Genomic DNA, 57,671 nt, shown 5'->3' on the forward strand with positions numbered 1-57,671 from the left:
AGCGGCGAATAGATGCGCGACACCGGCGTGCGACTAGACCTCGCAACACCACCGGACAAGGTGCGCCGCATTACGGGCTCACTCATAAACCTTCCCCCTTTTATTTTTATAGTTCCTGCGATTTAAGGAACCTCGGCAAACCTAGGTTTCTTAGCAGTTTGCCTATGCTACTTAGCTTTAGAAGGCCCTGACAATGAGCACGACGTTATGTTTTGTTAAAGCAAACCTGCGTGATTGACGCTCTATAGGTTTCACTAATACACAAAAGCCGCTACGACTGTAGCGGCTTTTGGGCAAGACTACACGTGAATCAACGTGTACCACGACGGCGCAAGGCCGCTGGTTTGAAATAGCCATCGTCCGGCGTTGGCTGGCTGAAGTCGATAGTGCTCGATTCTTCGTTGTCCAGGTTCTGCACGTAGTAACGACGCGCTTGCAGGTCGTGGAACACATCCAGCGCAGACCAGGTTGTCGGCAGCTCGTAATAGTTCTTCAGGTAGGCAATCGATACGCGCCACAACTCGCCACGGCCGTCGTATTGATCAACCACCGCTGCCTGCCAGCTATCTTCATCAAGGTACAGGGTACGCTTGGAGTAGATGTGCCGTGCGCTGCTCTTGAGCGTGCCCTCAACCACCCATACACGGTGCAATTCGTTGCGTGTGTAAACCGGGTTGAGATGCCCTTCTTTGAGCAGGTCATCGTATTTCACGTCTGGGCTGGTGACTTTATAGTTGTTGTAAGGAATGTAGATTTCCTTTTTACCCAGCAACTTCCAGTCGTAGCGATCAGGCGCACCGTTGAACATATCGGTGTCATCAGCGGTTCGCAGGCCGTCAGCCGCGGCAATTGGCGTGTCGTAAGCCAGGTTTGGTGCACGGCGCACGCGGCGCTGGCCGGCGTTGTAGCCCCAGGCCTGACGCTGCTCCTTGACTTGGTCGAGGGTCTCGTGGACCAACACCGCACCACCGGCCAGGCGCGCCGGGCTTTTGGTGAAGGACAGGTAATAGAACATGATGTTGTTCAGGTCAGCGAACGAGCCTTTCGGGTCGTAATACTTGAACAAGGCTTCCTGCTGCGAGGTGACCAGCGAGTAGCTACCGTTACGCTGCACCGCTACTTCCGAAGCGCGACGCACGATATAGGTGCCGCGATAGCGGGCGATGTGGTTCCACAACGCCTCGACACCGTTCTGCGGGATCGGAAACGGAATACCGCCATAAGCATCGGCGAAACCATTGCCGCCATCGAGCAGCTTGGCCGTAGTCGCGTTCTTGCGCGTGTTGTCATACACCCACTGCGGCGCAGACCCCGAACGACGCGTCTGGTAAACCGGCATCTGATAGCTGTCTGGATAGGTGTCGAACAAGGCAATTTGGCCTGGCGTCAGGTTAGCCTTGTACTGGTCCAGGTTGGCCTTGGTAATAGTGAACAGCGGCTTGTCGGACGCGAATGGGTCAGGATGATGCTGGCCCGGCGCCTTGTAGTCAGCCGGCACCTTGGTGATGCCGCCGGTCCAGGCTGGAATGGTTCCGGCGGCGTTGCCGGCTTTTTCAGCGCCAAAAGGGGTCAGGCTGGTGCCCAGCTTTGCTGCGTCCTCGGCTGAAACGGCCGCCAGCGTGTTACCGGTGAATAACACCAGTGCAATCGCGGTACCGATCAATCTGTGCTTGTTCAGCATCCTATTTCTCCTCCGAGCGCCCGCTGGCGCCCAGTTCAGTTGTCTTTGGAGCCACAGTTGCCATGCTGCTACGCACGGCAACTGGCTCGGCTATCAGAATGAGTACTTGACGTTGAGGCCAATGTTGTCGCGGTCGCGCGAGGAGTTGTTGCCTCCGGCACCGTAGAACTCGGTGTAGGCAAGCTCCGCTTCCAGGCTGTTCAGGTAGTTGGCCTTGACGCCCAAGGTGTAAGCCTTGCGACCTTCGATAAAGTTGCCGGTCTGGTAGGAGTTACCTTCGAAGTCCTCGCGGTAAACCGCATAAGGCGACAGGTTCACACCCGCATAGACATCGTTCCAGGTGCCTGAAAGGACCATGGTGTAGCCGTAGGCATTCTTATTGACCTGGTCGTTACGATCATTGTCATCGATGTAGGCGCTGTTTCCGCGGCCGGAGTAGTAGCGGGTCGAGCCGTCACGGGCGGTGTATTGCAGGTCACTGCCGCGCAGGTGCTCGGAGGCCAGTTCGGCCACACCAAACAGCGAGTCAAAACCCAGTGATGGGCCGAAGTTATAGATGGTCCCAAGCGAGGCATTGAAGGCTTCAACGCGCTCATAGTTGTGGATCTCGTCTTCCAGACCAACCTGTTGCCCGGCGATGTTAATCTTGTCGCCGCCGGCCAAAGGCGCCGCTTGCGTCAGCAGGTCACCGAGCAGGTCGTTGGTGGTCGAAATACCGATCGGCAAGTTTGGACGGTAAGACAGTTCACCAAACACTGAAGCCAGGCCGACCGTGGTATTGAAGCTCATGCCGTACATGCGGATGTCTTCAACGTATTCACGGCGTGCGTTAACCTGGTTGGCCACATCGACCGCTGCAGCACCGTTAACCAAACCCAGAATTTGCCCGGCCCCGGCGTTACCGCTGGCGGCCGCTGCCTGCAGATCGTCGTAGCTGGCAAAACCGCCCAGGCCAGCCAACTGGTCGATATTGAGGCCAGCGTAGGTGCTGTTCAGGTCAGCATTGATCAGCGGCTCTTTCGAGTGATAGTTGACGAAATAGAAACCGAACTCGGTGCTATTGAAATCTTCGGCGATATAGCGCAGCGCTGCACCAAACTGACCATCGTTTCTGGCATTGATGTCAGAGCCAATGTTGGCCACCTTGATCACGCCGTTTTGATCGAAGTAGTCATTACCCTGCAAACCGGCAAAGTTACCCGCGCTCAACTGCTGATAAAGGCCGCGTACCGGCGCCAGGGCAGACTGCGTGCTGTAAGCGGTGTTACCACCGTCAGCGAACAGGTCGGTTTCGGAGTAAAAGGTGCCGGCCGGGTCAATCGCGGTTTCTTTCCAGTTGAACTGGTAGAACGACTCAAGCGACAGGTTGTCGGTCAGGCCGACGCTGAAGTTAAGCGCCTCAACCGGCACCAGCACTTCTTTGAGCTCGGCGCCTGGCAAGCGGAACTTGGCTGCGTCGACCGGGTTGGTGGTGTTGATGCCGCCACGATAGAACAGCGCTTCACCCCAGTTGAATACCTGCTTGCCCAGGCGCGCGGTCACCGGCATGTCGGCAACATCCCAATCGCCATAAACGTAGGCATCGAGGATCTGCGCATCACGACCGGCCTTGTGCCGCGTCTCGTAGGTGAAGCTATTGTCACGGGGAAAGCTCTGGCTGGGCTGCGCAGGACCGCTGGCGTCGTAGAAATCGTTGCGCTTATCCATGATCTGGGTGTCGTAGAACGCGCTACCACGGACAAACATGCCGTAGTTCTTGTAGGTGGCACCAAGATCCGAGGTGACTTTATAAACTTCCGAAACCAGACCGGTATCGAAGTTACGGTTACCGTCGTTGCCGTTGATATCGTCGTTGCTCTTATCCTGGCCCTGGACACGCCACAACTGGCCGTAGGACACGGTGGTGTCGATGGAGCCATTGATTTCGTTATCGGCAAAACTGAATTCGACAGCCTGGGCTTGGGCGGCCACAAGCAGCGGTAGAATTCCGGCAAACGCAAAACCAGCCTTCACTGGTGCAAAGCACACCCGTGGATGGCGAGACTTGATACCCATCGAAAATTACTCCTGGCAGATCATTCTTTTTATTGCGCCCTGTTCAGGTCGCGGTTTAGTCGTACTGATGACGACCTTTTTTGCAAAACCGGAAAACCACAATCCCCCCTGTGGTTTCACGCCCACGCTTCAAGAAAAGTTCCATCGCGAGGCTCAATCTTCAGGAGCAGTGCAACCATGATGCCAATTCAAACAGTCGTATTATTTAAAAGCACTTTCTGTGGCTGTTTCGATTCGTGACTCTATGACCAAGCTTAAAAACGTCAGATTTAAGGCGTTGTTTTTAAGCCACGTCCTACAATCTGGCCCGAATAGTCACTAAAGCACCGATCTAGACACACCCAATTAAAAAGACGCGTCCTCTGGAAAAATCCAAGCAAAGGCGTTTTATTAGCCTTCGGATCTAAAGGGTGGGATTTTCATTCCTTTGAGTAACAAAAAAGTGTTACTAGCTTGCGCCGGTAACACTTCAGGGTTGACTCATGTAATGCCCTGCAAGCAGGGCATTGGCCCGATCAGAATTGCTCTAAACCGGGCCTGTTAAGCGCCACGCGCTTAGGCGGATATGTCGCTTTTATGCAAGGCTCTTGCTAACTACCTCAAACACATCGCTCGACAGATCGCCGGAGGCAACAATGCGCTCCAACTCAGCCTTCATCTGCGCCTGACGTTCAGGTGCATATTTGCGCCAGCGGGTCAGCGGAGCCAGCAAGCGTGACGCAATCTGCGGATTTAGCGCATTAAGGGTAATGACCTGATCAGCCAGGAAGCGATAACCGCTGCCATCGGCCTTGTGGAAGTTGATCAGGTTCTGGCCAGCAAACGCACCGATCAGGGCACGAACCTTGTTCGGGTTTTTCAAGGTAAATGCAGGGTGTTCCATCAGCGCCTTGACCCGCTCCAAGCCACCTGGCAAACCACTGGCCGCCTGGACACTGAACCATTGATCCATAACCAGCGCATTGTCCTTGAAGTGCTCGGCAAAGCTTGCCAACACCTTGGCCCGCTCATCAGCAAATGACGAGTTGACCAACACCGCCAGCGCGGTCAATTGCTCGGTCATATTGTCGCTGTTCTCGAACTGACCCAGACAGGCCGCCAGCACCTCTGGCGTCGCATTGAGCATCAAGTAAGACAGGCTGATATTCTGCAAGCTACGGCGGGCAAAATGCTCGGCCTCGGCAATATATTCACAGCTGCGCGAAACCTCGCGATTGGCCTGATAGCGCGCCCAAAGTGCATCATGCAGCGCTTCAGCCAGCTGCTGGCGAGCAAATTCACGGGCATGGTGAATGGCCTCTACGTCTGCCACTTCACTGATTTCAGTCAGATAGGCCTCGCCAGGCAGCGAGAGCATTTCCGCAACCATGGCTTGGTCCAGTTCTGTATCTTCGAGCACGGTGCGCAACGCACTGATCAAACGCTGATCCATAACCAGCGATTCACCCGCCTGCTGCTGGGCAATCAGCTCTTGGAGCACCTGCACCGACAATTGCTGACCTGCTTCCCAACGGTTGAAGCCATCGCTGTCGTGCTGCATCAGGAACATCAGTTGGTCGCGACTATAAGGGAAGCTCAGCTTCACCGGCGCCGAGAAACCGCGCAGCAGTGAAGGTAATGGCTGCTCGGCAACATTGATAAAGGTCAGCGTCTGCTCGGCCTGGTCAATCGCAAACACACGGCTTTGCGCATCAGCACCGCCCTGCTCCCCTTCAAGCTGCAAGGCCAAAGGCCGGCCTTGGGCATCCAACAAACCCAGTTCGACAGGAATGACGAAGGGCAGCTTCTCACTCTGGCCTGGCGTTGCCGGGCAGCTTTGCTTAAAGCTCAGACTGTAACGCTTATTGGCTGCATCGTAGCTTTCGCTGACCGCCAGACGCGGCGTACCGGCTTGGCTGTACCAGCGTTTGAACTGAGTCAGATCAACGCCACTGGCATCTTCCATGGCCTTGATAAAGTCATCACAGGTCACAGCCTGGCCATCGTGGCGGTCAAAGTACAGGTCGCTGCCTTTACGGAAGTTTTCAGCACCGAGTAGCGTGCGGATCATGCGCACCACTTCTGACCCCTTTTCGTAAACGGTCAGGGTGTAGAAGTTGGAGATTTCAATAAAGGCGTCTGGACGCACTGAATGCGCCAGCGGACCTGCATCTTCGGCAAATTGATGGGTGCGCAGGTAGGCAACATCTTCAATGCGCTTGACCGTGGCCGAGTTCATATCGGCACTGAACTGCGAATCACGGAAAACCGTGAAGCCTTCCTTTAATGACAGCTGGAACCAGTCGCGGCAAGTGACGCGGTTGCCCGACCAGTTGTGGAAGTATTCGTGGGCGACAATCGCTTCAACCCGCTGGTGCGCAGCGTCGGTTGCTGTTTCAGCTCGTGCCAGCACGGCACTGGAGTTGAAGATATTGAGCCCTTTGTTTTCCATGGCGCCCATGTTGAAGTCGTTGACCGCAACAATCATAAAAATGTCGAGGTCGTACTCACGGCCATAGGTTTGTTCATCCCAGCGCATCGACTTCTTCAAGCTGTCCATCGCGTGCTGGCACTTGTCGACATTTTCTGGCTCGACATAAATGCGCAGCGCCACTTCACGCTGGCTCATGGTGGTGAAGGTATCTTCGATGCACCACAGGTCACCGGCGACCAGGGCGAACAGATACGCAGGCTTCATAAACGGATCTTCCCAGGTTGCCCAGTGACGACCGTCTTCCTCGCTGCCGCTGGCAATCGGGTTGCCGTTGGACAGCAGCACCGGATAATCATGCTGCTGCGCGCTCAGGGTGGTGGTGAACTTGCTCATCACATCCGGGCGGTCGAGGTAATAGGTGATCTTGCGGAAACCTTCAGCCTCGCACTGGGTGCAGAACATGCCGCTGGACTTGTACAAGCCCTCCAGCGCGGTGTTGCTTTCCGGGTGAATCTTGACCGTGGTATCGATCACAAAACTGGCGCTGTCGGGCTGCAAGGTCAGCGACACATCCGTCAGCTGATAGTCCGCAGCCGTGAACTGGCGGTCATTGAGTGCAATCGAGATCAACTCAAGCTCTTGACCATCCAGCTCAAGGGCAGGCAGATCTGGACTCAATGCCGGATTACGGCGCATCACCAGTTGAGCATGGACCAGGCTGTGGTCTTCAAACAGCTCGAAGGTCAGGTGCGTTTCATCGATCAGATAATCCGGCGCCTGGTAGTCTTTGAGGTAGATCATCTTCGGTTGTTCGGTGCGCATGGTCGCCTCTCTTGATTGAGCTGCTTAGGAATCGCTGAAAAACTACTGCGCTAACTCTTTCAGACGATTCCTTGCAAAAAATTGATTGTGCCAAAGCCTCGGTTGATACAGCCAGCCCTGCACAGCTTGAATCGATTGCAGCCTCAGCTGCTGCTCACCGCCAATTGATAAGCGGTGTACTTGCGAATATTGATAACGCCGGTATCAAACAACAGATACTGGCCCTTGATACCGGTCAAGGTGCCTTCGGCGATTGGGTTTTTATCCAGATTAAAGCTGGTGATCTTTGGCGGATAAGCTTCAATCGGATAACCAATTTGCAGCGTTTGCACGTCATTGACTGGCTGAATCGCCTGTATACCAAAGCGTTGTTGCAACTGCTGCATGCCTTCGGCGCAGGCGCTGAGAATCTCATTGCGCACGGCCTCCAGGTCAACTGGTACTGCATCGCCTTTGAGCAGCGCACGCCAGTTAGTCTTGTCAGCAACCTGGCTGCGCAGCAGGTCTTCAACAAACCCAGACTGCTGACGCGTTGCCACCCGCATGATCGGCAGCGCTTGCGTTGCGCCTTGGTCAATCCAGCGTGTCGGCACTTGTGTGGCGCGGGTAATCCCCACTTTGACCCCGGACGAATTGGCCAGATAGACCACATGGTCAGTCATGCAGAACTGCTCACCCCAACTCGGCTCACGACAGGTGCCCGCGTCATAGTGGCAGCGCTCCGGGCTCATGATGCAGACATCGCACTGGGCAAGCTTCTGCATGCATGGATAACAATAACCTTGGCTAAAACTGGTTTTGGTCTTGCGTCCGCAGTGGCTGCAGTGAATCGCACCCAAAAACTCCAAACGCAGGGTCTTGCCGATCAGCGGATTGACTGCAATCAACTGATCATCCAGACGAAACGAATACTGCACCGGGCTTTCCAACCGCGCCGACATTTTGCTCAGCGCACCGCGCCCCAACTCATTCATTCACAACCGCCATTCTCAGATTCAGTGCAGGGTATCGGAAGACTTAAACAGCACGTTAGCCACCGGCTCCGATTTAGAGCTGCACTCTTGCGGGCCCATGTAGCCAATGCGCTGGTCTTCCGGCAGATTCTTGATTTCCCAGGCAATCAGCGCCTGCAGGCTCAACTCTTTTTGCTCTTGAGTCAGCTTGCGGCCATCTGGCCATTTGCCAATTTCTACCGCCAATTTCAGGCTCTGATAGATTTCGGGGGTGATGTTTTCAATAGTTTGCAAAAACGACGACATAACCCGCCTCCACATAAAACCAATATTTTAACAGGCTGTTAGTGACGGGCGCGCTGCCACAACCCACCACACAACCCAGTCAGGCAACCTGCCACCAACCCGCCAACATGCGCGGCATTGGCGATGGAGCCAAATTGCAGTAACTCAAAGACACCTGTCATGCATATCAGCAGCCAGGCCAGCATCATGACCAGCACGCCAGGTGGTAGACGGTATGCAGAATTAGGCGCAAGTCGCTGGTAAATCCAGCAGTGCCCCAACAACCCGTAAAGCACGCCGGACAAACCACCAAAGAGCGACGGCCCGGAGAAGCTGTATTGCGCCACATTCGATGCCAGGCTGAACACCAGGGTCAACCCCAGCAACGCCAGCGCACCTTGGTAGGACTCAATGCGCCGTCCCAATTCCCAATACCACAGGCTGTTCATGGCCAGGTGCAGAAAGCCAAAATGAATCAGCATGGGCGTGATCAAGCGCCACCACTGGCCGCCCTGCAGGGTGTGTTCGGCCGAGGCGAAATAGATGTACTCGCCCTGGATCTTGAAGTCGACGAAGCTCAACCAGCGAATCGCCGAGAAATTATCACCCAGCAGAGTAATGGCCGCGACGATAAAGGTCAGAAGCAACACCGCGCAGGTCAGGGGATTGCTTTTAGCTTGCTGAATAAACCCGGGACGAGCCGCAGCGGGCACAGGCGAGACCTCAAGCTGCGCTTCATCATTACCCTCTGGATACCGGCTGTAGAGTTCGCGCACCTGCTCGGCCAATGACTCGCCGGGCACCCACAGCACTTGTTCACCGGCTTCCTCACTCACTCGATGCGGCACCTTCAGGCGCTGTAACAAGGCAATGAAGCCGCTCAGGTTGGTTTGTGTTGGCAAGCGTAAAACCGCCACGGGACTCATTTCGGCGCCTCCGGTTTTTCAACCTCGACCCAGACAAACTTATTCGAATCCAAACGATGCTCCTGATCCAGGCGATAGGCGACCAAGCGGCCGTACATCACGGCGCTGTAGTCCAGGCACGCCAGGTTAGCGCGAATAGGTGAAGGCTTGCCGCTGCGCCAGTAGTGGCCGACAAACAATATCGGTTGGTCGGCGCCATACCTGAGCAGCTCGTTCTTTTGCATTTCCGACAAAGGCGTTTGCGCCGCCAACTCGGGTAGTGCATCGGGCTGGAACACGATGTCGCCGTAGGTTTGCGGGTTTTCTTCCCAAAACTTGGTGCGGAAGAACGAGCGGGTGAAGCCGTCATCGCTGGTCAGCGTCATACCGTGTGGCAAGCGCATATCGGTACCGCGCAGCAAGCGGTTGAAAGCCGTATTGGCAAAGCTGCCATGCTCGGCTGCCGCCTTGACGAAGGCCTGGTTGATTCGCCCATCCGGGAACTGCGCGCGCAACGGGTTAATCAACTCGTCATCCCAACAGGCATGCACGGCGCGAAAACGCTGGCCATCCACAAACAGCGGCAATTGATAAAACCACTCAAGGGTTTCACGCCATTCGGTTGGGTAGGCGGCATATTGATCCAGGGTTTCCTCGATCATGCGCGCATGGCGGGCATTGTGTTCGCGGACAAACTGGCGACCACTGCCCGGCTTTGCCGGTGTCGTCCACGCCAGCGCATTAAACTCATGGTTGCCCATGATGCACACCGCAGCGCCAGCATCGACCATGGCGCGTACCAGATTCACGGCTTCGCGAATTCGCGGGCCACGGTCAACCAGGTCGCCCAGAAAGATGGCCATGCGCGTCGGGTGACGCCAGACGCCTGCTTGTTGCCGATACCCCAATTTATCCAACAAGCGCGCAAGGGTGCGCGCACAGCCATGGATATCGCCGATCAGGTCGTAACTTCGCTCAGGGTCCAGGCGCATTTACTCGCCTCCACCACCAAGACGGCTGCCCCAACCTAGCTTGGTGCGGCAAACCTCGTAATAGTTATGGTCAAGCGGATGAATCAGGCACAGCTTTTGCGGTTTCTTGCGAATGGTCACGGTATCGCCCGGCGCGCAGGTGAAGTGGTTCTGCCCGTCACAAGAAATCTGCGGATAGATCTGCATGTCTTTGGACACCACGATTTTCAGCTCGCTGTTGCCATCGACCACTATCGGGCGACTCGACAAGGTGTGCGGGTACATGGGAACAATCACTATTGCATCGAGCTTGGGATGCATGATCGGACCACCCGCAGACAACGCATAGGCTGTCGAGCCGGTCGGGGTCGAGACGATCAAGCCGTCGGCTTTCTGGCTGCAAACAAACTGGCCGTCGATAAACAACTCGAACTCAATCATCCGTGTCGACTTGCCCGGATGCAGGACCACGTCGTTGAGCGCATCGCCCTGACCAATGGCCTCTGCATTACGTCGCACTTCGGTTTCGAGCAAAAAGCGGTTTTCGGTCAGGTAATTGCCGTCCAGCACCTCGGCGACTTTGACTTCAAGCTCGTCAGGGCGGATATCAGTCAGAAAGCCCAGGCTGCCACGGTTGACCCCAAGTACCGGGATTTTGTGGCGCGCCAATGCCCGCGCAGCGCCCAGCAAGCTGCCATCGCCACCGACCACAATCACCAAATCGCAGATTTCCCCGAGATTCTTGCGTGAAGAGGTCTGCAAGCCATGGCCCGGCAAGACTTCAGCAATCGAATCTTCCAGAATCACATGGGTGTGGCGGTCGAGCAGAAACTTCTTGAGGCGACGAATAGTGTCAAGCACCTGCGTGCTACCGAGGCGACCAATGATGCCGATATTCCGAAATTGCTCCATGGTGCTCCCGCAGGCTGAATCGCTAAAGAGTTAGATTATGGTCGAAAGCCTGCAAGCGCAGCAAACTTGCACTGACAGCCATGGCTGAAAGGTCAGGCATTACAACGACCACCTGCTGGTTAAATGGGGGCATTTGCCTCGTTCACAACCGCTGGCAAGGATACAGCGCTTGCTTGCAAGCGGGTAAATAACGCTATGCTCGTGGCATGAATCTGTTTCGATCCTTGACTGACCTGCCTCAGCGCCTGCGCCAACCTGCAGTGCGCGACTTGGCATGGGTCATACTTGCCCCACCACTGCTGGGCCGTGCCCCGACACGCCAGCGGCACCCTCTGGCGGCCAGCCGCTGGAGCCACGAGCCGCAACAACTGGCGGACTGGCTACTCACGCTTGACGATGACTGCTCAAGCCTGACCCATTGGCTTGCCGAGCGTTCGGTACGCCGGCTTGGACTCTATTACGAGCGACTCTGGCAATTTGCCCTGAATGCGGCGCCTGATGTCGAGATTCTTGCCGCCAACCTGCCTATTCGTCGCGAAGGGCACACCCTGGGTGAGCTGGATTTGATTCTGCGTGACGACGAAGGCCTGCATCATCTCGAACTGGCGATAAAGCTGTATCTGGGCGAGCAAAACGCCAGCGGCACCGCCAACCACCACTGGCTCGGCCCGGGTAGCCGAGACCGACTGGATTTGAAACTCAGCCATATCGCCGAACACCAGCTGCCCCTGTCGAAAACCGAGCAGGCGCTGAGCACCTTGGCCCAGGAAGGAATCAACAGTCAGGCAGTACAAGCCGCGATGTGGGTTGCCGGTTATTTGTTTTACCCATGGCCAGCCGGATGTCTGCCGCCCACAGATGCTCACCCCGAGCATTTGCGTGGCAACTGGGTGCATCAGCGCGACTGGCCAGCACTGCTTGCCCAATATCCAGGCGCCAGCTGGCAAATACTGCCGCGTCATGACTGGCTGGCGCCCGCGCGAATCAGCCCCGCCGACCATTGGCCCAACGAGCAACTGCAAATCTGGTTCGCGACGCTCGAGGCCCATACCAATGCGCAATTGCTGGTACGCCTTGAACAGAGCCCGGATGGCTATTGGCTGGAGCAACAGCGCGTGTTTCTGGTCAGCGACAGCTGGCCAGAAACACTCAGGCCCTACCGCTGACAGGCGTAAGGTGCGACAACGCGAAGCTTGCCCACCACGCCCTGTTCAAAATGAGCCGACAGCCCCGGTTAGGCGAATAAGTATGACCTACCCGCCTAACCGGCTGCTTGTGCTTGCATCGCGCCTTATTGCGCCTGCATCGCCTTGAGGATTTTCTTACCCGCGCGACCATCATAGGGCTGCAAACCCAGACGTTTTTGCTCCTCGACAATAGCTTTGCGGGTATTGGTACCAATCAAGCCATCCGCCTCGCCAATGTCGTAGCCACGGGCAAGCAATAACTCCTGCAACTGTTTGCGCTCAACACGGCTGAGGCCCGGGTCATCCGTTGGCCATGGCGTAACGATCTCGTCACCTCCACGCAGGCGATCGGACAAATGAGCGATGGCCAGCGCATAGCTTTCAGCCGCGTTGTAGGAATAGATCGCATCGAAATTGCGCATCACAATAAATGCCGGCCCCTTTGCCCCGGCAGGTAGCAAAATGCCAGCCGGGGTATCGCTTGGCGTGATCGCCGAGCCATCGACCTTGACCACGCCACGAGCGACCCAGTCTTTTAGCGGGCGCTTGCTTTTACGGCCAGTCGACGAGGTATTAAAACCAGCAGGCAGCCTGACTTCATAACCCCAAGGTTGGCCGGTGCGCCAGCCTGAACGTTTCAGGTAGTTAGCAGTTGAGGCCAGTGCATCGGGGATACTTGCTACCAAGTCGCGACGACCATCCCCGTCGCCATCCACGGCAATACGTTGATAGGTTGAAGGCATGAACTGGGTATGACCAAAGGCGCCCGCCCATGAACCCTTCAGCTCTTGCGCCTGGATATCACCGGATTGCAGCAGCTTCAGGGTGGCAAAGAACTCACCCTGGAAGAACGCCTGGCGCCTGCCATAACAAGACAATGTACCGAGCGAAGTGAGCAACGGCCGCTTGCCGAAGGTTTTTCCGTAATCGCTCTCAACCCCCCAAACCGCGACCACCGTAGCCGGATCGACGCCATAGGTGCGCGACACCTTGGCCAAGGTGTCGGCGTGCAGCTTGAGCATCTGCCGCCCTTCATCGACACGCTGCTGATCGACCAGCGCAGCCAGGTAATCCCAGATAGGGGTGCTGAATTCAGGTTGTGAGTCGAGCAGCTCAAGCACGCTCATATCAGGCTCAAGCGTTTGCGTATAACGGTCAAAGGTCGCACCAGAGACGCCCTTGGCTGCAGCTTTGCCGCGCAAACCTGTGAGGCACTGCTGGAACGAGGCCGCCTCTGCCTGCAGGGCCAACGCGCCTACACCGAGTAGAACCGCACCTAAACGGGTGATCATTTTATTCATCGCATATTCCCTGATACTGAAACAGTCCACACAGCCTGAAATACGGACAGTGTAATGATCAGAGACAGCTTAGTCGCGACAGTTCCGTTACAAGCCTTTAGCCAAGGCGGCTGCGCGCCCCTGCAGACCGCCAGTATGGACAAATATCAGCCGTGTTCCTCGGGGGAATGCGCCCTGCTCGACTTGATCACGCAAGGCCAGTAGTGCCTTGGCGGTGTACAGCGGCTCGAACAGCATCTCCGACTCAGCTTCACAAGCCTGCATAAAATCCAGCAACAGCGTATCGACTTTGGCGAAGCCACCGCGCGCGGCATCGAGCAAGCGATACCCTTGATCGGCCTGCTGTGCCTGGGTCAATACGTTGGAAATCTGCAATTGAGCGCCATGCCTTGCCGGAACAGCCAAAGCACCGTAGACCGGGTGTGCTCCGGCTTCGGCCAGAACCAACCCAGCCAAGGTGGTACCAGTCCCCACCGCCAGCCACCAAGCGTGATAATCAGGCCAATCAAGCTGCGGCAGCTGGCTGCGCACCATTTCGACCAGCGATTGGCAGCCCTGGGCGCCAAGCAAGCCACCACCGCCTTCCGGAACGGGCAGCAGCTGCGGGTAACGTGAACGCCATGGCTGCCAAAACCCTGGCAGATTACGCCCACGGTAACCGCCATAGCCGAGCCAGTGTAAGCCCATGCCTAACTGTTCGAGTTCAGCGGTGGTCGGCGTTTGCTGGGGATTTCCACGCATCAAACCAACGGTTTGAAAGCCAAAGCGGTTACCTGCTGCAGCCAGGGCATGCAAGTGATTGGAATGGGCGCCGCCCAGACTGATGAGGCCCTGGGCGCCTTGCTCGACTGCAGCCTCGATATAGGGCGCCAGCTTGAACCATTTATTGCCGCTGACCTGCGGGTCAATCAGGTCAAGGCGCAGCACCGCCACTTCGACCCCAGCGTTTGCCAACCAATACAAGTTTAGTCGCTGTACGGGGGCTGTCGGCCTCCACTCAGGCCGTTTCAATGCAGATCACCCCACGGTGCTAATGCGCTCGGCATCCTTGTGGCGGGCGCAACAGTTGGAGTCTCCGGGCTTGAAGCGGCTTGGCGCATCGATTCGATCAATACGGATAGCGCAACGCTGTCCATTGGCCAACAGCGCTTCGCAGCTTGGCTGTTGATAATGCGCCAACCACTGCCTGTACTGTTCTTCTGAGACGAAACATTTGGATGCGGCATAGGCAAGCGGGTTTTCCTGGTAGCGAGCAATATCTTGCAGGGCAACGGTCAAGTGCCCAGCCCCAGGATGATAAACCACAAATACCATGCCCAGGTTCGACAGGCGTTCGAGAATCTGGTCGCCACTTTGACCCGTCAGCTGTTCCCGCTCGCTGTTAAGGCGATCGATCTCCTGCTGGAGCTTACCGTCGAGCTCCTGACGATAAGCCAGCTCGACATCACGAATGGCAATTTGCTCTTTGTACTCAACCACGGCCGAGGCAATTTTGGCCTGCATCTCACTGTCGAACTGGGCGCGCATCAAGTCGATTTCACTGCGTCCATTGGTTTGCAGCGTACGCAGTTGCTCGGTCATCTTCTCCCGTGATGACTGAAAACTGGCTGCTTGTTCCGCCAACTGCCTTTTCAGATCAGCATTGAGTTCCTTCTGCTGCGCCAGGGCTTTTTGCACCAGGGCCATTTTGGCCTCAATGACTTCTCGGTGTTTCTCGCTGGCCAACTTGAGCTTGGCCAGCTCTTCTTCGTGCTGAAGACTCAGGCTACCGATACGCAAGCGCTGCTGCTTGATCAGCTGTGCAGCTTTCAGGCGCTGCTCCTGATTCAACTTTTCAGCGACCTTTTGCGCCTCTTCCAGAGCAGGATCAGCCGAGTACCACTTGTCATCCGAGACCATCTGCAAGCGTTCGGCAACAACCGACTGGGCGCTGTCATCCTCGATCAGCAGGCCCAGCTGATTGGCCTTGACCACGTCGCGCAAAATCACCAGATCATTCTGGCCAGGAGCCAGATTCGGGTCCCAAAGGTGCATCTGGTGCCATGACACCGGGCACTGGCTACGACATGCCAAGCGGATCGGGCCAGCGCCCATGTCGGGACCACGCCCGGACTTTTCAGCCAAATGCTGCAGCGGGATATTCCAACCGTTGTCTGGAACACCCTTTTCATCGAAGTCGAGGTAGAAGAACACCACCGAACGAATCAGCAGCCGCGGATTGATCATCAAGTAAGCCGCCCGCACCTGCTGGTCAGCGAACTCCGGCATATTGACCATGCCATCGAGCAGGGCTTCAAACTCGGTGAAGAACATTTGCTTGCAGACACCACCGTGTTCACTGAAGAACATCACGGCATCAACCATCTGCGGCTTGTTCTGCATGCTCATCCGATTCCCTCAAAGCTAGATTGACAACACTCATCTGACGTTGCGCGCGGCTCAGTATCCAGCCCAGAGGAGCAGAACATCCTCGGGCGATAATAACGCCTAAAATCACAGGCCAGTAACTGGCGCGCACCAGCAGTCAGGCACATGACAGCCGTTTGAGCGAGTCTAGGGGAAAAGAGTAGATCAGCAATGTGACTGGGTTGGCAGTCGTCTTGCCACAGGAACAATCCGACTCAACTGCACAGCAAAACTGTGATGGGATTGGTACAAACTGTCAGCATGAGACATTTTATGTCAGTTTCGAGCCCGACTTGGACGGCACGCACGATGCCACCCAAGTACCGACTCAGCTCAGCCGACTAGAGCGCGCCGCGCAGGCGCTTGCCCATTTCGTCGCCCAATGCCTGCAAGCCACTCATGGGCCGGACCATAACCTCGAACTCGACAATTTGGCCCTGTTCATTAAAGCGCACCATATCGATGCCCTTCAGCTCACGATCAGCCACTTTGGCGCTGAACTCCAGCACCACATTCAAGCCATCTGCCGACACCAACTCACGGTGGTAGGTGAAGTCTTCAAATACCTTGATTACGGTATTGAGGATCATCGCCACCTTGTCCGCACCAGCATATGGCTTGAACGCCATGGGAGAGCGAAAGACAGCATCCGGATGCAGTAATGCTGGCAGACCACTAAGATCTTTGCTGGCAATCATCCCATGCCATTGCTGCATGACTGGGGCAATATTTGGCTTAACCGCTAATGCTGTCATCTCTACTCCTCAGTTGGGCTTATCGATTAAATTTCAGCGGCCAGTCGCGAGCCCTGATTGATTGCACGCTTGGCATCCAGCTCGGCAGCCACATCCGCGCCACCAATCAGATGCACACTTTGGCCAGCAGCCAACAACCCCTCTTGCAGCTCACGCAGCGGGTCCTGGCCAGCGCAGACAATAACGGTATCGACCGGCAATACCTGCGGCTCGGCATCGGCAATGCTGATATGCAGGCCAGCATCATCCACCTTGAGGTACTGCACGTTATTGAGCATCTGTACCTGCTTGTTCTTCAGACCCGCACGGTGAATCCAACCGGTGGTTTTACCCAGACCATCGCCCACCTTGGTCTTCTTGCGCTGCAACAGGAAAACCTGGCGCGCAGGCGTATGCGGCTCGGCATTGATACCCGCGACACCGCCACGCGCCTCTAACAGACCATCAATGCCCCACTCTTTCCAGAAGGCATCACGATCCAGGCTGGTAGCCGTGCCGGCATGGGTGATGAACTCCGATACGTCGAAACCAATACCGCCCGCACCGATGACCGCAACCTTCTGGCCCACTGCTTTGCGCTGCAAGATGGCGTCGAGGTAGTTGATGACCTTGGGATGATCAATACCAGGGATTTCTGGCGTACGCGGGGCAATACCGGTTGCCAGTATCACTTCATCAAAACCACCGGCAAGCAACCCATCAACATCGACCCGGGTGTTCAGGCGCAGGTCGACCCCGGTGGTTTCCAGCTTGCGCTTGAAGTAACGCAGGGTTTCAAAGAACTCCTCTTTGCCCGGCACTCGCTTGGCAACGTTGAACTGGCCACCGATCTCAGCAGCGCTGTCAAACAGCGTGACCTGATGACCGCGCTCGGCGGCAACCGTAGCAGCGGCGAGACCAGCAGGACCTGCACCGACCACGGCAATGTGCTTAACCGCGCTGGTGGCAATGTAATTCAACTCGGTTTCGTGACATGCACGCGGGTTGACCAAACAACTGGTCAGCTTGCCGCCAAAGGTGTGATCCAGGCAGGCCTGGTTGCAGCCGATGCAGGTGTTGATTTCATCAGCACGGCCTTCTGCCGCCTTGTTCACAAAGTCGGGGTCAGCCAGGAATGGACGAGCCATTGAAACCATATCGGCATCGCCTTCAGCCAAGACTTGTTCGGCAATTTCCGGTGTATTGATACGGTTGGTGGTGATCAGCGGAATCGATACCGAACCACGCAGTTTGGCCGTGACCTTGGTGAAGGCCGCACGCGGAACCTTGGTCGCAATGGTGGGGATACGCGCTTCGTGCCAGCCAATGCCGGTATTGATCAAAGTGGCGCCGGCTTGCTCGATGGCCTTGGCCAACTGCACAATTTCTTCCCAAGTGCTGCCGCCTTCGACCAGATCGAGCATCGACAAACGATAGATAATGATGAAGTTAGGACCAACGGCCTGACGCACCCGGCTGACGATTTCTACCGGCAAACGCATGCGGTTTTCGTAGCTGCCACCCCAGCGGTCAGTACGCTGATTGGTGTGCGCGGCCAGGAACTGGTTAATGAAATAACCTTCGGAACCCATGATTTCAACACCGTCATACTCAGCCTGCTGTGCCAGCTTTGAGCAGGTGACGAAATCCTGGATTTGCTTTTCGATGCCCTCTTCATCCAGCTCGGTGGGTTTGAAAGGGTTGATCGGCGCTTGAATGGCGCTGGGTGCCACGGACTTGGGGCTATAAGCGTAGCGGCCCGCGTGAAGAATCTGCATGCAGATCTTGCCATCCGCCTCGTGCACGGCACGGGTCACGATCTTGTGCTGCTCGGCCTCTTCAACCGTGGTCAGCTTGGCGGCGCCAGAATAAACCCCGCCCTCGACGTTAGGGCCGATGCCGCCAGTCACCATCAAGCCAACACCGCCACGGGCACGTTCAGCAAAATAAGCAGCCATGCGCTCAAACCCACCCGGCTTCTCTTCCAGCCCCGTGTGCATCGAGCCCATCAGGGTACGGTTTTTCAGGGTGGTAAAACCAAGATCCAGCGGGGCCAGCAGGTTCGGGTACAGAGCGTTCATGGAAGTCTCCACATCAAGCATTCACGGTATGCCGCGATTTCTATTGATGCAGGTGGCGCCCAGCACAGGGCAAGTTGCCTGCGCGATGCTTCTGCCGCCTGCGGATGAATCGCGATCGGTATGCAGAGCACGATAAATAGCCCCAGCGCACAGCTCAATGACTCTAACTAACAACTTATTGATTCAAATGCGCAGCGCCCTCTTGGCAACAGCCATGCGCTCACCTACCCTGAGAACCGAACCCTCAACGCTGAACGACCATGCGCCTATTTATTACTATCAGCATTCTTATCCTCTTGCTCGGCAGCGCCGGTGGCTATGTCTACTGGGCACAGCAGCGTCCCGACGTTGGCATCATCCTTACCGACCTGAGTAGCGAAATCAGCGTCAACCAGGGCCAGCCTGCTGACCGCGGCAACCTGCTTGGCATACAGCCTTTGCTGTTTGCCAGTGACTATCAGAGCCGTGAAAGCCTGCACCTCAAACTTGCGGCCTATCTTGAGAAGGCGCGCGAAGAGGGCCTGCTCAACGCCAAAACCATTGCCATCCTGCCCGAACACATAGGCACCTGGCTGGTTGCCGCAGGGGAAAAACCCGAGTTCTACAAAAGTGACAGCCTGCAAGAGGCCATCAAGTGGCTAGCCGCCAGCCACCCGCTCGGCGTACCGCAAGCCCTGCTCGGAACCCCAAGCAATAAAGATTTCAGCGACGCGCTGTTTCGCCTCAAGGCCGAGCAAATGGCCGCTGATTACCAGAGCCTGTTCAGTGGCCTGGCCAAGGACTTTGGCATCACCCTGGTTGCTGGCTCTATTGTCTTGCCAGAGCCACGCAATGAAGACGGTGCCCTGCGGATCGGCACAGGCCCGCTGTACAACATCAGCGTGGTCTATGGCGCTGACGGCAAAGCCATTGGCCAGCCGCAGCGCAAGGTCTACCCATCAAGCCGCGAACGCAGCATCATCGCGGCAGCCCCCATTGAGCAATTGCACACATTCGACACCCCCGCCGGGCGTCTAGCGGTATTGATCGGCACCGACAGCTGGTATCCCGCCAGCTACGCAGCGCTCGCCAAGCTAGACACCGAGCTGTTGGCGGTGCCTGGGTTCGTCAAAGGCAAGGCACAGTGGAACAAGCCCTGGAAAGGCTACAAGCACGCCGTCAAACCGCAGGTACCCACACTGGCCGACAACAGCGTCAGTGAGGGCCAAGCCTGGCAACAATTGGCGATCCCCAACCACCTGCAAGACAGTGGCGCACGCGCCGGTGCCATGGTGTTTATGCGCGGCCAATTGTGGCGCATGGGCATTGATGGACGCAGCGTTGTAAGTGATGGCAAGCAGCATGCAATTGCCGGTGACAAGCGCGGCGCCCACCTCGTAAACCTATGGCTGTAACAAACCCGCGCATCCGCCTTGGCGACCTCTCGGTGGGTTTTGTCGACAGCCTGGCCGAGGCTATGCGCAGTTGCGGGCAAGACCCGCTCGCACTTCTCGACAGTTACGGCCTCGACCCTGCACGCCTGGCAACACCCCGGGCACGCCTGTCGATTCCGCGCTATATGCGCCTGGGTCACGCTGCCATAGAACAAACCGGCCAGCCGGACCTGGGCCTGATCATGGGCAAACTCAGTCGTCTAGGCCAACTGGGCCTCGCTGGCGTAACCGCTGCCCAGGCACCGACCGTGCGCCAGGCAGCGCGCAGCCTGGTTCGCTTTGAGCCGTTGTATGCCTCGAACTATCGCGGCCACGCCAGCTTCGCTGAAGACAACCAAGGCGCCTGGTTGCGCTTTTACTCAATCAGCCCGTACAACGCCTACAACCGCTTTGTAATTGATTCGGTGCTTGCCGGCTGGACCCAACAACTGGAACAGGTTGCCCAGCAGCCCATCGCCCCGGAGCGGGCACATATCGAATTCCCTGCCCCGCATTACAGCGACGCCTATCAAGCCGCACTGGCCTGTCCTGTTGAGTTTGCGGCTGAGCATAACCAGCTGCGCCTGAGCCAGGCCACGCTCAACCTGCGCAACCCGCAACACTGCCCAAGCACCTGGCTGCATCTACAAGAGTTGTGTGAACGCGAACTGGAACAATTGACCCGCACCCGCAGCCTGCGTGAGCGCATCATTCAATTATTAGGGCCGCTGCTGCACGGTCGCGAGCCTGACTTGCAGGAAGTGGCCGCACGCCTGCAAATGCCAACCTGGACCTTGCGCCGCAAGCTGGCAGAGGAAGGCACCCAGTTTCGCGCCATCCTCAATGAGACGCGCCATGACTTAGCGGTGGCCTATATTCGCGATACAGAACTGGCCTTTGGCGAGATTGCCTACTTGCTTGGCTTTGCCTCGGCAGAGGCCTTTCAGCGCGCATTCAAACGCTGGAACCAGCAAACCCCAGGCGAGTTTCGCCGAGCACAACGCCTAGGTAACTGAAACGACACGCCGGGATTACAACTCGGTCGCATCCTCAGCCAACTCAGGCACATCCAGCTCAACGGCTTGCGCTTCCAGCAATTCGTCTTGATAGTCTTCCATAGCATGACTCCCCTACACTGATCGACGCGAGCCAACCCCGCGTGGATGCAGTTTAAAAAGTCGAGATGACGCTTGCATGACAGCAAATTGCGGGCAATAAAAAACCCTCAGATATTGCTATCTGAGGGTTTCGTATTTGGCGCAGCGGACGGGACTCGAACCCGCGACCCCCGGCGTGACAGGCCGGTATTCTAACCAACTGAACTACCGCTGCATGTTCTTTGGGCTTGCACCCTGAAACAGGTCACTTCATCTGGTAGTACAACCGCGTTGGCTTGTGCTTACCTCATGCCGAGTAAACTCGTCATGGAAAATATGGCGCAGCGGACGGGACTCGAACCCGCGACCCCCGGCGTGACAGGCCGGTATTCTAACCAACTGAACTACCGCTGCGCATTTCCCGGACTTTCATCCAGATTCACAAAGTGGTGGGTGATGACGGGATCGAACCGCCGACCCTCTGCTTGTAAGGCAGATGCTCTCCCAGCTGAGCTAATCACCCTTGGCTTTGCGAGGACGCGAAATTTACGCGTGGGTCGCACCTAAGTCAATAGCCTGCTTAAAGTTTTTCTCAAAACAGGGCAAATAAATTGAAATCTGAAAGCGCTGAATCGGTGACTGATCATTTGCTGATCAAGCCAGTACAAATTAGTCCTGCGCAGTCGTATAAAAACCGATGAGACAGCCAAGCCGCTACAGATGCCGACATCGACGTTTATTGATAAATCATCTTCTTCGTCATGCCACCGTCAACCACAAACTCCTGGCCGGTGACAAACCCGGCGCGACTCGACAGCAACCACGCCACCAGCGCCGCGACATCCTGCACATTACCCACCCGCCCAACCGGATGCTGTGCATGATCAGAGGCCGATAACGGCTCGGCGCGTTGCTCGCTGAGGTCACGGGTGTCAATCCAGCCCGGACTGACCGCATTAACCCGCACATCTGGCCCAAGACTGATCGCCAGCGAATGAGTCAAGGCCAATAAGCCGCCCTTGCTCGCCGCATAAGCCTCAGTACTGGCTTCTGATTGATGCGCACGGGTTGAGGTCAGGTTAACGATTGCGCCACGGTGAGCACGCAAATACGGCACGCAATGCTTGGCCAGCAACATGGGGCCAGTCAGGTTAATTGCCAGGGTTTTGTTCCAGCGCGCCAGGTTGAGGTTTTCGAGATCCAGACTGTGCGGCTCGGAAATCGCGGCATTGCAGACCAACGCATCAAGCCGACCAAACTGGCCAAGCACTTCGGCAACGCCTAAAGCAACTTGCTCTTCGTCAGCGACATCCATGGCTACGAACCAGGCGTTTTCGCCCAGCGCCCTGGCCACAACCGAGCCTCGAGCACGGTCCAGATCAGCCAATACCACTTGCCAACCTTCGGCAACCAACCAGGCACTGATGCCCAAGCCGATGCCACGCGCAGCCCCGGTCACCAGCGCAACCTTGCCAGTGGTCGGGGCGCCAACTTCAAGGTTCAAGTCGGCTTGCGGGTTATCACTCAAAGCGCTGCCAAGCCGCGCGCCAGATCTACTTGCAGATCCTGCACATCTTCAAGGCCGACAGCTACGCGGATCAGGTTATCGCCGATACCTGCATTGGCACGTTCTTGTGGCGACAGGCGACCATGGGAAGTGGTTGCCGGGTGCGCGATAGTGGTTTTGGTATCACCCAGGTTAGTGGTGATCGAAATGACCCGCGTGGCATCAATAAAACGCCATGCAGCCTCTTTACCACCCGCGACTTCAAAACTGACCACCGCGCCGAAGGCACTTTGCTGACGCTTGGCTAGCTCATGTTGCGGATGGCTCGGCAAACCCGCGTAATAAACACGCTCAATGCCCGGCTGCTGCTCAAGCCATTGCGCCAGTTGCTGTGCACGGGCGCAGTGTGCCTGCATGCGCACACTGAGGGTTTCCAGGCCCTTGAGGAAGATCCACGCATTGAATGGGCTAAGCGTTGGCCCAGCCGTGCGCAGGAATCCGACCACTTCTTTCATCAGCTCGCCACGACCAGCAACCACGCCGCCCATGCTCCGACCTTGGCCATCGATATACTTGGTCGCGGAATGCATCACTATATCGGCCCCGAGCTTCAGCGGTTGCTGCAGCGCCGGAGTACAGAAACAGTTGTCAACGGCCAGTAACGCGCCTTTGCCGTGGGCGATTTCAGCCAGCGCGGCGATATCAACCAGCTCAGCCAGGGGGTTGGACGGCGACTCGACGAACAACAATTTGGTATTGGGCTTGAATGCCGCAGACCATGCATCGAGATCAGACAGCGGCACATAGTCGACTTCAACACCAAAACGCTTGAGGTACTTTTCAAACAAGCTGATGGTCGAGCCGAATACGCTGCGCGAGACCAACACATGGTCGCCGCCCGAACACAGGCTCATGACAATCGAAAGAATCGCAGACATCCCGGTTGAAGTGGCAACCGCCTGCTCGGCCCCTTCCATCGCCGCGATACGCTCCTCAAAAGCGCGCACAGTTGGGTTGGTGTAGCGCGAGTAAACGTTGCCCGGCACTTCGCCAGCAAAGCGCGCTGCTGCATCAGCGGCGGTGCGGAACACATAGCTAGAGGTCAGGTAGAGCGCCTCACTGTGCTCCGCCTCAGGCGAGCGATGTTGACCGGCGCGAACGGCCAGCGTTTCAAGGCCAACACCTTCCAGGTCGCTGTCCAGACGTCCGGCATCCCAGTCTTGAGACATCTTTATTCCTCTCTAACAAAGCACTGGGGCCGCATAAGCGACCCCAGGGTATCAGTTGTTGTACAGATCAATAATCGCGCTGACCGCTTGCGATTTGATCTTGGTCGAATCATTGCGCGCTTGCTCGATCTTGTTCAGGTAGAACTCATCGACATCGCCAGTGACGTACTCGCCATTGAACACGGCGCAATCGAATTTCTCGATTTTGATCTTGCCGCCACCGACAGCATCGATCAAGTCCTCAAGATCCTGATAGATCAGCCAATCAGCGCCAATCAGCTCGGCAACCTGTTCAGTGCTGCGGTTATGCGCGATCAGCTCATGTGCGCTTGGCATGTCGATCCCGTATACGTTCGGGTAACGCACCGCCGGCGCCGCAGAACAGAAGTAGACATTCTTCGCCCCGGCTTCACGGGCCATCTGAATGATCTGCTTGCAGGTGGTACCCCGCACGATCGAGTCATCGACCAGCATGACGTTCTTGCCGCGGAACTCAAGCTCAATAGCGTTGAGCTTCTGGCGCACCGACTTTTTGCGAGCCGCCTGGCCCGGCATGATGAAGGTACGGCCGATATAACGATTCTTGACAAAACCTTCGCGAAATTTAACACCCAGGTGGTTGGCCAGCTCAAGCGCCGCGGTACGGCTGGTGTCCGGGATCGGGATCACCACATCGATATCGTGATCAGGGCGCTCGCGGGCAATTTTCTCGGCCAGCTTCTCACCCATGCGCAGACGCGCCTTGTACACCGAAACACCGTCCATGATCGAATCCGGACGCGCCAGGTAGACGTGCTCGAAAATGCATGGCGCATACTGTGGATTATCCGCGCACTGACGGGTGAACAGCTTGCCATCTTCAGTGATATAGACCGCTTCACCCGGCGCAAGGTCGCGAATCAGGGTGAAACCGAGTACGTCCAGGGAAACACTTTCCGAGGCGATCATGTACTCAACGCCTTCGTCAGTGTGGCGCTGGCCAAAGACGATTGGACGAATGCCATGCGGGTCGCGGAAACCGACGATACCGTAACCGGTAATCATCGCAACCACTGCATAGCCGCCCACACAACGCGAATGAACCTGGCTGACCGCGGCAAATACATCTTCCTCGGTTGGCTGCAACTTACCGCGCTGAGCCAGCTCGTGCGCAAACACGTTGAGCAGCACTTCGGAGTCTGAGTTGGTGTTGACGTGGCGCAGGTCAGATTCGTAAATCTCCTTGGCCAGTTGCTCAACGTTGGTCAGGTTACCGTTGTGAGCCAAGGTGATGCCGTATGGCGAGTTGACGTAGAACGGCTGCGCTTCGGCCGAGCTGGAGCTGCCCGCCGTTGGATAGCGCACATGGCCAATGCCCATGTGCCCTACCAGACGCTGCATGTGGCGCTGTTGGAAGACATCGCGCACCAGACCATTGTCTTTGCGCAGAAACAGGCGACCATCATGACTGGTCACAATACCGGCAGCGTCCTGGCCGCGGTGCTGAAGAACGGTTAAACCGTCATACAGCGCCTGATTGACGTTCGATTTACCGACGATACCGACAATGCCGCACATGTGGCGCAACCCCTACGTTGAGAAACAAACTAAATCGCAATGCACTCATTACAGCCTATCAAGGCGGTGTGAGAACCTGTTTAAACGGCAGCTCAGCCGGAGCACTGATGCCACTTGCCAGCCACTCACTGGACATTCCTAAAATAAGGTTCTTAGACCAGTCAGCGACCAATAAAAAATGAGGCACCAGCGTTGACTGCTGCCACCACGTATCTTCTTGTACCGGCGCCAGGCTCACCAGCCCGACCAACAGCACAACCAACAAACCGCCCCGCGCCGCGCCAAAGACCATGCCCAGGAAGCGATCGGTACCGGACAACCCAGTTACCCGAATTAACTCACTGAGCAGATAATTGACCAGCGCACCGACCATCAGCGTGGCGATGAACAGCAACGCACAGGCGGCGATGACTCGAGCCGACGGGGTTTGGATAAATCCTTCGAGGTGGTGCGAAAGTGCGCCGCCAAACATCCAGGCAACGGCGCCCGCAATAATCCAGGTGAGCAACGACAAGGCTTCTTTGACAAAGCCACGGCTCAGACTGATCAAACTTGATACGCCGATAACGGCGATAATGGCCCAATCGACCCAGGTAAATGCCACGATTAAGGCTACCAACAGAAATGGCGCTGTATTTTAACAGAGCAAGGCGCTACGAGTAAGCGGTCGATCAACTGCTTTCTGGTTTAAAACGAACAACAAATCCGTTTAGTTTCTGCTTGCGGTTCAACTGATCCCGCAGGCGATCCGCTTCGGCGCGCTCAACCAGAGGGCCAACAAAGACTCTATTCATGCCTTCAAAGGTACGGATATAGGCGTTGTAGCCTTGCGCACGCAGGGTCTTTTGCAGGTTTTCCGCACCGCTGCGACTGGATAAACTGGCCAACTGAACCGACCAACTCACCGGCAGGCTGCTGGCGTCCAGACGCTGGGCAGGCTTTTCGGCAGGCTTAGCAGATTGCTCGGCACGTGCAGCCGCATCGGCCTTGGCCTGTTCGCGCACTTCTGGCGGCGGCGTGGCCGGCACTGGGTTGATTTCAGGCTCGTCAGTGATCGCGGTGATGGGTTCCGGACCTTGATCCTGCTGCTCAGGCGCCTCGTCAATGATTTGCGGCTTGGGCACTGTGACCGGCTGCATTTCGATTTCAGGCATCGCCGGCGCTTGCGGCATGCTCGGAGCCTCGACCACCACGCGCTGCATGTCATCCTGACGAGACAGCAGCATGGGGATAAAAATAATCGCCAAGGCCAGCAAGACCAAAGCGCCAACAATACGTTGCAGCAAGTTTTTATCCAGCAAAGCCATCCTGACCTACTCCCGTGGTATGGCCCGTCAGCCATTCCAAGGCCTCGGCCACACAATAAAACGACCCGAACAGAACAATTTCATCGCCTGCCGAGGCTTTAGCGCATTGTGCATCCAATGCAGAACACACATCATCAAATACCGCTACCGGCGCGGCACAATCTATTAAATACCGGGCCAACTCTGCCGCCGGTCGCGTACGGTTTGTCGGCAATGGTGCCACAGCCCAATGGGCAACATGTGGAATTAATGGCGTTACCACACCTGCCAAGTCCTTATCTGCCAATAGAGCAAATACGGCAGAACGTTTACCAGTGACAGGCTTCAGCGCCAAACGTCGCGCCAGATACTCGGCCGCATGGGGATTATGCCCAACATCCAGCAACAGCGTGAGTGGCTTTGCTTGCCAAATCAACTGACGACGATCAAGGCGCCCGGTTACGCGCGTGCGCAGCAATGCCTGGCGAATTTTTTCTGGTTGCCACGCAAGGCCCGTCAGCGCATAGGCTTGCAGCGCCAGCGCGGCATTTTCCATGGGTAAATCGAGCAATGGCAGGTCAATAAGTTCCAACACAGCGCCATGTATATCGGTACCGCGCCAGGTCCAAACCTGCTCTCCTGTAGCCAGATCGTAATCACGGCCACGCAGGAAAAAAGGCGCATCAAGCTCAGCAACACAATCAAGCAGCGGCTGCGGCGGATCCAGATCACCACACAAGGCAGGTTTGCCAGCACGGTAGATGCCGGCCTTTTCAATGGATACAGACTCACGGCTGTCGCCCAGCCACTCGACGTGATCGACACCAATGCTGGTGACTACGGCGATATCCGGGTCTACCAGGTTAACCGCATCGAGACGCCCACCCAGCCCAACTTCAAGCACTACGGCATCAAGCTGTTGCCGCTTGAACAGCCAGAACGCAGCCAAGGTGCCCATTTCGAAATAGGTCAGGGAAATATCGCCACGCGCTGCTTCCACGGCGGCAAATGCTTCACAGAGCAGCTCATCACTGGCTAGCTCACCGGCGATTTGCACACGCTCGTTGTAGCGCAGCAGATGAGGCGAGCTGTAGACCCCGACGCTGAGCCCTTGCGCTTCAAGCAATGAAGCCATAAAGGCGCAGGTAGATCCTTTGCCGTTGGTACCAGTAACAGTCACGGTCAACGGGGCCAGCTTGTCCAGCCCCAAACGCTGCGCAACCTGGCGAGCGCGCTCTAGCCCCATATCGATGGCGCTGGGATGCAATTGCTCCAGGTACGCCAGCCAATCAGCTAGAGAGCGTTGGCTCATGCAGAAGCCGTCTCGACTACAGAGTTGCTGACGCTAGGTGTTGGCAAGTGCTGCATTTGCGCAAGCAGGCGCGCCAGACGTGGGCGCAGCTCACTGCGCGGAATGATCATGTCGATGGCGCCGTGTTCGATCAGGAACTCGCTGCGCTGGAAACCTTCAGGCAGTTTCTCACGCACGGTTTGTTCGATCACCCGTGGACCGGCAAAGCCAATCAACGCCTTGGGCTCGGCAACAATCACATCGCCAAGCATGGCCAGGCTGGCCGATACGCCACCGTAGACAGGATCGGTGAGCACCGAGATAAACGGCAAGCCTTCTTCACGCATACGCGCCAGTACCGCCGAGGTCTTGGCCATCTGCATCAGGGAAATCAGGGCTTCCTGCATACGCGCACCACCCGAGGCCGAGAAGCACACCAGCGGGCAACGCTTTTCAAGGGCGACATTGGCAGCGCGCACAAAACGCTCGCCGACCACGGCGCCCATCGAGCCGCCCATGAAGGAGAACTCAAAAGCACAGGTGGCAATCGGCATCCCTTCAAGCGTGCCGCTGATGGCGACCAATGCGTCTTTCTCGCCGGTCTGCTTCTGTGCACCGACCAGACGGTCCTTGTACTTCTTGCTGTCGCGGAATTTCAGGCGATCGACAGGCTCAAGATCAGCTCCGATCTCTTCGCGACCTTCCTTATCAAGGAAGATATCCAGGCGCGTACGCGCGTCGATGCGCATGTGATGGTTGCATTTGATGCACACATCAAGCGTCTTCTCGAGCTCTGGTTTATACAAAACAGCATCGCAAGACGGGCATTTATGCCAGAGGCCTTCTGGTACTGAGCTCTTAGCCGCCTCAGAACGCATGATCGACGGAATCAGCTTATCTACCAACCAGTTACTCATGCTCTTCTCTCCCAAGCTGTGGTTCTGAATATGTCAGCAACACTGCATATTCAAACAAATGGCGCCTGCAGTGCCCGGCCTAGCCGGCGCCCGTGGCGCTCAACGCCAGGGGCATGCACTACAGCACATGCAATAGGTTTATGGACGGCCAAGCTCAATAAACCGTCACATCGCGCTGCGTACTGCGTGAACAAAGGCTTGCACCTTGCTCGAATCCTTGAGGCCTTTACTCGCCTCGACCCCACCACTGACGTCAACTGCGTAGGGTTTTACCTGCCTGATCGCAGCCTGTACATTATCAGGCGTGAGCCCACCAGCCAGAATAATCGGCATTTCCAGCCCTTGCGGCACCAGCGACCAGTCAAATGCCTGCCCGGTTCCACCTGGCACGCCGCTGACGAAGGTATCAAGCAAAACCCCGCTGGCCGAAGTGTAAGCCGCAATCCGGCGGGCAATATCGTCACCCGCCTGAACGCGCAGGGCTTTGATATAAGGGCGAGCAAAGCCCTCGCATTGCTCCGGGGTTTCATCGCCATGAAACTGCAACAGGTCCAACGGCACCTGCTCAAGTAGCTGGCTTAACTGCTCACGCGGCATATCGACAAACAGGCCGACCGTTGTCACAAAGGGCGGCAGCTGCGCAATGATAGCCTGGGCCTGCTCGATGGTGACGGCTCGCGGGCTTTTGGCATAAAACACAAAACCAATCGCGTCTGCGCCTGCCGCCACCGCAACACGCGCATCTTCAAGTCGGGTAATACCGCAAATCTTGCTTCTAACGACTGACAACGACTGATTTCCTCTTTGGGACAGGTACAAGGCACACTATTTGACAGCTTAACGTGCAGACTGAGGCATCTGCATCATAAATAGTGCTGAAACTAGGTATTCACCCCACCCTCGCCTTCAGCCATGACATCTGGCAAGCCTGAGAGAAAGTGCGGCCCCAGATAACGCTTGGGCAGATCAAATTCCGCGGGGTAGTCAACCTGGACCAGGTACAGGCCATAAGGATGCGCCGTCACGCCTCCGGTACGCCGCACTCCGGTCTCAAGCACTTCTTTGGCCCACTCGACAGGTCGCTCGCCAGCCCCAATCGTCATCAGCACACCGGCGATATTGCGCACCATATGATGCAAGAATGCATTGGCACGAATATCCAGCACGATAAAACGGCCATGCTCCAGCAACTGCAGGTGATGAACGGTCTTGATGGGTGATTTGGCCTGGCATTGGCGCGCCCGAAAGGCACTAAAGTCATGAGTACCCACAAAGAACCGGGCCGCTGAACGCATACGCTCCACATCCAGCGGACGGTGATTCCAGGTCACTTCCTCGGCCATGTGCGCAGGGCGGATCTGGTCGTTGTAGATGACGTAGCGGTAGCGCCGGGCCTGGGCACAAAAACGCGCATCAAAATGCTCAGGCATGCTCTTGGCCCAAGCCACGCTGATATCACCCGGTAGGTTCATGTTGGTGCCCATGGTCCAGGCATGCATGCTGCGCTCGACCGTGGTGGTGAAGTGCACCACCTGCGCGCTGGCATGGACCAAGGCATCGGTGCGTCCGGCACAACTTAGCGTTATGGGCGCACCGCCGGCCACTTTCGAAATAGCTTTTTCAAGCGATTCCTGGACAGAAGGCACACCTGCCTTCTGGCGCTGGAAGCCACGATAGCGGGAGCCTTTGTATTCAACCCCAAGGGCTATTTTGAAAACGCCAACGGCGGCCCTTTCGGCCGCCGTTGCAGGTAGAGCATCAGACATTTATCAAACCAGTTTATCGATCAACTCTTTGGCTTCTTTCTGTTGATCGTCATTACCTTCAGCAACTACTTCATCAAGGATGTCGCGTGCACCCTCTGAGTCGCCCATGTCGATGTAAGCGCGCGCCAAATCAAGCTTGGTCGCGGTCTCATCAGTGCCAGACAGGAAGTCGAAATCATCTTCGTCTTCAAAAGCGGCAACAGAGGACGCCTCGGTGAACTCTGGCAAATCAAGCTCATCAGCTGCTTTCTGTTGCTCAAGGCTTTCACTCAGTTGATCGAGTTCAGCCGTGACTTCATCCAGTTGGGCGGCAAAGTTATCAGGTTTTTCCTCAGATGCAAGATCAGCCAGATCATCGTTCAGCGACAGGTCGAAGCCATCATCAGTCGCGCCCGGCAGTGTCGCGTCAGATACCGGATCAGTGCTTGGTGACAGATCTGCATCATCCAGGCTCAGCAGGAAGTCATCGTCCGCGCCTGCATCTACCGGCTTATTGACAGCGGCTTCGCTGGCTGGCGTGCTGTCCAGATCAAAGTCGAAGTCAGCCAGCTCGCCTGCCAGTCCTGTATCTTTCTCAGCGTCCTCGTCCAGACTCAGCTCGAACCCCAGGTCATCGTCTTGGGCTGCAACTGGCGTATTAGCCGCTTGGCCAAGTTCGTCGTCCAGATCAAAGCTATCCAGGTCAGTGCTATCCAGATCTGTGTTGGCACTGGATTGCAACTGGCTGTCCAATTCGGACTCAAGATCATCCAGGCTCAGATCGAACGAGTCATCAACGTCCGCAGCCTGAGGCGGATTAGCCGCTGAGTCGACGTCATCCATGGTCAAGTCATCGAGACTAAAGCTGTCGAGTTCATTGTCAGCGGCAGCAGCACCTGCCACGGCCATGCCACCTGCCAGCCCTACCATTGCCGGGTACTTGGCATTAAGCTGTGCAACCTCTTGCGCTGCACCACCCATTTCACGCAATTCTTCCTGCTGGCGAGCGTAACCTTCACGGTCACCCATCTCAGCGAACACTTCCATCAACTTGAGGTGCAGATCACTGCGCTCAGGCTCGTCGTTAATAGCGTTTTGCAGCAACTCGGCCGCTTGATTGAAACGCCCATAAGCAATGTAGATGTCGGCTTCACCCAGCACATCCGAGGTCTGCGGGATAGTCGGTTGCTCGGCTGCGACTTCAGCCTGATCGTTGCCCAGATCGAAATCATCATTCAAACCGGCAAAATCATCGTCTGGCAAATCAGACTCTGCCGCAAAGCTATTGTCTGACTCCAGGCTGTCGTCAGCGGACTCGGACTCTTTCATCGCTTTGCGACGCGAGATAATCATCAGCACGACCAGCAAAGCCAGCAAGCCACCAGCGGCAACGATGCCGAGCAGCATTGGATTGGCTAACAGGTCATCGACCATCGAAGTTGGGGCTGGAGCAGGCTGAGCCTCTGGAGCAACTGGCTTGGCGGGCGCCGGGGTATCGACCGGAGCTGGCTGGGACTCAGGTGCTGGAGCCGCAGCGAGTGCAGGTGCTTCAGGCTGGCTAGCAGGCTCTTCGCTGTAGTTGAAGTCAGGCTCCTGAGCTGTGTCCGGCACCTGGGCGGCAGGTGCATCGGCTACGGGTGCTGCCGGCTCAGGCTGGGTGGCATCGGCAGCTGTTGCAGGTGGTGTTTGCTCAGGCGCTGCAGCACCATCAGTGGCGGCGCCTGGCGTTGCAGCTGCGCCACCTTGGCTGGCCAGATCTGCCTGCAACTTGGCCAGTTGGTCGTCTTTAAGCTTGATCAGGCGTTGTAGCTTATCGACCTGGCTTTGCAGGTCAGCCATGCGACTGGACAGTTCTTCGTTGGCACGGCGCGTCGAATCCAGGCTTTCCTGGGTCACGGCGAGCTTGTTACTGACTGCGTCGCTATCAGCCTGGCCTTTATCGCTGCCAGCAGTTGCCTTGCCCGACTCGGCCGAGACCAGCTTGAGCTTGTCTTGCGCTTCAGCACTCGCAGGCGCTGCACCCGCTACTTCACGCTTGGTCGCATCAAGCTGGCGTGCACCGGCAGGCGCGCTGCGACCTTCACGCCAAGCGGAGTTTTGCTGATTAACCTGGGCCAGAGCCTCGGCTTGCGAGCGCTTATTGATATCAGCCTGGGTTGGGAGGCGCAGCACTTCACCGCTTTTCATGCGGTTGATGTTGCCATCAATAAAGGCATCGGGATTCAGGTCCTGAATTGCCAACATGGCCTGGTGAATGCTGCCATTCTGGCGCGAGCGCTGGGCAACTTCCCACAAGCTGTCATTCTTCTGCGTGCGGTATTGATTGCTCGCAACCGTGCTTGGCGCAGCAGTACTGGCTGCGCTATTGCTTGCTGGGCGTGACGCTTGCGCCTGCGTAGCTGGGCGTGCAGCAGGACGCGGGGCCGGACGTGCAATGGGGGCGGTGACCGCAGCACGGGGAGCAGCAGCGGCTTGCGGTGAATACAGGGGTGGATCAAGCAATACCGTGTATTCACGCAGTAGCCGGCCATTTGGCCAAAGCACTTCAACCAGGAAGTTCAGGTACGGTTCACGCACCGACTTGGTTGAAGTAACGCGAATCACGCTTTTACCGTTCGGTTTGATCACCGGGGTAAATTTAAGGTCAGTCAGGAAGAACTGACGCTCAACCCCCGCCTTATTGAATTCTTCCGGGGACGCCAGGCTCGGCAGGACTTCATTGGGGGCCAGATCTCTGGCTTCAACCAACTCAATTTCCGCCTCCAATGGTTGATTCAGCGAGGATTTCAGAGTGACTTCACCCAGACCCAGCGCGTGCGCCATACCGGAGGACAGCGCCGAAGCAGCTGCCATTGCCAGCACCAGTTTGCGAACCCGAAGCATATTTTAATCCCTTGTTTTTTTCTTTTATCTCGGCGTACAAAACGACCCAGAATGTGTCTGCCTACATTCGCGAAACGCGATTCCCCATCCAGATACATTCCGAACCCGTAGTGCCAAGCTCGAAAAATTCTTTAAATCACCAGCTAAGTATCTTTTACAGATAGTGTTTTATCAATAACTCAGCTAACTGCACAGCATTTATGGCTGCGCCTTTCCTCACATTATCAGACGCAATCCACAAATTAAGTTCTGCAGGATCGTCGAGACCCGCCCGAACGCGCCCAACATAGATAACATCCTGGCCAACTGCATCACCGACTACAGTCGGATAATCCTCGAACTCTACACACTCCAGCGCCGGAGCACGCTGCAAGGCATCACAAACTTTAGCAAGATCAACAGCTTTAGTGGTTTGCAATGAAAGGCTCAGGCTATCGCCAAAAAATACCGGCGCCTGGATACAGTTTATTGACATCCTTAACTTCGGCTCAGCCAGCAATTCCTTTAACTCGCCAGCCACACGCCGCTCAAGCAGGCCATGCCCCTGCTGATCTGGCTGGTCTACCTGCGCCAACATATTAAAAGCCATTTGCCGACCAAATAGCTGCGGCTCAAACGCGCGACCATTGAGCAGCTCAGCCGTTTGCCGGGCCAGTTCACTGACCCCTTCTCGGCCGCGGCTCGAAACCGCCAGACAAGCCGTCAGGTTGATTCGCTCCACGCTGATGACCTGCCGCAGCGCTGCCAGCACGCAACCCAAGGCCACGCTGACCGACGCTGGACTGGTAACCACATAAGGCGCATCGAGCTTCTCCAAGGCCTGCGGGTTCACTTCCGGAACCACACGCGGCGCCTGTTCCGGGGGCAAGCCTCCAGCCAGGTCGATAACCATGCAGCCTGCAGCGCGAGCTTTGTCGATGTACTGCGCAGTCACACTCTGCCCTGCGGCAAAGAACACCAGCAGTACAGTGCTGAAATCAAATGCCTGCACCTCGCGAACGCGCAGGTTTCGCCCCTTATAGCTGACCGTTTGCCCAGCCGACTCAGTACCCGCCAAGGCGTGCAAAGTGCCAATCGGCAATTTGTGCTCTTCCAGAACCTGCACCAACGCCTCACCAATACTGCCGGTGGCGCCTACTACTGCTACATCCAAGCTAGGGGTCATACTCAACTCACGAGGTTACTGATCAACACGGCAAGGTAAAAACATCCCCCTGCTCGTAAGGTGTCAAAGTGCGAAGCTTAATCCTAGGGTGTGACAACGCGAAGCTTGTCCACCGAGGATCATTGATCTTGCCGAGTCTTTGCCAAGGATGATGGCGGACCAAAAAGCGCTGTCCGCCCGACACAAGTTATGCAAAATGCAACTTATAAACGCATAAAGCGAGCTTAACAGGAATCGTTTATACGATAGCTGCTTAGCTCGCTTTATGCCGGGTTAATGCCTGTGTGCAAAAAGCGCCGTTAATTAACGCTCCAGCAGGATCCGCAGCATGCGGCGCAACGGCTCGGCCGCACCCCACAGCAGTTGATCGCCAACCGTGAATGCGCCCAGGTACTGCGACCCCATATTGAGTTTGCGCAGACGTCCAACAGGCACGCTCAAAGTACCAGTGACAGCAGTCGGGCTGAGGTCGGTAATGCTTTGCTCACGATGGTTCGGCACCAGCTTGACCCAAGGGTTGTGCTGGCTGATCAGGCCTTCGATATCCGAGATCGGCACATCTTTGTTCAGCTTGATGGTCAACGCCTGGCTGTGGCAACGCATGGCACCAATGCGCACACAGATGCCATCGACCGGGATTGCGCTCTTGAAGCGGCCGAGAATCTTGTTGGTTTCAGCCTGCGCCTTCCACTCTTCTCGGCTCTGCCCGTTTGGCAGCTCCTTGTCGATGTAAGGAATAAGACTGCCAGCCAGTGGCACGCCAAAGTTATCGACGGGGAAACCTTCACCGCGCATGCTTTCGGCGACACGACGGTCGATATCCAGGATGGCGCTCGCCGGGTCAGCCAACTGTTCAGCCACCGAGCTGTTGATGGTGCCCATTTGCTTGATCAGCTCGCGCATGTTCTGCGCACCGGCGCCGCTTGCAGCCTGATAAGTCATGGCGCTTGCCCACTCAACCAGGCCCGCCTCGAACAGACCGCCCAAGCCCATCAGCATCAAGCTGACGGTGCAGTTGCCGCCGATGTAGTTCTTGGTGCCCGCATCGAGCTGCTGGTCGATCACCTTGCGATTGACCGGGTCCAGGACGATTACGGCGTCGTCATTCATGCGCAGCGATGATGCCGCGTCAATCCAGTAGCCCTGCCATCCTGCTTCACGCAGCTTAGGGAATACATCGTTGGTGTAGTCGCCGCCCTGGCAGGTCAGGATGACATCCAGCCCCTTGAGTTCATCAATGCTGTAGGCGTCTTTCAGCGGTGCAATATCTTTGCCCACCGCTGGCCCCTGGCCACCAACATTGGATGTGGTGAAGAATACCGGCTCGATCAAATCGAAATCCTGTTCTTCAAGCATGCGCTGCATCAGCACGGAACCAACCATGCCACGCCAGCCGATAAGACCTACACGTTTCATAACCACTACACCTATATGAATCGCGACTGAAACTCGTCAGCCGCGCGAAGAATTACAAGCTACGCAGTGCCTCGACGACCGCATCACCCATTGCGACAGTACCCACCTTGGTGGTGCCCGCCGAATGGATGTCGCCAGTGCGCAAGCCCTGGTCAAGCACATTGCTTACCGCTTTCTCGATGGCGCTGGCCGCTTCAACCTGGTTGAAGCTGTAACGCAGCATCATTGACACCGACAGGATGGTCGCCAATGGGTTGGCAACGCCTTGGCCGGCGATATCCGGTGCAGAACCATGGCACGGCTCGTACATGCCCTTGTTGTGGGCATCCAGCGAGGCTGAAGGCAGCATACCGATAGAGCCGGTGAGCATCGAGGCCTCATCCGACAGAATGTCGCCGAACATGTTATCAGTGACCATCACATCGAACTGTTTTGGCGCGCGCACCAACTGCATCGCCGCATTATCTACATACATATGCGACAGCTCGACATCCGGGTAATCCTTGGCAACCTCCTCGACCACTTCGCGCCACAGTTGGCTGGAAGCAAGTACGTTGGCTTTATCGACCGAGCAGAGTTTCTTGCCGCGAACCCGGGCCATATCAAAGCCAACACGGGCGATGCGACGGATTTCACTTTCACTGTAAGGCAGAGTGTCATAAGCCTGACGCTCACCATTTTCCAGTTCGCGCGTGCCACGCGGCGCGCCAAAGTAGATGCCGCCAGTCAGTTCGCGCACGATGAGGATATCCAGGCCTGCTACCACCTCTGGCTTGAGCGACGAAGCATCAGCCAACTGCGGATACAAGATAGCCGGACGCAGGTTGGCAAACAGGCCCAGTTGCGCACGAATTTTCAGCAGGCCACGTTCAGGACGGATATCGCGCTCGATCTTGTCCCATTTCGGGCCGCCAACCGCGCCGAGCAATACCGCATCAGCATTGCGTGCGCGTTCCAGGGTTTCATCTGCCAAGGGCACACCGTGCTTGTCGATAGCAGCGCCACCGATCACGTCATGAGTCAGTTCAAGACCCAATTGGAACTTTTCACTCGCCAGTTCCAGTACCTTGACAGCCTCGGCCATGATTTCCGGGCCAATGCCATCACCAGGAAGAACCAGAATCTGTTTGCTCATGCTTTCCTCTCAAACGGCGCTAGCGGCGCCAACACATATTTAATGCTGATCTATTTAACGTTGGGCCCAGAGCAACAAGACATCAGTACTGAATGAGCCATCTTGGGCAATCTCAAAATACTCGCGAACTTCTTCGCCCACCGCCTGCTGCACAGCCACAATGGCTTGGCGAAACAGCTGCGGAGTGCGCATGCGCTCGACCCAACTGCTGAACTCCAAGCGCAAGCGTTGGCGGCTGCAACGGGTCTGCACCAGACCCGCCTCACCCACCAGCCGCGACCATTGTGACGGCGAATAATCCCGCACATGGCTGGTATCGCGCAGCAACTCGACTGTCTGCAAATGCGTGTCCAGCAATGGCAACTCTGGCGCAGCAACATCAATGAATGCAGCCACACCGCCCGGCTTCAATACCCGACGCACTTCACGCAGGGCCTGACCCACATCACGCCAGTGATGCGCCGAGTAGCGGCTGAAGACAAAATCGAACTGCTCATCAGCAAAGGGCAGCTGCTCAGCCCGGCCGCATTCGGTGCGGATGTTAGCCAAATCACGCTCGGCGGCGGCAGACGCTACCACATCCAGCATCTGCTGAGACAAATCGTATGCCACCACTTCAGCCGCTAGCGGCGCCACCTGAAAACTGACATGGCCCGCGCCACAACCCAGGTCGAGCACCCGGGCACCCGGCCGCGCTGCAACGCTTTCGCGCAACAAGGCAAACTCGCTACCTTGGGCGTGCACCGCACTGCTCAAATAAGCGTTGGCCTGTTCGCCAAACTGGCGCTCGACAACCTGATTGTGATCACTCATATGCCTTGCCTCAACCTGCAATCAAGTCTCGCTTGAGCAGGCTTGAATCACTTGATGGCGCCAAACAACCAAGGTTGCTGCTGACGATAACCTTCCTCGAAGGCGCGAATGGCATCACTGTCCTGTAAGGTCAGGCCGATGTCATCCAAACCATTGAGTAGGCAATGCTTGCGGAACGCATCGACTTCAAAGCTGTACTGCTTACCATCTGGACGGGTGACTGCCTGTGCTTCAAGGTCAATCGTCAGTTGATAGCCTTCATTCGCCTCGGCCTGCTCAAACAGCTCATCCATCTCGCTTTCAGCCAGGATGATCGGCAACAGGCCATTCTTGAAGCTGTTGTTGTAGAAAATGTCAGCAAAGCTTGAGGCCAAAATGGTCCGGAAGCCGTACTCTTCAAGCGCCCAAGGTGCGTGCTCACGACTTGAACCACAGCCAAAGTTCTCACGGGCCAGCAACACGCTTGCACCCTGATAACGCGGGAAGTTAAGGACGAAGTCCTTGTTCACCGGGCGCTTGGAGCTGTCTTGATTCGGTTGACCAACATCCAAATAACGCCACTCATCAAACAGGTTCGGGCCAAAGCCGGTACGCTTGATCGACTTCAAGAACTGCTTGGGAATGATCTGGTCAGTATCGACGTTGGCGCGATCCAACGGCGCAACAAGACCGGTGTGTTGGGTAAAAGCTTTCATAGCGGTCTCCTCAGGCCTGAATCAATTCACGAACGTCAATAAAAGTGCCAGTCACAGCTGCAGCGGCAGCCATCGCCGGGCTCACCAGGTGAGTGCGACCACCGGCGCCTTGGCGGCCTTCGAAGTTGCGGTTGGAGGTAGAGGCGCAATGCTCGCCACTGCCAAGCTTGTCCGGGTTCATCGCCAGACACATCGAGCAGCCTGGCTCACGCCATTCAAAACCGGCTTCGATAAAAATCTTGTCCAGACCTTCTTTTTCAGCTTGCTGCTTGACCAGGCCAGAGCCCGGTACAACCATGGCTTGCTTGATGGTTGCCGCGACTTTACGTCCCTTGGCCACTGCAGCTGCTGCGCGCAGGTCTTCTATGCGTGAGTTGGTGCAGGAGCCAATGAACACGCGATCAAGCTGAATGTCAGTGATCGCCTGATTGGCGGTCAAACCCATGTATTTCAGCGCGCGAGTGATTGAGTCACGCTTGACCAAGTCAGTCTCGGCTGCCGGGTCCGGCACATGCTGATCGACCGCCAAGACCATCTCCGGCGAGGTGCCCCAGCTGACTTGCGGCTTGATGTCTTCAGCGCGCAACTCAACCACGGTGTCGAAATGCGCGTCAGCATCGGAAACCAGGCCGCGCCATTGGGTCACAGCTTGATCCCACTGCTCACCCTTCGGCGAGAATGGACGGTTGGCGACATACTCGATGGTCTTTTCATCGACAGCCACCATGCCCACGCGAGCACCCGCCTCGATTGACATGTTGCAGATGGTCATGCGCCCTTCCAGCGATAACTCACGGATCGCGCTACCGGCGAACTCCAGCGCGTGGCCATTACCGCCAGCGGTACCGATTTTGCCGATGACCGCCAATACGATGTCTTTCGCGGTGACGCCAAATGGCAGCTTGCCCTCGACGCGGACCTGCATGTTCTTCATTTTCTTGGCGACCAGGCACTGCGTGGCGAGTACATGCTCGACCTCGGAAGTACCAATACCGTGGGCCAAGGCACCAAAGGCGCCGTGGGTCGAGGTGTGTGAATCGCCACAGACCACGGTCATCCCGGGCAATGTTGCACCCTGCTCCGGACCGACCACATGCACGATGCCTTGGCGCACATCGTTCATCTTGAACTCGAGAATGCCGAAATCGTCGCAGTTTTCGTCCAGGGTTTGCACTTGGATACGCGAAACTTCATCGCTGATCGCTTCCAGGCCACCCTGACGCTCGGCCTTGGTGGTCGGCACGTTGTGATCCGGAGTGGCGATGTTGGCATCGATGCGCCATGGCTTGCGCTGGGCCAGACGCAAACCCTCGAATGCCTGCGGCGAGGTCACTTCGTGGAGGATATGCCGGTCGATGTAGATCAGTGACGAACCATCGTCACGGCGCTTGACCTCGTGCATTTCCCAGAGTTTGTCGTACAGCGTTTTGCCGGCCATCAGTGTTTTCCTCATCAGCATATTTCTGTGCTTCAGGAGTATCCCTTTAGCTTATGTGGCAATTTTATGGGCTTGCTATAAATTACTCAAATTCATATTTTTCATCTATTGGATAACAAACAGGAATACTAAATGGATCTGGCAACCCTCAATGCATTTATCGCGATTGCCGAGGTAGGCAGCTTCTCTGACGCAGCCGAACGCCTGCACCTGACCCAGCCTGCCGTCAGCAAACGAATCGCCAGCCTGGAACAGCAGCTCAATGTACGCCTATTCGACCGCCTGGGTCGTGAAGTCAGCCTGACTGAAGCGGGCCGCGCCTTGCTGCCTCGCGCCTACCAGATCATCAACGTGCTGGATGACACACGCCGGGCCTTGACCAATCTGAGCGGTGAAATTAGTGGCCGATTGACGCTAGCGACCAGCCATCATATTGGCCTGCACCGCCTACCGGCGCTGCTACGTGAGTTCACCCGCACCCATCCACAGGTGGCGCTGGACATCCAGTTTCTCGATTCGGAAGTTGCCTACGAAGAAATACTACATGGTCGCGCCGAGCTGGCTGTTATCACCCTGGCACCGGAAACCCGAGCCCCGGTGAGCGCAGTCGCCGTCTGGGATGATCCACTGGATTTTGTGGTCGCACCAGAGCACCCGCTGGCTCAGCAGCCGGATGTCAGACTTGCCGATATAGCCAGGCAACCCGCTGTGTTCCCTGGCGGCAACACCTTTACCCACCATATCGTCCAGCGCCTGTTCGAAGCCCAGGGGCTGAGCCCCAATATAGCCATGAGCACCAACTACCTAGAAACGATCAAGATGATGGTATCCATTGGCCTGGCCTGGAGCGTGCTACCGCGCACCATGCTTGATGAGCAGGTTCATCGCCTGGCCCTACCCGGCATCCAACTGAGCCGGCAGCTAGGCTACATTTCACACAGCGAGCGCACGCTTTCAAATGCGGCACGGGCATTTATGCAATTACTCGACACCCAAGGTGACAACCTTGCATCGGCAACTCGATAACGGCTAACGTGAAGCTATAACTATTAAATGCCAGTACGCGGCCTAGGCCACTGGCAACTTCGTTTACCCATAGAGCCTCCGATGGCGAACAATCATGAGCTCACGGTAATTTTGCCTCACATCCCCGCACTGGATCCTGCTGCATTCGAACAGGCATGGGACGACGCTCCGCGCCTTCTTGCAGCACTCAACGGCGCCCAGCTGGGCGCTTGGCTCTGGGATATAAATAGCGGGCAAATCAGTTGGTCGCGTGGCGCCCAGGCGCTTTATGGTCTTGATCCAAATCGGCCATTAAACCGGCGTCTCGAATACCTGGACCTGGTGCCGCCCGAGGACCACCAGCATGTTTTGTCCTTGTTCCGCAGGCTTATCGATGGCAACGCAGAATTGCGCCCCATGCGCCATCGGATTATCTGGCCAGACGGCAGCCTGCACTGGATCGAAGTCAACGGCAGCCTCAAATCCGATGATCAGGATCGGCCACAGATGTATGGCGTGGTACGCGATTACACCCTCCAGAAACAGCGCTCCGACGCCCTGATCAGCTCGGAGCAGCGCTTTGCCAGCCTGTTCCAGCTAAACCCGGACATTGTGATGCTGGTCCGCTTGACCGATGACAGCCTGATTGAGGTGAATCAGCACTTTGAGCACAGCCTCGGCTGGAGCGCCGAAGAGGCGATCGGTTGCAGTTGCGACTCACTCAATATCTGGGTGCACGACACCGAACAGCAATACCTCAAGCGGACCATCGACAAGGTGCGCGACCCCATTGTGCAGCAGGCTCAACTGCGCACTCGCAGCGGCGACATCCTTGACGGCGTGCTCTCCAGCCAATACCTCGAGCTGGACAACCAACCGTTCATGCTCAGCTCCTTCACCGACACCAGCCAACAGAAGCGCGCCGAGGAAGCACTGCGCATCAGTGAAGAAAAATTCTCCAAGGCCTTTCAATACAGCCCTGATGCGGTGGTCATAACCAACCTTGGCACAGGCCGCTTCGTTGAAGTGAACCCAAGCTTTGAACGCCGATTTGGCTGGAGCAAGGCCGAAGCCGTCGGACGCACCTCGATTGAGCTGGGCATCTGGACGGACCAGGGCAGTCGCCAGCGCATGCTCGACGCCGTAAAGCGTAACGAACTCAATGAGCTTGAAGTACGCCTGCACAGCCGCGATGGCAGCATCAGCACCAACCTGCTGTTTGGCGGAGAGATCATCCTCAACGGCCAAGCCTGCCTGATCCTGACCGTGCGTGACATTTCCAAACAACGCGCCCAGAACCAGGTGCTGAACGAGAGCCAAGAGCGCCTGAACCTGGCGCTCGACTCAGCCGACCTTGGCACCTGGGACTGGCATATTCCCAGCAATCTGATTTACGGCTCGCAACGCACTTCGATTTTACATGGACTAGCCGCCACGCCTTACCACGGCGACTTCGAGACATTGCTCAGCAATGTTCCGCTCGAAGACCAACGCACGATACTCAAAGCCTATAAAGAACTGCTGAGCGGTGTGCGCCAGTCCTACCAGGTGATCTATCGCGCACGCCATACCGACGGCGTGACTTACTACATCGAGAGCACTGCCAAACTCTATCGCGATACCGACGGCTCGCCCCTGCGCATGACCGGCATATTGCTTGATATTACCGAGCGCATTCAGCGTGAACAGCGCCTTGCGGCCTCGGAAGAGAAATTCGCCAAGCTGTTCCAAGCCAGCCCGGACCCCATCTGCGTCACTCGCGTCAGTGACGGCGTGTTTATCAACATAAACCCCAAGTTCAGCAAGACCTTTGGCTGGGCAGACAGTGACATCATCAATCGCAGCAGCCTGGATATCCGCTTCTGGAAAGACCAGAGTGACCGTGAACGGCTCTACCAAAAGCTCAACCGCGAGCAAGCGCTAGATGAAGAGGTAGCCTGCTTTTACCATCGCTCGGGCGCGCTGTTGACCTGCGCCATCTCAACTCGGTTTATCCGGGTTGATCGTCGCCTGTGCATCACCACCACCTTCCGGGATATCAGCGAGCGCGTTTTGTCCGAAGCTGCACTGCGCGCCAGCCAGGAAAAATTCGCCAAGGCTTTCCACTCAAGCCCGGACGCCATCACCATCACCGAGCGCGACAGCGGCCGCTATATCGAAGTCAACGAAGGCTTTTGCAAGCTCACCGGTTATAGCGCAGAAGACGTCATCGGCAGGACGGCCTACGAGATCAATATCTGGGCCAACGCTGAAGAGCGCCAGATGATGCTCACGCACCTGGCACACCACGGCCATGTCCACCATATGGAAATGCGCGGCAAACATCGCGACGGCACGCAAAAAACCGTTGAAGTCTCGGTCGAGAATATCGAGCTCAATGAAACACCATGCCTATTGCTGACAGCCCGCGACGTGAGTGAACTCAAGAGTGCCCAGGCTCAGGTCCAGCACATGGCCTATCACGACCCGCTGACCAACCTGCCCAACCGCACCTTGCTGATGGACCGTCTGACCCAACAGATAGCCCTGCTTAAGCGCCACAATTTGCGCGGCGCATTGCTGTTTATCGACCTGGATCACTTCAAGCACATCAATGACTCACTGGGCCATCCGGTCGGCGATAACGTGCTGCGCCTTATCACCGCACGCCTGGAAGCCAGCGTACGCCAGGAAGACACCGTTGCACGCCTGGGCGGTGATGAGTTCGTCATCTTGATCTCAAGACTCGAAGGCGACACAGAAGCGGTCATGCGCCAGATTACTGAGATATCCAACCAATTCCGCACCTTGCTGGCTGAACCCATGCTGCTGGACGGCCAGCGCCTGCAGGTCACGCCCAGTATTGGCATCGCATTGATCCCGGATCACGGCGACACGCCGGCAGACCTGCTAAAACGCGCCGACATTGCCCTGTATCGCGCCAAGGACTCGGGGCGCAACACCATCCAGCTGTTTCGCAACTCCATGCAAGAAGCCGCGAGCGAACGACTACGTCTTGAAAATGACTTGCGCATGGCTCACGTGCGCGGTGAATTCGAACTCTACTTCCAACCCCAAGTCGATGCGCGCAGCAACCAGATAATCGGCGCAGAGGCGCTACTGCGCTGGGACCATCCAAGCCTTGGGCCGCAATCACCCGGGCTGTTCATCCACATCCTCGAGGAAAGTGGCTTGATCCTCGAGGTCGGCGGCTGGGTGCTGGCAGAAGCCTGCCGGGTGTATGCACAACTTTTGGCTGAGGGTTTATTCAATCGCGATAACTTCAGCCTCTGCGTGAACATCAGCCCGCGCCAGTTTCGCCAGGACGAGTTTGTTGCCTTGGTGCATAGCTGCCTGGACCCCGAAAACATGCCGCAACTCAAGCTCGAGGTGACCGAAAGCATTATTATCGAGAACATTGATGACACCATCCGGAAAATGAACCAGCTGCGCGAGATAGGCGTGAGTTTCGCCATGGATGACTTCGGTACCGGCTACAGCTCACTGACCTACCTCAAGCGCCTGCCGGTCGACGTACTTAAGATTGATCAGTCTTTTATCCGCGATGCCACGACCGACCCCAACGATGCTGAAATCATCCGGGCCATCGTTGCCATGGCCAAGAGCCTTGGCCTGACTGTGATTGCCGAAGGTGTTGAACAACAAGAGCAACTTGAGTTCCTGCACAGCCAGGGCTGCTTCCTCTATCAAGGCTACCTGTTCAGCAAACCGGTCCCGCTCAACGAATTCAAGGCGTTGTTGCAACGCTTGCCCGACCAGCAAAAACGCAGCTAAGCCACCATCAAGACGTCTCTAGCCGCGGAAAATGCTGCCCACCTGGTACAGGAGACCCTTTATGCACAAAGTCATGCTTATAACCGGCGGCAGCCGCGGCATTGGCGCTGCAACCGCACGCCTGGCAGTGGCCGAAGGTTACGCCGTATGCATCAATTATCATCAACAAAGCACCTCGGCCGAAGCACTGGTTGCCGAGATCAAGGCTGCGGGCGGTGAAGCCATTGCACTGCAAGCCAATATTGCCGTTGATGCCGAGGTTGAGCAGCTATTCAAATCCATAGACCGCTACTTTGGCCGGATCGACGTGTTGGTCAATAACGCCGGCATTCTCGAACCACAGATGCGTCTTGAGCAGATGGACAGCGCACGCCTGCAGCGGGTTTTCGCCACTAATGTATTTGGCAGCTTTGCCTGCGCGCGCGAAGCAGTCAAGCGCATGTCCACCGATAATGGCGGCCACGGCGGCGTTATTATCAACCTGTCCTCGATTGCCGCCAAACTCGGCGCCCCCGCTGAGTATATTGATTACGCAGCAGCCAAAGGTGCGATCGACAGCATGACCCTGGGCCTGGCCAAGGAAGTCGCCAGCCAGGGCATTCGCGTTAACGCCGTACGCCCCGGGGTGATAGACACAGAGATTCACGCCAGCGGTGGCGAGCCAGACCGTGTTGCCCGGGTCAGCGCCAGCGTACCAATGGGACGTGGCGGTAGCGCTCAGGAAGTGGCTGAAGCGATTCTCTGGCTGGCCAGCGACAAAGCCTCCTATGCCAGTGGAGCACTACTGGATATCAGTGGCGGACGCTAGAAGGCTGAGCGCTAGTCCAGACTGGTGGTTGAAAAGCGTCAATCACTCCGCAAGTCGCAAGCAAGCCGTAGGGTGAGACAATGCGAAGCTTGTCCACCGGGGGAGCTAGTTAACCGACAAGTTCAGCGCTCAGGGGCATCTCAACGCCAAGCATTGCATCAATGCGCAGGCAGTCATTCTCGCGTCGCAACTGATTGAACAACAACACAGCCTCCGGGTAATTACGCGTCAGCAGCGCCAACCATTGCTTGAGGCGCCCCGGGGCAAAGCGTGGCGAAAGCTTCTTGCGCGCCTGCAGCCAAAAGTCATTGAGCAGCGGCTGGAACTCTTGCCATGTCATCTCGACCACAGGCTCGCCAGCCTTGACCATGGCGATCTGCCGAGCCAGATCGGGACGACTCACCAGGCCTCGACCGATCATGACGTCATCGACACCACTGACTTCGCGACAGCGCTGCCAGTCGGCAACCGTCCAGACATCGCCATTGGCAAACACCGGCACTTTCACCGCCTCTTTTATCAGCGCCACCCACTCCCAATGGGCCGGTGGCTTGTAGCCTTCGACCTTGGTCCTGGCATGCACCACAATTTGCTCTGCACCGCCTTCGGCCAGCGCTTGCGCGCACTCGACCGCACTCCCTTTATCGTCAAACCCCAGGCGCATCTTGGCAGTCACCGGAATGTCAGGTGCAACCGTACGCCGCACTTCACGCAGGATCCGATGCAGCAACTCAGGCTCCTTGAGCAGCACCGCTCCGCCGCGCGACTTGTTTACAGTTTTCGCCGGGCAGCCAAAATTCAAATCGATGACAGGCGCGCCCAACGTGCAGGCAAACGCTGCATTGTCGGCCAGACACTGCGGATCGGAGCCCAACAGTTGCACACGCAACTGGGTTCCTGCTCGGGTTTGCGCAGCTGTAAACAGTTCAGGCGCCAGCTTGCGATAGGCCGAAGCGGGCAGTACACGCTCGGTGACGCGAATAAACTCGGTTACGCACCAATCAATGCCGCCAATGCGAGTCAGTACGTCACGAAGAATATGGTCGACCAACCCCTCCATGGGCGCCAAGGCGATTTGCATAGGGCTACTCTCGAAAAAAACGTTGCGCAGTGTACGCAGCTACACGCCCAAGTTGAAATATTGGCGATCAAGGGCGCTTTGTTAAAGACTTATCCGGGCTTTCCGTTACACTGGCTAAACGCCTGCAAGGGCCACCTGAAGACGCAAAATCAAGGATCAAGATGCGACGTCAACTCCTGCTATGCGCCGGCATACTTAGCAGCTGCCTGAGCCAGGCGGCGCAAGTAGAGCAGCCGGAGATTCATTTCGAAGCGATTCCCGAGTATGCAGCAAAAGTCGTGATCAGCCGCGACCGCAATGCACCAACCGCTTGCGATGTCGAGATACTGATCACCGGCCAAGCGCCCTTGGCCCTGGCGGTTGGTGAGTCGATTGAGCTGAATATCCCGGCGGGAAATTTCAATGCAGAGCTGGCTCTTTCACCTGCTGGCTATTGCGGCTCCATCAACCTGCGCAGCCAGCAGTCGATGCTGATCAAACCCGGTGAAACCCGCTACTTCCAGGTCTTGATTGACCAGGACAGCCTGTTCCTTGCCCCCAGCAACGGCCCCGGACAAGAACCAAACAGCTAAAGCTCCATCGGGAAAACCGGCTGCAGCGCCTGTCCATAGCCATCAATAAACTCCGGCGGCATACGCTTGGGCTTGCCGCTGGACAACTCGATACAGACAAAGGTTGTCTTGGCACGCAACAAGGTCACCCCGTCTTGCGGGCGAACCAACTGAAAACGGCGATCCATCTTCAAGCGTTGATCGGACTCGACAATCCAAGTTGCCATCTGCAGCTCTTGGTCTTCATAGGCACTGGCCAGGTAATCAATCTCGTGACGGGTCACCGCCATCGCTCGATCCAGGCGCTGATACTCAACCAGATCTAAACCAAGAAATTGCGAGTGGCGCCACGCACAGCGCTCCAGCCAACTGACATAGACCGCGTTATTGGCATGCCCAAGGCCGTCGATATCATCTGCGCCCACAATAATGTCGATCACAAATGGATTGGCCATATCCCAGTTCATCTACACCGCTCCACACTGCCCACAAGCATACGTGAGCAGTCGATCAATAAGTCATGGCTGATGAGTCCGGTCAAGCCAGCCTCATCTCTGAGCCTTGCACACTGCCAGAGCCGAGCGCTTGAAACAACCATCGACACCAATGGCTATCGCCTGTCATAGCACCCTGCAATGGGCCCGCGCCACTCAATCCATGGCTGGCTTAGCCGCTCGCAACACAACAAAGCATTCACTCCGAGCCAAGGCGCACGTCAGCGACAGGCCATGTATCAGCCCAAGGGGAAAGGGAAATTAAAATGCAGATAAACAAAAGGGCCATTCTTTGCAGAATGGCCCTTTTAAAACCCGACAGGCGGGTAAAATGGCGTCCCCTAGGGGACTCGAACCCCTGTTACCGCCGTGAAAGGGCGGTGTCCTAGGCCACTAGACGAAGGGGACGAATCCTTCGAAAAACAAGGCCAGCAAATAGCTGGCCCGTGGCAGATTTAAAACACAAACGTGCTACTGCAAAATTGGTGGAGATAAACGGGATCGAACCGTTGACCTCTTGCATGCCATGCAAGCGCTCTCCCAGCTGAGCTATACCCCCAGATTTATCGCCTCTCGGCTCACAGTACCTTGCGGAACTGCTTTTTCAATAGTGGCGTCCCCTAGGGGACTCGAACCCCTGTTACCGCCGTGAAAGGGCGGTGTCCTAGGCCACTAGACGAAGGGGACGCAAAACCCTTCTAACAACTCGACCCGTTCAATGAACCGGCCGTGGCAAGCCTTTCGGCTTTAAAGAGATTGGTGGAGCTAGACGGGATCGAACCGTCGACCTCTTGCATGCCATGCAAGCGCTCTCCCAGCTGAGCTATAGCCCCATCTCAAGGACGGGGCGCATATTAAGTGCGGCCCCGCCCTCTGTCAACAAAATTCTACCCATACAACTATTCTTTATGCTGACAGAACAACCACTTACCCTTGCCCGCCGGTACATGACCAATCACCGCAGGCTGGCCAAGTAATTACTTGATTGCGTTTAACAGTTTTTCCCACTCCTTGGTTTCTTTTTTCGACACGCCGCCGAGCAGTTCAATCGCCTGACGCAGACGGAAACGGGTCAGGTCAGGGCCGATGATTTCCATAGCGTCGAGCACCGAAACAGAGCTGGCCTGGCCGGTGATTGCAGCGAACATCAGCGGCATGGCATCACGCAGCTTCAATTCCAGATGTTCGACCACGGCCTGGATGCAGCCCGTAATATTGTCTTTTTGCCAGTGACGCAAGGCTTCGAGCTTCCACAAAATAAGTTGCATCACCTGGCGCACCTGGTCGGACGAAAGTTTTTTGTGCTCGAACAGTGCAGCATCCGGATTGACCCCACCGGCGAAGAAAAAGCCCGCCAATGGCGCAATCTGGCTAAACGTCTCGACACGGCCTTGCACGTGGGGCGCAATCTGCTTGACGTAGTCGCTATTGAACGCCCACTGCTGAGCGCCAGCTATAAAGTCCTCGACACTGAGTTCGCGCATCCACTGGCCGTTGAGCCAGGACAGTTTTTCCAGATCGAAAATGGGCCCGCCCAGAGAAACGCGCTTGATATCGAAGTGTTCAACCATCTCGTCTAGGGTGAACTTTTCGCGTTCGTCAGGCATCGACCAGCCCATGCGCCCCAGATAATTGAGCATGGCTTGCGGCAAGTAACCCATGCGCTCATAAAAGGTAATCGAGGTTGGGTTCTTGCGCTTCGACAGCTTGCTCTTGTCCGGGTTGCGCAGCAGCGGCATATAGCACAGCTCAGGTTGTTCCCAGCCAAAGTACTCGTAAAGCAAGATCAGCTTGGGCGCCGATGGCAACCACTCTTCGCCGCGCAATACGTGGGTAATGCCCATCAAGTGATCGTCAACCACGTTGGCCAGGAAGTAAGTTGGCAGGCCATCGGTCTTCATCAGCACTTGCATGTCCATGCGATCCCACGGGATCTCGACATCACCACGCAGCATGTCCGGCACCACGCAAACGCCTTCGGTCGGCACCTTCATGCGCACGACATTTGGCTCGCCGGCTGCCAGGCGTTGCTTGACTTCATCTGCAGGCAAATTCATGCACAGGCCGTCGTAACGTGGCGTCTGCTTGGCCTCCATTTGTTCGGCGCGCAGCTTATCGAGACGCTCAGAAGTACAGAAGCAGTGGAATGCATGGCCTTTGTCGACCAGTTGCTGGGTGTGTTCCTTATATATGTCGCCACGCTCGCTCTGCCGGTATGGGCCGTGCGGACCGCCAACATCTGGCCCCTCACTCCACTCAATACCCAACCAACGCAGCGCATCGAAAATTTGCTGTTCAGACTCACGCGTAGAGCGCAGTTGATCGGTGTCTTCAATACGCAGAATGAATTCACCACCGTGTTGGCGCGCAAAACACATGTTGAACAAAGCGATATAAGCGGTGCCTACGTGCGGGTCACCGGTAGGCGACGGCGCAATACGGGTACGAACAGTTTTCATGGTTGCTCTCTTGCAAGCGGTGCGAGACGCAATGGAGCCAGGCAGCCGCAACAGGCTGCATTGCTCTTCAAGCGATGATCAGGTTGCCAATATTAGCAGGCCTGCCATGGCTGGCTCCAGTTCACGTGCTTGTTGCTCGGCCAGGCTCTTCATCAAGAAGTCGAGAAAGGTCTTAACCTTCATCGCCTGGAAGCGCCGTGACGGGTAAATCGCATAGACCTCAACTGTTGGCAACGCAGCCTCTGGCAGCAATTCGATCAACCGCCCTTCGCGAATCGCCAGCTCACAAATCATATTCGGCAACGCGGCAATGCCCGCACCCGCCAATACAGCTTCGCGAGCAAAGGTAATGTTGTTGCACAGCAACACCCGTTCACAGGCAATGCTGTCATCAAGCAAGGGCCAATACCGGGACGCGTCCCGCTGCAGGAGAATAGCGCGGTGCTGGGCCAAGTCCTCACTGCAAGCGGGTGTCCCATGCGCAGCCAAATAAGCAGGGCTGGCACACAAGCGGCATCGCGCTTCAAACAACTTGCGTGCAACCAATGTCGAGTCTTGCGGCTGGCCGACGAGAATGACGATATCAACGCCCTCTTCAACCGGATCAACATTGCGTGAAGTCAGCTCAACCTCAGCCGTGATGCCTGGGTATTGCCGCATAAACTCGCCCAGCACGCGGCCAAGAAACTGCTGGCCAAATTCAACTGCCGCCGTAATACGCAGCAAGCCCGATGGCTCTTGCTGCAGCTGCATGACGGCCTGCTCTGCCTCGGCGAAATCGAGCATGATCTGCCGGCAACGCTCGTAATAAGCCGCGCCGACTTCGGTCAGACGCAACTTACGCGTGGTCCGGTTCAGCAGGCGCACGCCCAAGCGCTCTTCGAGCAAGACAATGCGCCGACTCACCGTTGATTTCTGCATATTCAGGCTGTTAGCCGCTTGGGTAAAGCTGTGATGCTCAACCACCCGGGTGAAAATCAGCGCATCATCTAGCCCCATGATTGTTCCCTATAAGCAACAAAGTTTATGAAGTCTAACGGCTAGAGGCTGAAAAGGAACACTGTTAGATTTGCAAGAATTATTGTCGACGCTTTGAGTCAGCCACCATGCCCGCCCAATTAAAACGCCGTTTGTTTGTCTTTTTGGCCATTCTTGCGGTCATCGCGGCTGCATTTTTTGCACACTGGTGGCTGATCGGTCGCTTCCACGAAGAGACCGACAACGCCTATGTCCAAGGCGAAATCACCCGCGTCTCAAGCCAACTCAGTGCCCGCGTGGAAAAGGTGCTGGTGCAGGACAACCAGCATGTCGAGCAAGGCCAACTGCTGGTCGAACTGGAAAACAGCGACTTCAAGCTGGCATTGCAGCGCGCCGCAGCCACCCTGGCCACCCGTGAAGCGCAACTCGCACAAACGCAAAGCACCCTCAGCCAACAAGACAGCATGATCGCGGCCAGCAAGGCTGATGTCAGTGCCAGCCAAGCGACACTAAGCCGTGCCAAGATCGATATGCAGCGCGCTATCACCCTGCGCCAGTCGGGCTATATCTCGGAAGAGCGCGTCACCACCCTTGATGCCGACAGCAGCGTTGCACGCTCCCAGGTGGCCAAGGCCGAAGCTGACCTGCAGGCGCAAAAACAGCAGATCGACACCCTGCAAGCTGAAATCAAGAGCCTCAACGCGCAAATTGCCAGTGCCCGCGCCGATATCGAACAAGCCAAACTCAACATCAGCCGCACTGAAATCCGCGCGCCGATCAGCGGTTTCGTCGGCCAGCGTGCCGCTCGTAATGGTCAATATGTGCAAACCGGTGCTTACCTGATGTCGCTGGTACCGGACCAGGACATCTGGGTCCAGGCCAACTTCAAGGAAACCCAAATTGGCCACATGCGCGCAGGGCAAAGCGCCGAACTGACCTTCGACAGTTTTCCCGACACACCAATCAAGGGCAAGGTCGACAGCCTGTTCGCCGCATCGGGCGCGCAGTTCAGCCTGCTGCCACCAGATAACGCCACCGGCAACTTTACCAAGGTGGTGCAGCGTATCCCGGTCAAGTTGATGTTCGACAAGGACAACCCTCTGCATGGCCTGATTCGCCCCGGCATGTCGGTTGAAGTAGTCGTAGACATCAGCGACGACCAAAGCCATGGCGGGTGATCAACTCGTCCGACCGACTGGCGAACCCAGCAGGCGCGACTGGATTGCGGTGATGAGCGTGATGCTGGGCGCCTTTATGGCGGTGCTCGACATCCAGATCACCAACTCATCACTCAAGGATATTCAAGGCGCGCTTTCAGCCACACTTGAAGAAGGCTCGTGGATTTCCACGTCCTACCTGGTTGCTGAAATCATCATGATTCCTCTCACGGCCTGGCTCGTGCAGTTGCTGTCTGCGCGGCGCCTGGCAGTCTGGGTTTCGATCGGCTTCCTGATTTCATCCCTACTCTGCTCGATGGCCTGGAGCCTCGACAGCATGATCGTATTTCGCGCCATGCAAGGCTTTACCGGCGGCGCTCTCATTCCCCTGGCATTCACCCTGACCCTGATCAAGCTGCCGGAACATCACCGCGCCAAAGGCATGGCGCTGTTTGCCATGACCGCCACTTTTGCCCCCTCAATAGGCCCAACATTGGGCGGCTGGCTGACAGAGCAATTTGGTTGGGAATATATCTTCTACATCAATATTCCGCCCGGCTTGCTGATGATCGCAGGCTTGCTCTATGGCCTGGAAAAGAAAGCCTCTCATTGGGAGTTGCTGAAAAGCACTGACTACGCCGGCATTGTCACCCTTGGCATTGGGCTTGGCTGCCTGCAAGTATTTCTTGAGGAAGGCCATCGCAAGGACTGGCTGGAATCCAACCTGATTGCCGGGCTTGGCAGCATTGCCAGCATCAGCTTGATCCTGTTTGTGATTTTGCAGTTTTCCCGCAGCAACCCACTGATCAATTTACGAATTCTGGGCGAGCGCAACTTTGGTCTGTCCAGCATTTCCAGCGTCGGCCTGGGCATGGGCCTGTATGGCTCGATTTATGTGTTGCCGTTGTACTTGGCGCAGATTCAAGGCTACAACTCCCTGCAGATCGGCCAGGTCATCATGTGGATGGGCATCCCCCAGCTGTTCTTGATTCCGCTGGTGCCGCTGCTGATGAAGGTAATTTCCCCCAAATGGCTCTGCGCGCTCGGTTTTGCCCTGTTTGGCGCGGCGAGTATTTTGTCTGGGGTGCTCAACCCGGATTTCGCCGGGGAGCAGTTCAACCACATCCAGATTATCCGGGCGTTGGGGCAGCCGATGGTAATGGTCACCGTGTCGCTGATCGCCACGGCCTACATCATGCCGCAAGATGCTGGCTCCGCCTCCAGCCTGTTCAACATTCTGCGCAACCTCGGCGGCGCCATCGGCATCGCCCTGCTGGCCACGTTGCTCGACAGCAGGGCCAAGGTTTACTTCGATTACTTGCGCGAGTCGCTGGTGCCGAGCAACCCGCAAGTTGCAGAGCGCATGGCCTTGCTCACGGAAAAACTTGGCAGCGAGCAAGCGGCCTTGGCAAAAATCAGCCAAATCACCCATGAGCAAGCGATGATCATGGCTTACAATGACGCCTTCCACTGGATTGGCATTGCCTTGTGCATCAGCATGACAGCGGTTCTATTGACCAAGAAGCTGCCTGTAAACACTAATGCGGCAAGCGCGGGCGCTCATTGACAGCCGCTGCTCTGGCTTTCCGGGTCCTTAAACAATCCATTTCATATAGACCTGCACCGCTCAGTAGCGGTGTGCATTTACCAGGCTGAACATGCCCACAACCGACTCTCGCGCCCGCACACTGATGCTGATTGGCGCCTTCAGCGTTATTTATATTGGCTGGGGCACCACCTATCTGGCCAATCACTTCCTGCTCCGTGAACTGCCACCTTTCGTTCTTGGCAGCCTGCGTTTCACCCTGGCCGGCGCACTGGCGCTGATCTGGGTGCTTGCCAGCGGACAACTCAGGTTTAAACGCAGTGATATCGGCGGCGTTTTCATTGGCGGTTTATCACTGATCGCCATTGGCCAGGGCGCGTTGATCTACGCCAACCAATACCTGCCAACCGGCATGGTGGCGATGCTTTACACCACACTGCCGCTATGGAGTGTGGCGCTGGAATGGTTACTCGGCGAGCGTCCGCCGCTTTGGGTCCTGTGCGGCTTGGCCATTGCCTGCGCCGGCATTGTCCTGTTGATGAGCAACGGCCTCGACAGCAGCGCTTCATCAGCCCAATGGTTTGCCGGCGCAACAGTGGTTATCGCCACCTTGATCTGGGCCACCGGTGCCTGGCTGCTGCGTCAGCGACCAGCCTTTGGTTCAAGCTGGTTTGGGCTCAGCTTGCAGATGCTGATTGGCGCGCTGTTGCTGGCGATCTTCGGTGTCTTGCATGGTGACTGGCAAAATCTCGACCTTGGTTCGCTGAGCAGCCAATCATGGCTGTGGATGGCTTACCTGGTCTTGCCGGTTAGCCTTGGCGTGTATCCCGCCTATTTCTGGCTGCTGCGCGAGGTACGGCCAAGCCTGGTTTCGACCTTCGCCTTCATCAATCCGGTTGTCGCGCTACTGCTTGGCTACCTGCTGCTTGATGAACAGCTAAGCACCCTGGCAATGCTGGCTTGCGTTATTACGCTTGGCGGCGTGATGCTGATTATCTTCGGCAGGCGCTAGCGCCTTGGCGGACAAAAGCGTTGTCCGCCCTCGCAATGGGTAAGCCGGCCCTAGGCCTGGCGACGCGGCCAGACCAAACTAAAATGCGCGCCACCCAGCGCCTCGCTATGACCCAGTTGTGAGCGCCCGGCATGCCAGTAGATGATTCGCCGTACAATCGACAGCCCGAGGCCATGCCCGCCAGATGAGCGCGTACGGCTGTCATCCAGGCGCAGGAACGGGGTAAAGATCCGCTCCCATTCATCTTCTGGCACGCCGGGCCCGTCATCCTCGACACTCAAGCAACAACGCTCGTCATCAATTTGATAGCTGATGCGCACCCGCGACTCAGCGTGGCGCAATGCATTGCTCACCAGATTCTGCAACGCGCGGTGCAGGTAACGCGGTTCCGCCTCAACCAACACGGCGGGCTCATCGGCAGCAGCGGATGAAGGTCCGCACTCAATCCGCACCTCGGCACGCAGCGGTGCCAGTTCATCGGCCACTTGCTCGATTAACAACTGAAGATTGACCGGCTGGAAGTTGATCGCGGGCGCTCCCTGCTCCAACCGCGCGTAGGTGAGCATTTCATCCACCAGCTTATCGAGGTCATGGATGTCGCTGTCCATGCCCTCAAGGTAACGTTGGCGATCTTGCTCATTACCGGCGTCCTCAACCATCTCCAGGCCAAACCGCAGGCGCGCCAGCGGTGTGCGTAACTCGTGCGACACCGCGCGCACCATCTCACGCTGAATACCCAGTGAGCGCTGCAAGTGCTCGGCCATATCGTTGAACGCAGATGCCAGGCGTCCGACCGAGTCGGCGCCGTGTGCCGCAACCCGCGCATCCAGCTTGCCGCTGGCGATCAAGCTGGCCGCGCCCTCAAGCCCGCGCAGGCGCCGCTCCAAAGGCCGCACCAGAAAGTACACGGTCACGCCAATCAAACTCAGCCCAAGCATGGCGATCAACACCAGCAACTGTGGCGGGTAAGGATTCATCTGGTACAGCGGGCCAATCTCCAACACCCATGGCGTATCGACGATCCCGGAGTACACATGAATGCTGTCGCCGCCTTTGCCCAAGGCCATTACCGTGTCGCTCTCATCAATGCGCCGACGCTGATCAACATCAAGGTTGGCATCCTCGATGCGGATCAGCCGCAAGTCGAAGCCAAACTGCTTGCTCTGCTTGATATCAGCCAGGCGCTGGGGCTGCTCATCAACCGGGAAGCGCACCAGCTCATCAATCAACAAAAAGATGGTCGCACGCGCCAGTTGTTCGCTGATCTGGCGCACCTCGCCAACCAGCAACAATTGCTGCGACTCACTGATCAAGGTGGATACCTGGACGGCATGCGGCCCCGTGAGCTTGACCACCACCTGGCCACGTAACAGTCGGCTGCGCGAGGTGCTGTCGAGGCCAGAGCCGGCCACCGAAACAATGTGCAGCGGGATGCCCAGCAACCGCGACCAGGTTGCAATGGCGCGGCGGCGCTCGACATCAATCATCGGCTGCAGATTATCGGCCATCAGGTTGAAAGTGCCGCGCGCCAAGTCCTCGCGGTATTGATCGCTGCGCACCTCGTTGACCAGGTGCAGGGTGCCGACGCCCAGCAGCCCAACCAGCACCAACACGGCGAGCATGCCAGCGTAGATACGCAGGAAAATTGAGTTCATTGGTACAGGGCAGCCGCCTCGGGCACAAACAGATAACCCTTGCTGCGCACCGTCTTGATCAAACGCGGGTGTTCAGGGTCATCACCGATCTTGGGCCGTATTCGCGAGATACGCACATCAATCGAGCGATCCTGACCGTCATACTCAATGCCACGCAAGGCGGTGAAGATTTCTTCTCGCGACAGAATCCGCCCGGCATTGGAAGTCAGCAGCCAGAGCAAGTCGAACTCAGCACCGGTCAAGTCAATAGGCTGGTCGGCCAGCCAGGCTTCACGCAGCGCGTTATCCACCACCAACGGCCCGAACTGCAAGCGTCGCTCCCCAGCAACTGGGGCGCCAGCCCTGGGCCCAAAGCGCCTGAGCAATGCCTGGATGCGCGCCAGCAATAAACGTGGCCGCACCGGTTTGCAGACGTAATCATCAGCGCCGGTCTCAAGCCCGAGCACATGGTCAGTGTCATCGGTGCGGGCGGTCAGCATCAGGATCGGGCCAGCGTAATCCGGGCGCACCTTGCTGCAAATCTGCAAGCCGCTTTCGCCCGGCAGCATCACATCGAGAATCACCAGATCGGGTTGCTCAACGATTATCCGCTCAGCCGCTTGCGCGCCGTCCGACTCGATTTCGGCCTGCATCCCATTAGCCAGCAGATAATCGCGGGTTAACTCTGCCAAGCGCTGATCATCCTCGACAATCAACACCCGCGGCGGCTCTTGCTCCACAACTTTCTCCTTAAAGACGCCCACAACACCATTGAGCCCAGATAACTGGCGTGCAGATTGTAGCAACCAGCACAGGTCACAGGCTGGGTGCATAGTGCACATTCCTGGCGCCGCATGCCAGACGCATCAAATCAGCACAG

47 protein-coding genes and 7 tRNA genes (1 of these 54 cut by a window edge) are annotated in these 57,671 nt (G+C 56.7%); 11 read left to right on the plus strand and 43 right to left on the minus strand.

Annotated features, from left to right (window positions below; translation table 11 throughout):
* The 9 genes from AACY26_RS01655 to AACY26_RS01695 form a co-directional block, all read right to left on the minus strand.
* Nucleotides 1-86: the beginning of a WD40/YVTN/BNR-like repeat-containing protein gene (locus AACY26_RS01655; RefSeq protein ID WP_445261250.1), read on the minus strand. 1,006 nt of this gene lie to the left of the window's left edge; 86 of the gene's 1,092 nt are visible here — the first part of the coding sequence; its start codon is at nt 84-86; its stop codon lies off the left edge, out of view.
* Between the two features lie 224 nt (nt 87-310).
* Nucleotides 311-1,681 carry a DUF1329 domain-containing protein gene (locus tag AACY26_RS01660; protein ID WP_339510355.1) on the minus strand — a complete coding sequence of 457 codons (1,371 nt, stop codon included), beginning with the start codon at nt 1,679-1,681 and terminating at the stop codon, nt 311-313.
* Nucleotides 1,682-1,774: 93 nt separating this feature from the next.
* Nucleotides 1,775-3,736, minus strand: coding sequence for a DUF1302 domain-containing protein (locus AACY26_RS01665; protein ID WP_339510357.1), 1,962 nt, complete (start codon nt 3,734-3,736; stop codon nt 1,775-1,777).
* 574 nt (nt 3,737-4,310) lie between these two features.
* On the minus strand, nt 4,311-6,971 hold the full coding sequence (pepN, locus tag AACY26_RS01670) for an aminopeptidase N (protein ID WP_339510358.1): 2,661 nt from the start codon (nt 6,969-6,971) through the stop codon (nt 4,311-4,313).
* A gap of 143 nt (nt 6,972-7,114) precedes the next feature.
* Nucleotides 7,115-7,945 (minus strand): DUF2797 domain-containing protein, encoded by an 831-nt coding sequence (locus AACY26_RS01675; protein ID WP_339510359.1) that lies wholly within the window; start codon nt 7,943-7,945, stop codon nt 7,115-7,117.
* Between the two features lie 21 nt (nt 7,946-7,966).
* On the minus strand, nt 7,967-8,230 hold the full coding sequence (locus AACY26_RS01680) for a YeaC family protein (RefSeq protein ID WP_339510360.1): 264 nt from the start codon (nt 8,228-8,230) through the stop codon (nt 7,967-7,969).
* A gap of 38 nt (nt 8,231-8,268) precedes the next feature.
* Complete coding sequence (locus tag AACY26_RS01685; RefSeq protein WP_339510362.1) at nt 8,269-9,135, minus strand: rhomboid family intramembrane serine protease; 867 nt, start codon at nt 9,133-9,135, stop codon at nt 8,269-8,271.
* Nucleotides 9,132-10,106: a metallophosphoesterase gene (locus tag AACY26_RS01690; RefSeq protein WP_339510364.1), complete on the minus strand. Its 975-nt coding sequence runs from the start codon at nt 10,104-10,106 to the stop codon at nt 9,132-9,134. The genes AACY26_RS01685 and AACY26_RS01690 overlap by 4 nt, the downstream gene beginning before the upstream one ends.
* A complete protein-coding gene (locus tag AACY26_RS01695; protein ID WP_339510366.1) occupies nt 10,107-10,997 on the minus strand; it encodes an NAD(+) kinase in 891 nt (296 codons plus the stop codon).
* 206 nt (nt 10,998-11,203) lie between these two features.
* Between AACY26_RS01695 and AACY26_RS01700 the strand changes: the two genes are divergently transcribed.
* The gene (locus AACY26_RS01700) at nt 11,204-12,163 is read left to right on the plus strand and encodes a DUF1853 family protein (RefSeq protein ID WP_339510368.1); all 960 of its coding nucleotides are present in this window, start codon (nt 11,204-11,206) and stop codon (nt 12,161-12,163) included.
* A 125-nt stretch (nt 12,164-12,288) separates the two neighbouring features.
* Here the strand turns inward: AACY26_RS01700 and AACY26_RS01705 are convergent, their stop codons facing one another.
* The 5 genes from AACY26_RS01705 to AACY26_RS01725 form a co-directional block, all read right to left on the minus strand.
* Nucleotides 12,289-13,485: a lytic murein transglycosylase gene (locus AACY26_RS01705; protein WP_445261251.1), complete on the minus strand. Its 1,197-nt coding sequence runs from the start codon at nt 13,483-13,485 to the stop codon at nt 12,289-12,291.
* Nucleotides 13,486-13,572: 87 nt separating this feature from the next.
* Complete coding sequence (locus AACY26_RS01710) at nt 13,573-14,448, minus strand: 1-aminocyclopropane-1-carboxylate deaminase/D-cysteine desulfhydrase (RefSeq protein ID WP_339510370.1); 876 nt, start codon at nt 14,446-14,448, stop codon at nt 13,573-13,575.
* Nucleotides 14,449-14,502: 54 nt separating this feature from the next.
* On the minus strand, nt 14,503-15,873 hold the full coding sequence (locus AACY26_RS01715) for a chromosome partitioning protein ParA (protein WP_339510372.1): 1,371 nt from the start codon (nt 15,871-15,873) through the stop codon (nt 14,503-14,505).
* Between the two features lie 359 nt (nt 15,874-16,232).
* Complete coding sequence (locus tag AACY26_RS01720) at nt 16,233-16,646, minus strand: nuclear transport factor 2 family protein (RefSeq protein WP_339510374.1); 414 nt, start codon at nt 16,644-16,646, stop codon at nt 16,233-16,235.
* A gap of 26 nt (nt 16,647-16,672) precedes the next feature.
* Nucleotides 16,673-18,706 carry an NADPH-dependent 2,4-dienoyl-CoA reductase gene (locus AACY26_RS01725; RefSeq protein ID WP_339510376.1) on the minus strand — a complete coding sequence of 678 codons (2,034 nt, stop codon included), beginning with the start codon at nt 18,704-18,706 and terminating at the stop codon, nt 16,673-16,675.
* 260 nt (nt 18,707-18,966) lie between these two features.
* Between AACY26_RS01725 and AACY26_RS01730 the strand changes: the two genes are divergently transcribed.
* Complete coding sequence (locus AACY26_RS01730; RefSeq protein WP_339510378.1) at nt 18,967-20,100, plus strand: carbon-nitrogen hydrolase family protein; 1,134 nt, start codon at nt 18,967-18,969, stop codon at nt 20,098-20,100.
* Nucleotides 20,091-21,134 (plus strand): AraC family transcriptional regulator, encoded by a 1,044-nt coding sequence (locus tag AACY26_RS01735; RefSeq protein ID WP_339510380.1) that lies wholly within the window; start codon nt 20,091-20,093, stop codon nt 21,132-21,134. Before AACY26_RS01730 ends, AACY26_RS01735 begins: the two co-directional genes overlap by 10 nt.
* Nucleotides 21,135-21,373: 239 nt before the next feature.
* Here AACY26_RS01735 and AACY26_RS01740 read toward each other — a convergent pair.
* The 19 genes from AACY26_RS01740 to leuC form a co-directional block, all read right to left on the minus strand.
* Nucleotides 21,374-21,450, minus strand: a tRNA-Asp gene (locus AACY26_RS01740).
* A 102-nt stretch (nt 21,451-21,552) separates the two neighbouring features.
* Nucleotides 21,553-21,629 (minus strand) — tRNA-Asp (locus AACY26_RS01745).
* 33 nt (nt 21,630-21,662) lie between these two features.
* A tRNA-Val gene (locus AACY26_RS01750) sits at nt 21,663-21,738 on the minus strand.
* 213 nt (nt 21,739-21,951) lie between these two features.
* Complete coding sequence (locus AACY26_RS01755; RefSeq protein WP_339511680.1) at nt 21,952-22,719, minus strand: SDR family oxidoreductase; 768 nt, start codon at nt 22,717-22,719, stop codon at nt 21,952-21,954.
* Nucleotides 22,720-22,739: 20 nt separating this feature from the next.
* Entirely contained in the window at nt 22,740-23,951 is a 1,212-nt protein-coding gene (locus AACY26_RS01760) for an O-succinylhomoserine sulfhydrylase (RefSeq protein WP_339510382.1), read from the minus strand.
* A gap of 51 nt (nt 23,952-24,002) precedes the next feature.
* Nucleotides 24,003-25,508: an amidophosphoribosyltransferase gene (gene purF, locus AACY26_RS01765; protein WP_339510384.1), complete on the minus strand. Its 1,506-nt coding sequence runs from the start codon at nt 25,506-25,508 to the stop codon at nt 24,003-24,005.
* Nucleotides 25,509-25,566: 58 nt separating this feature from the next.
* Nucleotides 25,567-26,112 (minus strand): CvpA family protein, encoded by a 546-nt coding sequence (locus AACY26_RS01770; RefSeq protein WP_339510386.1) that lies wholly within the window; start codon nt 26,110-26,112, stop codon nt 25,567-25,569.
* Between the two features lie 67 nt (nt 26,113-26,179).
* Complete coding sequence (locus AACY26_RS01775; protein WP_339510388.1) at nt 26,180-26,815, minus strand: SPOR domain-containing protein; 636 nt, start codon at nt 26,813-26,815, stop codon at nt 26,180-26,182.
* Complete coding sequence (folC, locus tag AACY26_RS01780; protein ID WP_339510390.1) at nt 26,799-28,106, minus strand: bifunctional tetrahydrofolate synthase/dihydrofolate synthase; 1,308 nt, start codon at nt 28,104-28,106, stop codon at nt 26,799-26,801. The genes AACY26_RS01775 and folC overlap by 17 nt, the downstream gene beginning before the upstream one ends.
* Nucleotides 28,103-29,002 carry an acetyl-CoA carboxylase, carboxyltransferase subunit beta gene (gene accD, locus AACY26_RS01785; RefSeq protein ID WP_339510392.1) on the minus strand — a complete coding sequence of 300 codons (900 nt, stop codon included), beginning with the start codon at nt 29,000-29,002 and terminating at the stop codon, nt 28,103-28,105. Before accD ends, folC begins: the two co-directional genes overlap by 4 nt.
* Nucleotides 29,003-29,167: 165 nt before the next feature.
* Nucleotides 29,168-29,791: a phosphoribosylanthranilate isomerase gene (locus AACY26_RS01790; RefSeq protein ID WP_339510394.1), complete on the minus strand. Its 624-nt coding sequence runs from the start codon at nt 29,789-29,791 to the stop codon at nt 29,168-29,170.
* Nucleotides 29,792-29,883: 92 nt separating this feature from the next.
* Nucleotides 29,884-30,768, minus strand: a complete 885-nt coding sequence (gene truA, locus AACY26_RS01795; protein WP_339510396.1) for a tRNA pseudouridine(38-40) synthase TruA — start codon at nt 30,766-30,768, stop codon at nt 29,884-29,886.
* Nucleotides 30,769-30,771: 3 nt separating this feature from the next.
* Complete coding sequence (locus AACY26_RS01800; RefSeq protein ID WP_339510398.1) at nt 30,772-33,630, minus strand: FimV/HubP family polar landmark protein; 2,859 nt, start codon at nt 33,628-33,630, stop codon at nt 30,772-30,774.
* Between the two features lie 154 nt (nt 33,631-33,784).
* The gene (locus AACY26_RS01805) at nt 33,785-34,795 is read right to left on the minus strand and encodes an aspartate-semialdehyde dehydrogenase (protein ID WP_339510400.1); all 1,011 of its coding nucleotides are present in this window, start codon (nt 34,793-34,795) and stop codon (nt 33,785-33,787) included.
* Between the two features lie 303 nt (nt 34,796-35,098).
* Complete coding sequence (gene asd, locus AACY26_RS01810; RefSeq protein WP_339510402.1) at nt 35,099-36,211, minus strand: aspartate-semialdehyde dehydrogenase; 1,113 nt, start codon at nt 36,209-36,211, stop codon at nt 35,099-35,101.
* 52 nt (nt 36,212-36,263) lie between these two features.
* Nucleotides 36,264-37,346, minus strand: a complete 1,083-nt coding sequence (gene leuB / locus AACY26_RS01815; RefSeq protein WP_339510404.1) for a 3-isopropylmalate dehydrogenase — start codon at nt 37,344-37,346, stop codon at nt 36,264-36,266.
* A gap of 54 nt (nt 37,347-37,400) precedes the next feature.
* A complete protein-coding gene (locus AACY26_RS01820; RefSeq protein ID WP_339510406.1) occupies nt 37,401-38,159 on the minus strand; it encodes a class I SAM-dependent methyltransferase in 759 nt (252 codons plus the stop codon).
* Between the two features lie 47 nt (nt 38,160-38,206).
* Nucleotides 38,207-38,854 carry a 3-isopropylmalate dehydratase small subunit gene (gene leuD / locus AACY26_RS01825; protein ID WP_339510408.1) on the minus strand — a complete coding sequence of 216 codons (648 nt, stop codon included), beginning with the start codon at nt 38,852-38,854 and terminating at the stop codon, nt 38,207-38,209.
* 10 nt (nt 38,855-38,864) lie between these two features.
* The gene (gene leuC / locus AACY26_RS01830; protein WP_339510410.1) at nt 38,865-40,292 is read right to left on the minus strand and encodes a 3-isopropylmalate dehydratase large subunit; all 1,428 of its coding nucleotides are present in this window, start codon (nt 40,290-40,292) and stop codon (nt 38,865-38,867) included.
* A 132-nt stretch (nt 40,293-40,424) separates the two neighbouring features.
* On the opposite strand from leuC, the gene AACY26_RS01835 reads away from it, so the two are divergent.
* From AACY26_RS01835 to AACY26_RS01845, 3 genes are all read left to right on the plus strand, one after another.
* Nucleotides 40,425-41,318: a LysR family transcriptional regulator gene (locus tag AACY26_RS01835; protein WP_339510412.1), complete on the plus strand. Its 894-nt coding sequence runs from the start codon at nt 40,425-40,427 to the stop codon at nt 41,316-41,318.
* Between the two features lie 81 nt (nt 41,319-41,399).
* Nucleotides 41,400-45,071, plus strand: coding sequence for a sensor domain-containing protein (locus AACY26_RS01840; protein ID WP_339510414.1), 3,672 nt, complete (start codon nt 41,400-41,402; stop codon nt 45,069-45,071).
* Nucleotides 45,072-45,132: 61 nt separating this feature from the next.
* A complete protein-coding gene (locus tag AACY26_RS01845) occupies nt 45,133-45,879 on the plus strand; it encodes an SDR family oxidoreductase (RefSeq protein WP_339510416.1) in 747 nt (248 codons plus the stop codon).
* Nucleotides 45,880-45,988: 109 nt separating this feature from the next.
* Here the strand turns inward: AACY26_RS01845 and AACY26_RS01850 are convergent, their stop codons facing one another.
* A complete protein-coding gene (locus AACY26_RS01850; RefSeq protein ID WP_339510418.1) occupies nt 45,989-46,960 on the minus strand; it encodes a tRNA dihydrouridine synthase in 972 nt (323 codons plus the stop codon).
* Nucleotides 46,961-47,121: 161 nt separating this feature from the next.
* On the opposite strand from AACY26_RS01850, the gene AACY26_RS01855 reads away from it, so the two are divergent.
* Complete coding sequence (locus tag AACY26_RS01855; protein ID WP_339510420.1) at nt 47,122-47,532, plus strand: hypothetical protein; 411 nt, start codon at nt 47,122-47,124, stop codon at nt 47,530-47,532.
* Here the strand turns inward: AACY26_RS01855 and AACY26_RS01860 are convergent.
* The 7 genes from AACY26_RS01860 to AACY26_RS01890 form a co-directional block, all read right to left on the minus strand.
* Nucleotides 47,529-47,978, minus strand: coding sequence for an acyl-CoA thioesterase (locus AACY26_RS01860; RefSeq protein ID WP_339510422.1), 450 nt, complete (start codon nt 47,976-47,978; stop codon nt 47,529-47,531). The genes AACY26_RS01855 and AACY26_RS01860 overlap by 4 nt on opposite strands.
* A 359-nt stretch (nt 47,979-48,337) precedes the next feature.
* A tRNA-Glu gene (locus AACY26_RS01865) sits at nt 48,338-48,413 on the minus strand.
* 75 nt (nt 48,414-48,488) lie between these two features.
* Nucleotides 48,489-48,564 (minus strand) — tRNA-Ala (locus AACY26_RS01870).
* A 52-nt stretch (nt 48,565-48,616) separates the two neighbouring features.
* Nucleotides 48,617-48,692: transfer RNA gene (locus AACY26_RS01875), tRNA-Glu, on the minus strand.
* Between the two features lie 70 nt (nt 48,693-48,762).
* Nucleotides 48,763-48,838 (minus strand) — tRNA-Ala (locus tag AACY26_RS01880).
* 144 nt (nt 48,839-48,982) lie between these two features.
* Nucleotides 48,983-50,464, minus strand: coding sequence for a glutamate--tRNA ligase (gene gltX / locus AACY26_RS01885; RefSeq protein WP_339510424.1), 1,482 nt, complete (start codon nt 50,462-50,464; stop codon nt 48,983-48,985).
* Nucleotides 50,465-50,542: 78 nt separating this feature from the next.
* Nucleotides 50,543-51,463, minus strand: a complete 921-nt coding sequence (locus AACY26_RS01890) for a LysR family transcriptional regulator (RefSeq protein WP_339510426.1) — start codon at nt 51,461-51,463, stop codon at nt 50,543-50,545.
* Nucleotides 51,464-51,570: 107 nt separating this feature from the next.
* On the opposite strand from AACY26_RS01890, the gene AACY26_RS01895 reads away from it, so the two are divergent.
* The 4 genes from AACY26_RS01895 (at nt 51,571) to AACY26_RS21300 (ending at nt 55,279) form a co-directional block, all read left to right on the plus strand.
* Nucleotides 51,571-52,620, plus strand: a complete 1,050-nt coding sequence (locus AACY26_RS01895) for an HlyD family secretion protein (protein WP_339510428.1) — start codon at nt 51,571-51,573, stop codon at nt 52,618-52,620.
* 49 nt (nt 52,621-52,669) lie between these two features.
* On the plus strand, nt 52,670-54,166 hold the full coding sequence (locus AACY26_RS01900) for an MDR family MFS transporter (RefSeq protein ID WP_339511682.1): 1,497 nt from the start codon (nt 52,670-52,672) through the stop codon (nt 54,164-54,166).
* 91 nt (nt 54,167-54,257) lie between these two features.
* The gene (locus AACY26_RS01905; protein WP_339510430.1) at nt 54,258-55,157 is read left to right on the plus strand and encodes an EamA family transporter; all 900 of its coding nucleotides are present in this window, start codon (nt 54,258-54,260) and stop codon (nt 55,155-55,157) included.
* Nucleotides 55,106-55,279, plus strand: coding sequence for a hypothetical protein (locus tag AACY26_RS21300; RefSeq protein WP_445261252.1), 174 nt, complete (start codon nt 55,106-55,108; stop codon nt 55,277-55,279). The genes AACY26_RS01905 and AACY26_RS21300 overlap by 52 nt, the downstream gene beginning before the upstream one ends.
* Here the strand turns inward: AACY26_RS21300 and AACY26_RS01910 are convergent.
* Both AACY26_RS01910 and AACY26_RS01915 read right to left on the minus strand, forming a co-directional pair.
* Nucleotides 55,208-56,812 carry an ATP-binding protein gene (locus tag AACY26_RS01910; protein ID WP_339510432.1) on the minus strand — a complete coding sequence of 535 codons (1,605 nt, stop codon included), beginning with the start codon at nt 56,810-56,812 and terminating at the stop codon, nt 55,208-55,210. The genes AACY26_RS21300 and AACY26_RS01910 overlap by 72 nt on opposite strands.
* A complete protein-coding gene (locus AACY26_RS01915) occupies nt 56,809-57,531 on the minus strand; it encodes a winged helix-turn-helix domain-containing protein (protein ID WP_339511684.1) in 723 nt (240 codons plus the stop codon). Before AACY26_RS01915 ends, AACY26_RS01910 begins: the two co-directional genes overlap by 4 nt.
* Between the last annotated feature and the right edge of the window lie 140 nt (nt 57,532-57,671).

Source organism: Pseudomonas sp. RL_15y_Pfl2_60 (assembly GCF_963970595.1).
GTDB lineage: Bacteria > Pseudomonadota > Gammaproteobacteria > Pseudomonadales > Pseudomonadaceae > Aquipseudomonas.

Bases quoted from the DNA above. Each gene is read 5' to 3' on its own strand.
- AACY26_RS01850 (WP_339510418.1), bottom strand. From the start codon at position 46,960: ATGCAAATCGCCTTGGCGCCCATGGAGGGGTTGGTCGACCATATTCTT.
- AACY26_RS01890 (WP_339510426.1), bottom strand. From the start codon at position 51,463: ATGGGGCTAGATGATGCGCTGATTTTCACCCGGGTGGTTGAGCATCAC.
- accD (WP_339510392.1), bottom strand. From the start codon at position 29,002: ATGAGTAACTGGTTGGTAGATAAGCTGATTCCGTCGATCATGCGTTCT.
- AACY26_RS01860 (WP_339510422.1), bottom strand. From the start codon at position 47,978: ATGAACTGGGATATGGCCAATCCATTTGTGATCGACATTATTGTGGGC.
- AACY26_RS01685 (WP_339510362.1), bottom strand. From the start codon at position 9,135: ATGAGTCCCGTGGCGGTTTTACGCTTGCCAACACAAACCAACCTGAGC.
- AACY26_RS01705 (WP_445261251.1), bottom strand. From the start codon at position 13,485: ATGAATAAAATGATCACCCGTTTAGGTGCGGTTCTACTCGGTGTAGGC.
- AACY26_RS01800 (WP_339510398.1), bottom strand. From the start codon at position 33,630: ATGCTTCGGGTTCGCAAACTGGTGCTGGCAATGGCAGCTGCTTCGGCG.
- AACY26_RS01735 (WP_339510380.1), top strand. From the start codon at position 20,091: ATGGCTGTAACAAACCCGCGCATCCGCCTTGGCGACCTCTCGGTGGGT.
- leuD (WP_339510408.1), bottom strand. From the start codon at position 38,854: ATGAAAGCTTTTACCCAACACACCGGTCTTGTTGCGCCGTTGGATCGC.
- leuC (WP_339510410.1), bottom strand. From the start codon at position 40,292: ATGGCCGGCAAAACGCTGTACGACAAACTCTGGGAAATGCACGAGGTC.
- AACY26_RS01720 (WP_339510374.1), bottom strand. From the start codon at position 16,646: ATGACAGCATTAGCGGTTAAGCCAAATATTGCCCCAGTCATGCAGCAA.
- AACY26_RS01835 (WP_339510412.1), top strand. From the start codon at position 40,425: ATGGATCTGGCAACCCTCAATGCATTTATCGCGATTGCCGAGGTAGGC.
- AACY26_RS01775 (WP_339510388.1), bottom strand. From the start codon at position 26,815: ATGGCTTTGCTGGATAAAAACTTGCTGCAACGTATTGTTGGCGCTTTG.
- AACY26_RS01690 (WP_339510364.1), bottom strand. From the start codon at position 10,106: ATGCGCCTGGACCCTGAGCGAAGTTACGACCTGATCGGCGATATCCAT.
- AACY26_RS01700 (WP_339510368.1), top strand. From the start codon at position 11,204: ATGAATCTGTTTCGATCCTTGACTGACCTGCCTCAGCGCCTGCGCCAA.
- asd (WP_339510402.1), bottom strand. From the start codon at position 36,211: ATGAAACGTGTAGGTCTTATCGGCTGGCGTGGCATGGTTGGTTCCGTG.
- AACY26_RS01725 (WP_339510376.1), bottom strand. From the start codon at position 18,706: ATGAACGCTCTGTACCCGAACCTGCTGGCCCCGCTGGATCTTGGTTTT.
- AACY26_RS01660 (WP_339510355.1), bottom strand. From the start codon at position 1,681: ATGCTGAACAAGCACAGATTGATCGGTACCGCGATTGCACTGGTGTTA.
- AACY26_RS01675 (WP_339510359.1), bottom strand. From the start codon at position 7,945: ATGAATGAGTTGGGGCGCGGTGCGCTGAGCAAAATGTCGGCGCGGTTG.
- AACY26_RS01680 (WP_339510360.1), bottom strand. From the start codon at position 8,230: ATGTCGTCGTTTTTGCAAACTATTGAAAACATCACCCCCGAAATCTAT.
- AACY26_RS01695 (WP_339510366.1), bottom strand. From the start codon at position 10,997: ATGGAGCAATTTCGGAATATCGGCATCATTGGTCGCCTCGGTAGCACG.
- gltX (WP_339510424.1), bottom strand. From the start codon at position 50,464: ATGAAAACTGTTCGTACCCGTATTGCGCCGTCGCCTACCGGTGACCCG.
- truA (WP_339510396.1), bottom strand. From the start codon at position 30,768: ATGTCTGATGCTCTACCTGCAACGGCGGCCGAAAGGGCCGCCGTTGGC.
- AACY26_RS01840 (WP_339510414.1), top strand. From the start codon at position 41,400: ATGGCGAACAATCATGAGCTCACGGTAATTTTGCCTCACATCCCCGCA.
- folC (WP_339510390.1), bottom strand. From the start codon at position 28,106: ATGAGCCAACGCTCTCTAGCTGATTGGCTGGCGTACCTGGAGCAATTG.
- AACY26_RS01665 (WP_339510357.1), bottom strand. From the start codon at position 3,736: ATGGGTATCAAGTCTCGCCATCCACGGGTGTGCTTTGCACCAGTGAAG.
- AACY26_RS01760 (WP_339510382.1), bottom strand. From the start codon at position 23,951: ATGTCTCAAGACTGGGATGCCGGACGTCTGGACAGCGACCTGGAAGGT.
- AACY26_RS01845 (WP_339510416.1), top strand. From the start codon at position 45,133: ATGCACAAAGTCATGCTTATAACCGGCGGCAGCCGCGGCATTGGCGCT.
- AACY26_RS01820 (WP_339510406.1), bottom strand. From the start codon at position 38,159: ATGAGTGATCACAATCAGGTTGTCGAGCGCCAGTTTGGCGAACAGGCC.
- AACY26_RS01905 (WP_339510430.1), top strand. From the start codon at position 54,258: ATGCCCACAACCGACTCTCGCGCCCGCACACTGATGCTGATTGGCGCC.
- AACY26_RS01715 (WP_339510372.1), bottom strand. From the start codon at position 15,873: ATGAGCATGCAGAACAAGCCGCAGATGGTTGATGCCGTGATGTTCTTC.
- AACY26_RS01910 (WP_339510432.1), bottom strand. From the start codon at position 56,812: ATGAACTCAATTTTCCTGCGTATCTACGCTGGCATGCTCGCCGTGTTG.
- leuB (WP_339510404.1), bottom strand. From the start codon at position 37,346: ATGAGCAAACAGATTCTGGTTCTTCCTGGTGATGGCATTGGCCCGGAA.
- AACY26_RS01730 (WP_339510378.1), top strand. From the start codon at position 18,967: ATGCGCCTATTTATTACTATCAGCATTCTTATCCTCTTGCTCGGCAGC.
- AACY26_RS01805 (WP_339510400.1), bottom strand. From the start codon at position 34,795: ATGACCCCTAGCTTGGATGTAGCAGTAGTAGGCGCCACCGGCAGTATT.
- pepN (WP_339510358.1), bottom strand. From the start codon at position 6,971: ATGCGCACCGAACAACCGAAGATGATCTACCTCAAAGACTACCAGGCG.
- AACY26_RS01855 (WP_339510420.1), top strand. From the start codon at position 47,122: ATGCGACGTCAACTCCTGCTATGCGCCGGCATACTTAGCAGCTGCCTG.
- purF (WP_339510384.1), bottom strand. From the start codon at position 25,508: ATGTGCGGCATTGTCGGTATCGTCGGTAAATCGAACGTCAATCAGGCG.
- AACY26_RS01895 (WP_339510428.1), top strand. From the start codon at position 51,571: ATGCCCGCCCAATTAAAACGCCGTTTGTTTGTCTTTTTGGCCATTCTT.